Below are 57,671 nucleotides of genomic sequence, written 5' to 3'. Positions count from 1 at the left end.
AGGTCGTCCTCGGTACGAGCCGTGGCCAGCTTGCGGTAAGCCTCGAGCCGGAGCTTGTCGGAATCGATGTAGTCGACCGGAATGGACGCCTCGATTGGCAGATCGATGCTCACGGCCACCGATTCGACGCGTTCCGGTTCCTTGTATTGCTCCACCGCTTCGGACACCATGCGCACATACAGGTCGAAACCGACGCCTTCGATGTGGCCGCTTTGTTCGTCACCAAGCAGATTGCCGGTGCCGCGCAATTCCAGATCCTTCATGGCCACATCGAAACCGGAGCCAAGTGCCGTGTTCTGCGCGATGGTGGCGAGACGATCGTGCGACTGCTGGGTCATCGGTTTGGCCGGATCGTATAGGAAGTAGGCGTAGGCACGCTCTCGACCGCGTCCGACCCGCCCTCGCAACTGATGTAGCTGGCTGAGGCCGAAACGGTCGGCATGATCGACGATCAATGTGTTCGCATTGGAGATATCGAGACCCGTCTCGATGATCGTGGTGCATACCAGCACGTCGATGTCTCGATGCCAGAAATCACGGATCACGCCGTCGAGCTGCTTCTCCCCCATCTTGCCGTGCGCGATGCCGACATGCGCCTCGGGTACAAGCTCGTGAATCTTCGCTGCGACGGACGCGATGTCCTGCACACGGTTATGCACATAGAAGACCTGACCGCCACGCAACAGTTCCCTGCGCACGGCCGCGGTGATCTGCGCATCCTCGTATGCGCCGACATAGGTGAGCACCGGCAGGCGATCCTCGGGAGGCGTGGCCAGCGTGGACATCTCACGGATGCCGGTGACGGCCATCTCAAGCGTTCGTGGAATAGGCGTGGCCGATAGGCTCAGCACGTCCACGTTGGTGCGCAGCGCCTTGAGCGTCTCCTTGTGTTCGACGCCGAAACGCTGCTCCTCGTCGATGATGACCAGGCCCAGATCCTTGAACTTGATCTTCGGATTGAGCAGCTTGTGTGTGCCGATCACCACGTCAACGGTGCCGTCCTCCAGATCCTTGATGGTGTCGTTGATCTCTTTGGTGGTCTGGAAACGGCTCATTGCGGCCACATTCACCGGGAAACCCTCGTATCGTTCGGTGAAGGTCTCAAAATGCTGCTGCACGAGCAGCGTCGTCGGTACGAGTACGGCCACCTGCTTGGAATCCTGCACCGCCTTGAAGGCGGCACGCACGGCGATCTCCGTCTTGCCGAAACCGACATCACCGCAGATGAGGCGGTCCATCGGCACGGACCGTTCCATGTCGGATTTGACCTCGTCGATGGTGGTGAGCTGGTCGGCGGTCTCCTGATACGGGAAGGCGTCCTCCAGTTCCTTCTGCCACGGGGTGTCTTTACTAAAGGCGTAACCGGGCGTGCGCTGGCGTGCGGAATACAGTTTGACCAGATCCTCGGCGATTTCATGCACGTGCTTGCGTGCCTTGGCCTTGGTGGCCGCCCAGTCGGAACCGCCCAGCTTGTTGAGTTTTGGAGCCTCGGCACCGATGTACTTGCTGACCTGGTCAAGCTGGTCGGTGGGAATGAACAGTTTGTCGGCCGGAGCGCCACGCTTGCTCGGCGCATATTCGATGACCAGATATTCGCGGGTGGTCTTGTTGGCGCCGGTGCCGATGGACCGTTGGCGCATCTCGACGAAACGCCCGATGCCATGCTGCTCGTGCACCACGTAATCACCGGCCTTGAGTTCCATCAGGTCGATGGCCTTGCGTCGGCGTTTCGGGGTTTTGGCCTGCCCTGCGGCCGAGGTGCGGCCGGTCAGGTCCCGTTCGGTGAGCAATGCCGTTTTCGCCGCATTGTCGACGAATCCGTCGACGGCACGGGAACGCACGCATTCGAAATTGGCGATGCCGGTCTCGTTGATGGCACGTTTCAGACGGGCCAGGGTGCCCTGCGCCGCGGCCGTGATGGTCACATCGTAGCCGGCGTCAAGCAGCCCCTCAATGCCGGAGGCCGCCTTCCGTTCATCACCTCGATATTCGCCCGGATTGGTGGCATCGATCCGTATATGACCGGGCAGGCTGGAATCCACGCCGAAACTGGTGAGTTTCCACACGTCATGCTTCGAAAACGCGAGAGATGCTATGGTCTGCTCGAAGTCGAGGAAATTCGCCTGATCGAAGGTGATGGGCGCACCGGCGCCATGGCCGGACGCGGCTACATGCCAGCTGGCGGCCAGAAACTCGTTGGCGGTTTTGGCGAGATCCTCGGCGCCCCTACGCAGCTTTTCCGGATCGGACAGCATGATCAGCGCATCCGCCGGCAGCATGCCCTGCACCGATTCCATATCGTCGACAAGCGCTGGCAGCAACGACTCCATGCCTTCCACCGGAATGGCGTTGGCGATGGATTCCAGCATATCCTCGGCATTGGGAATGGAACCGATCAGCGATTTGGCACGTTCACGGATGTCTTCCGTAAGCTGCAACTCACGGCATGGCGTGGCCCAGACACTCTTCAGCGATTCCCCGTACGTACGCTGGTCGGAAGCGTGGAATTCCTTGATGGTGTCGATTTCGTCGCCGAAGAATTCGATACGCACCGGATGCGGCAGCGTTGGAGGAAACACGTCAATGATGCCTCCGCGTACGGCGAACTCTCCACGGTCCATCACCAGATCCACATGTGTGTAGGCGCTCTCCACCAGTCGTTCCGACGCCTCGCCAAGCGCCAGTTCCTCGCCTTGCGCGAATACCAACGGCTCGATGTCGCCAAGCCCCGCCACCACCGGCTGAATCAGGGAGCGCACCGGCATTACGAGAATGCGGATCGGACCGAACATGGCATTGCCCTCTTCAGGGTGTTTCAGCCTGCGAAACACCGCCATGCGGCTGGCCACCGTATCCGCGCGGGGGGACAGACGTTCATGAGGCAGCGTTTCCCAGGCTTCCAGTTGGGCCACATCCTGAGGGTCCCCACCGTACCAGGAACGGATTGCCTCAACAGTCTCCTCCGCCTCCCGTCCGGAAGCGACGACGAGCACGACCGGCTGATTGCCGGCGGTACCGGCGGCCAAGGCCGGCCGCAGTCCCTCGGGAACACCCACGATGATGCTGGGGTCGATGTCGGATTCCGGCTCTTCGATCTCACCGGAAATCAGCGCACGGAAATCATCATCCGTTTCCAGGATGTCGAGAATGCCGGACAGCTCAGCGGCCATTGAACTGCTCCTGAGCCTTGGCGAGACCGCTGAAGATGATGGTTTCGGCCGCATCGGCGCCATCGGCGAGGAATTCAGGCAGCTGCTTGCGCTGGTCCGGGCCGAATCCTCCCAACACCCAGTTCACCGTGTTGTCATGGGCGCGCGCACCGCGTTGGGCATGACCGACCCCCATGCGTACGCGGGCGTATTTCGGTGTGCCCAGTGAGCGGTCGATGGATTTGATGCCATTGTGGCCGCCGGCCGAGCCTCCGGACTTGACCTTGATACGACCGAAGTCGAGGTCCATGTCGTCATGGATCACCACGATATGATCCGGCTCGATCTGGTAGTACGAACTGATGGAAGCCACCGCATTGCCGGAATCGTTCATATAGGTCAGCGGTTTGGCCAGGAAGAATTTCACGTTGCGACCCGACAGGTTCATCACGCCCTTGCCGAGCATGGCCAACCCCTTGTGATCGGAGAAATTGACCGACCAGCGTTCCGCCAGCAGATCGGCGGTCATGAATCCCATGTTGTGGCGCGTACCTTCATACTTGGAGCCCGGATTGCCCAACCCCGCGATCAGCCAGAAATCAGATGCCATCGTTGTTCCCATTCCCCGTTCCACTGTTGTCTCCGTCGTTAACCGGGAAAATTGTACTTACAGGTCGAGATACCAGTAGCTCATGTCACGCATGGTGCCGGTGGAATCGGTGGCGGCCGACGGCATCAGACCGAACCGCGTGAAGCCGAAACGCCGCATCAACGCGATGGAACCGGCATTGTCGGCGAAGATGATGCCACAGGCCTTGCGCATATTACGCTTACGGCATTCCTCGAGCAGTTTCGCCAGCGTGTAGGTGCCTACGCCTTTGCCCTGCCATGCGGGATCGACGTAATAGGCCAGATCGGTGACGCCGTCGTAGCCGGCCCGATCATAGAACACGGACAACGCACCGAAACCGATGATCGTCCGGTCGCCATTGTCGTCCGTCGTTTCGATGACGAACACCGCATACGGCTCCTTGTGTGATTCGACCCAGGCCTTACGCTGGTCGAAGGTGCGCGGAGTGATGTCGGCGGAGGAACCGCCCGCCATGACTGCGGCGTTATAGATGTCGGTGATGGCTTGGATGTCGTCCTCATCGGCGATTCGATAGGTGTATTCGGTCATGCTTGTCTACCATAGCGTTCCCGGATAACGAAGGAGGAGCCGCATCCACACTTGTGGATACGACTCCTCTCCGAGAAGATGCACAGGGAGCTACCGTTCGAGTTCGATGGCCTTGTTCAAGGCCTCCTGCAACTTCTTCTGCGCCTCGCCGTAGGCACTCCAGTCGCCCTTCTTCATGGCGGCGTCGGAATCCTTCATGGCCTGGGCCGCGTCGTTCAGCGCGTTTTTCAGATCGCTGTCGGCCGTGCCGCCCGTGTCGTTGCCGGTGTTCGAATCCGTGGAACCTCCTTGCGAGGCATCGCCCTGCTGACCGCCGGAGTCGGTCTTGCCCTCCGTCTTGCCGGACGAGGTGCCGCCCTCGACGTTTTCGGCATCGCCTGCGGCCGCTCCGGAATTGCCGCCGAACACCTGATCGAGCGCCTCATCCAGGGTGTTGGCGAATCCGACTTGGTCGCCGAAGGCCACAAGCACCTTTTTCAGAAGCGGGAAGCTTGTGGAACCGGATGATTTCACATATACCGGTTGGACGTACACCAGACCGCCGCCAAGCGGCAGGGTGAGGAGATTGCCCCGCTGCACGTTGGTGGAGCCGGATTCGAGCAGGTTCAGTTCCTTGGATACGTCGGCCGAGGCGTTGAAGTTGTTCTGCGCCTGGCCCGGCCCGGGCACGTTGGAATCCTTCGGTAGCTCCTGCAATCGTATGGTGCCGTAATTGGATCCGATCTTGCCCTTTTCGTTGCCCGCATCGGAATCGACCGACAGGAAGCCCGTCAGAATCTCTCGTGTCGAGGAACCCGCAGGAATATACGAGGAGGTCAGTGAGAACACCGGCTCGTTGGATCCGCCGGTCTGCAGGGTCAGATAATACGGTGGCTGGAGAATGTCGCGCTGCTGGGCCTGCTGCGACTCGGTCGGATCGACCGGGGTCTGCCAAAAGTCCTCACCGGAGAAGAACTGGTTCGCGGAAGATACATGATATTTGGCGAGTAGTTCCCGTTGCACCTTGAACAGGCTTTCCGGGTAACGCAGATGACTCATCAGATCACCGGAGATTTCGGAGAGCTGGTGGTACTGACCGGGGAATATCTGTTCCCACGCCTTGATGACCGGATCGGACTCGTCCCACACATACAGATCCACCGAACCGTCATAGGCGTCGACGGTGGCCTTCACCGAATTGCGGATATAGTTGGCGTTCTGCGAGTTCAGGCCCGTGACGGTGGACGAGGTCTCCGTGGTGGAATCCTTGGTCGCATCCCCCAGATCGGTCATCTGCGAATATGGGTAGGCATCGGAGGTGGTGTAGCCGTCGACGATCCATTTCACCCTGCCGTCGACCACGGCCGGGTACACGCGACCGTCGAGGGTCAGATACGGGGCGACCTTGGCCACACGCTCCTTCGGGGAACGATCGTACAGGATTTGCGAATTGGCGTTCACACGGTCCGAGAAGAGGATCTGATCGGAGCCGAAGCGGATCGCGTAGAGCAATCGGGAGAAGATGTTGCCGATCTTCGGGCCGCCGTCGCCCTTGAAGGTGTTGGTGGCGCCTTCGGATCCGGTCGGATAGTCGAACTCCCAGGATTTGGTGCCTTCCGGAGCGCCCACGATGGAATATTCGGAGGCGTTCGGAGAGAAGTAGATGCGAGGCTCGTACTTTTCGGAATCCGTCAGTTTGCCTTGGGTGGGGATGCCGGATTCGAAGAACTTCGGCTGACCGTCGCTGGTCACCTTGTTGCCGTAGGCGGCGACCACGCCGTAGCCGTGCGTGTACACGGTATGGTCGTTCACCCAGTTACGGTTGTCGAGACCGTCGAGATCAAGCTCGCGGGCCGCGATGACGGTGTCCTGGCTCACACCGTCCACCTCGTATTTGTCGACCGACAGGGTGTCGGCGAAGGTGTAGTACTGCTTGGATTGCTGCAACTGCTTGAAGGTCGGCGAGACGATCTGCGGGTCGAGCAGTCGGATCTGCGCGGTGGATTCGGCGGAATCGGCCAGTGCGCCGGCTTCACCTTCGGTGGTGGCCTTGTACTGTTCGGTCTTTACCTTGTTCAAGCCGTAAGCGGTGCGGGTGGCGTCGATGTTGCGCTGGATATAGGTGGATTCCATCTCCTGCGCATTCGGGTTCACGCGGAAGCGCTGCAGCAGCATGGGCCATGCGACGGTAAGCACAAGGCTGACGACAACGGCGGATGCGATGGCCACGGTCGGCACCTTCCACGCCTTCAACGCTTCCGAGGCGCGTACCGCGATGGGGGCCCGGCCTTCCAGAGCGTGGGATTTCATGATCCACACGCCCAGCACCACGCCGAGGATGACGGTGATGGCGGCCATGATGAAGGTGACCGGAATGGTGGCGTTCACCGTGGTGTAGGTCGCGCCGGTGATGCGACTGCCTTCCGCCGTCAGGGTGGAGAACACGCCGACCACCTGATTGGCGGCCCAGGCGAACATGTTCAGCATCAGCCAGATGCCGATCTGGCGGCGGGCGCGTTTGGTGATGTTGAACAGGCCACGACCATTGACCGGCATGGTGATGCTGATACCGCCCATGAGCACGTGCGTGATGATGGAGAAGATGATGCCGGCGAGCAGCAGCAACGATACGGCCGACATGATCAGACGCAGTCCGGGCAGTACGAACACATAGAAGCCGTTGTCAAGACCGAACTGCGGGTCGGTGGTGCCAAAGCTCTGCGCATTGAACATGAGCAGGATCTCGGACCAGTTCGAGTTGAACTGCGCGCCGAAGATCAGACCGACAATCAGCGAAACGACCACGGCCACGCGACGGGCGTTCTTGGAGCTCACGCCTTTGCCCACTTCGATGGTGTCGCCCTTGATGCGAATGGTGGAACCGTCGGCCGCATCCGGACGCGCACGAATCGCCAATGTGGCGGATATGAAGCTGATGCCGGCGAGCAGCAGCGCATAGGCGACCCACAGACCGACCCTGGTGCCCAACTGCGTCCAGATCACGCTTTGGAAGCCAAGTTGGTCGTACCACATGACATCGGTAATGAACTGCGCCAGCGCGAAAAACAGCCCGATGACGATGGCCAGGGCCAGAACGATGCCGATGAGAATCCTACTGCCACGCGATGCCCCTTTTCGCGGGCGGGCGGGACGTCGTGCGATGCGCGGGCGGGAGGGACCTTTCGGAGGCACGCCCGAGCCGGATTGCGAAGCGGCGTCGCCATCGGTCTCGACATTGAGGATGATGGGATCATCATTCGAGGAACGCTGCTTGTCGGAGCGGTTCGCACCTTCCGAGGAATCGAACAGGGGGCCAAACATATCAAAGAAAGACATGATACCAGCCTACAGACAGGCAAGGAACGCATGTCAACGACCAGACGATTCATGGTGGGGAGGTGGTATCACCAAATCCCCCTTCCCAAATCCGGCGCACATCCCGCCGTTCCCCTCATGTGATAATTGGTCACATGAAGAAGGCTTGCGTTTGTTCCATTCACCGCAGTGCACTGTCACTCATCTGCGTCGCGCTGTGCGCAATGGTTTCATGCTCACCAGGACCCGCATCCAACAACGCGATATCCTCACCCGAAACCTCCCCCACACACATGGCTGAAGCACACGATTCCCTGAATCGTTCCAAGGTACCGACGGCAATTGACGACTCTCCTCATGGCAGAGCGGTGGCGGCCGTAACCGGTATGACAATGACGGAACGGGTGGGCCAATTGGTCATGGCGCCGCTGTATGCAGGCTCGGATCCCTCGACATTGCGCGATCTCATCGCCGACCAGCATGTGGGCTCGGTGCTGATCATCGGCAACTGGAATTCCGGTACGGCCGGTGTGGCACGGGCAACCTCGGCACTGCAGTCCTACGCTCCCGCCGATAACCAGCTGCTGATGACCACGGATCAGGAAGGCGGCGAGGTGCAACATCTGCGTGGGGATGGCTTCGACACCATGCCAAGCGCCGTCTCACAAGGCACGATGAGCGTCGATCGACTCCGGCAGTCGGCGCGGATGTGGGGCTCCCAGCTGAAATCCGCGGGCATCAACATCGATTTGGCCCCCGTACTGGGAACAGTGACCGTAAACCGTGATGACAACGCCCCGATCGGCGCGTTGCACCGTGACTTTGGCCTGGATGCGGCCGGCAACGCCGAGCACGGCAAGGCATTCATCCAAGGTATGGCCGATTCCGGTGTGGGCAGCACGATCAAGCATTACCCCGGACTCGGTTCGGTGACCGGCAACACGGACTTCACCGCCGACGGCATTCTTGATACGACCACCACATTGGATGGCGCGCAGATCGGCGCGTTCAACAGTGCGTTGGAGGCGAATCCCTCGATGGTGATGATGTCATTGGCAACCTATCGGGCGATCGATCCGAACAATCCGGCCGTGTTCTCAAGCACGTTGATCACCGATTACCTGCGCGGCACAATCGGCTTTCAGGGCGTGATCACATCGGATTCGATGTCAGCGGCCGCATTAGGCGGCATGCCACCAGGCGAGCTGGGGGTGCGCTTGGTGGAGGCGGGCGGTGACCTTGCCTGCATCGGCGCCTTGGATTACGTGCAACCCGTGCTGGACGGACTGAACGCGAAGGCGGTCGTCGACACCGATTTCGCGGCGGAGGTGACGCAATCCGCCATACGAGTGATGACTCTGAAATACACCATGGGACTTGCTCGGTAGACAATGGGATCACCGGGATCCTCCATCATACGAGGAACGTCCCCGCTTCCGAACGGAAGGGGGGACGTTCCTTATGTCAGCAACAGCAGCTGGTGTTGGGATGTTCCTTGTCATAGGCTTCGCGGGCGCGCAGGAATTCCTTCTCGCTGAGAGGCCGTTCACCGGGATGTTCAGAGGCGAAGCGTTCAAGATAATGGTCGTACCTTGCTTCGCCGCTGATCTCCCGCATGTACCAGACCACGCCACGCCACGCCCTGGTCAGCGCCGCCGCCAAACGTCGCGGCATCAGGCGGCCGCCTTGCTTTCATGGGCCAGTTCGTAGGACTTGGCCGCATACTCGCGGGCGACCTTCTTCTCCAAGGAAGTGGCGATCAGGCTGGTCGGGGCGAACCATTCGGATTCGACGAACGGATCCTCGGAAGTGGTTTCGGCTCCGAACCTGCCGGCCTTCAGAGTCTTCACGATGACGACGACGCCGCAGATCAGGAAGGTGGCCATCATAATCAGGAAGAATACGGACAGCACGCCGTCAAGATAGGCGTTGGACAACGATGCCTTGGCATTGGTCAGCGCCTCGCCGGTCAGTTCTCCGGAATCGATCTTGGCCTGCCACGTCTTGGCTGCGGCGAAGTAGCCGATCTTGGAATCGAAGATCTTCTGGAAATCGGCGGTGAAGGTCACGGCCACATCCCACACAAGCGGTATGACCGGAATCCACGCGTACTTGGCACGGCCCATCTTGACCACGCACACCGTCACCAGCATGAAGCAGGCGGCGGCAAGCAACTGGTTGGAGATGCCGAAGATCGGGACCATGGCGTTGATGCCGCCGTTGGCGTCGGAGACGCCCATGTACAGCATGGTGCCCCACAGCGCGGTGGCGATCAGCGTGGTGATGATGTTGCCCGGACGCCAAGTCGGGTCGCCGAACTTCTTGAGCTTCCTGACATTGGCAAGCATCTCACCGATCTGGTAGCGGGCCACACGGGTGCCGTTGTCGACGGTGGTAAGGATGAACAACGCTTCGAACATGATGGCGAAGTGGTACCAGAAGGCCATGGAATTGTGGCCGCCAAGGTAGGACTTCAGGAAGGACGCCATGCCCATGGCGAAGGTGGTGGCGCCGCCGGTACGAGACACGATGGACTTCTCGCCGATGTCGGAGGCGGCCTGCTTCAGGGCCTCGACGCCTTCATATGTCTTGGTGTCGCCGTTGGAGCCCTCGGATTCCCAAGTGACCTTCATCTGGTTGCCTTCGATGTCGGAGACCTTCATCGAATTCACCGCCTTGACGGCGGCTTCGGCCTGCTCGTCGGCGGCGGAGGTGGAGGTGATGGTCATGCCGGAGGCGGCGGAGATCTGGGCCGCGGACATGTTGGTGGAGAAATACACGCCCTGGGAGATGGTGATGGCCGCAATCAATGCGATGACGGCGGTAAAGGATTCGACCAGCATGGAGCCGTAGCCGATCATGCGGATCTGGTTCTCCTTCTCCAGTGCCTTTGGAGTCAGGCCGGAGCTCACTGCGCCGTGGAAGCCGGAAAGGGCGCCGCAGGCGATGGTGATGAACAGGAACGGGAAGAGGTTGCCGGAGAAGGTCGGACCGGTCGATGTCGAGGCGAGTTCGGTCAGCCCCGGCACCTTGACGGACGGGTTGGCGATGATGATGCCGATGACGAGCAGCACCAGGGTGCCGATTTTCATCAACGTGGACAGATAGTCACGCGGGGTGACGAGCAGCCAATGCGGCAGGGCGGCCGCGCAGAAGGAGTAGATCACCAATGCGATGACCAGTTCCTTGGCGGACAGGGTGAAGATCGGGGCGAGTACCGGGGAGTCGGCGATCCAGCCGCCGGCCACGATGTCAAGCACAAGCAGCACGAAGCCGAGAATCGTGGTTTCGATGACGCGACCCGGGCGAAGGAAGCGCTGGTAGCAGCCCATGATCAGTGCGATCGGGATGGTCATGCCGATGGAGAATACCGCCCATGGGGATGCCGCCATGGCCTTGATGGCCACGAGGGCGAGGAACGCCATGGCGATGGCGGTCATGACGACCAGGAAGATCGACAGCACCATACCGCCGAACTTGCCCATCTCGTCGGCGGCCATCTGGCCGAAGGAACGGCCGCGACGCCTGGCGGAGATCCACAGCATGAGCATGTCCTGCACGGCACCGGCGAAGATCACGCCGAGGATGATCCACAGCACGGACGGCAGGTAACCCATCTGAGCGGCCAGGATCGGGCCGACGAGCGGCCCCGCACCGGAGATGCCGGCAAAATGCTGGCCAAAGAGCACGCGGCGGTCGGTACGTTCGAAGTTGGCGCCATCATGCACGCGTTCGGCCGGAGTGGCGTTCGCGTCGTCGGTACGCATGATCTTGATCTGGATATAGTACGCGTAGAAGCGGTATGCGATGGCATAGGAGCAGATGGCCACGACCACGAACCAGATGGCGCTGATCTGCTCGCCTCGGGATACGGCCAGGATGGCCCAGCCGATGGCGCATACGATGGAGATGGCGGCCCACAGCAGGGCCTTCGGCCAGGTCCACACCATCTTCGGCTTCACACCGACCGGCAGACCTTTCGAATTGCGAATGACGCGCTCCGCTTCTTCTGGCGTGTAGTCATCCTTGAACTCCAGCTTGCCCGGCGCTGGCGCCGGGGTGCCGGCAGTGCTTGCTGCACTAGTCATTATCGTTCTCTCTCAGTAGATAGCTTTTGGATGTAGCCGGATTCGAATGATCGAACCCTTTCTCGCTTGTGGCTAAGGCAACAGCGTATGCGAGAGAATCGTATTTCTGGGTTACTTCTCACGATATGGGACACGCCCGGAAGCCACCCTATCGATGGTTCTTCCGACGATGGGCCTTAGGCGAACTGGGAGTTGTAGAGGGCCGCATAAGCGCCACCCTTGCGCATAAGCTCGCCATGATCGCCTTGCTCGATGATGTCACCATGATCCATGTAGAGGATCAGGTCGGCGTCGCGGATTGTCGACAGCCGATGGGCGATCACGAAGCTGGTTCGGCCGCTCATCAGTTTGGTCATGGCCTTGCCGATCTCCGCTTCGGTTCTGGTATCGACGGAGCTGGTCGCCTCATCGAGAATCAGGATCGGCGGGTCCACGAGGAATACACGGGCGATGGTGAGCAGCTGCCGCTGGCCGACCGACAGATTGCCGGCCTCGTTGTCAAGCACCGTATCATACCCCTGCGGCAGGGTGCGGATGAAGAAGTCCGCATGCGCGGCCTTGGCCGCCGCAACGATTTCATCGCGCGTGGCATCCGCCTTGCCGTAAGCGAGGTTTTCGGCGACGGTTCCGCCAAACAGCCACGTATCCTGCAGCACCATGCCGAATTCGTGGCGTAGATCGCCACGTGCCATATCGGCCGTGGGAACGCCGTCCAACGTGATATGCCCGCCGTCGATCTCGTAGAAGCGCATGAGCAGGTTGATCAGTGTGGTCTTGCCGGCGCCGGTCGCGCCGACGATGGCGATCTTCCTTCCCGGTTCGGCCACGAAACTTACATCCCTCATAAGCGGCCGGTCCGGCTCGTAACCGAAACGCACATGGTCGAACGTCACACGACCGCGCACCGGCTCCATCACCTGCGCCGGTTCGGCCGGATCGGGTCGTTCCTCTTTTTCGTCAAGCATGGCGAAGGTACGTTCGGCGGAGGCGAGCGCCGACTGCAGCGAGTTGATCATGTAACTCGCCTCGGTGATCGGCTCGCTTACCTGATTGACATATTGATAGAACGCCTGAGCCACACCGATGGTCATACGGCCCGAGATGACCATCCAACCGGCCAGCAATATCACGAACATCTGTGAGAAGCGCGAAATCATACGAATCAGCGGATTCACGCAGTTGGTCAGAAAATCGGCGCGTTGCGTCACCTTACGGGTGTGCTCGGCTGCGTCATCCATCGCGGCGATGCTTTCGGTTTCGTGATTGTAGGCCTTGATGATGTTGCGACCCTTGTAGTATTCCTCGGCCAGGCTGGTGAGTTCCCCGACCGTCTCCTGCCGCAGCGATGCCACTTCGAGGTTCCTGCGCGCCACCAGCTTGGTGACCAGCAGGTTTACCGCGATGAATGCCAAGGACACGACGGTGAGCAGCCACGAGTAGTAGAACATGATGATCAGCGAGCCGATGATGGTGGTGATCGCCGTGATCAGGCGTAGCAGTCCGTTCTGCATGACTTCGCTGATGCGGTCCAGGTCGTTGGTGACCCGGCTCAGCACCTCGCCAGGCTTGTTGCGGTCGAAGAACCGCAGCGGCAATCGTTGCAGCTTGGCGCTCACCTGCTTGCGCAGGGTGAGGTTCAGGTTTTCGGCCACCGAAGCCATCAGGTATGACTGCAGGTAATAGAAGCCCCACTCCCCCGCATACATGATGGCGAGAACCAGCAGATTCCAACCGATGCCACCATTTGCGAAGCCGATGGTGAACGCCGTATGCCGCTCCCGGCAATCCTTGATGGCGTTCCACAACGCGTCGACCACGACGGCGCTGTACATCGGGGCGCCGATATGGAAGAAGGTGTACAGCACGATCGAAGTGCCGACGACACCGAGACGTACATGTTGATCCCCCAGCTGCGAGAACAGACGTTTGGCGGTGCCGAGGGTGTTCTTCGGCGTGTCCAGCTCCCGTTCGCCGACGGTGCCGTCGTCGGTTCCGACGTTGTCGTTCATCTCGGCCATGTCACACCTCCTGCCCCATGGTCGGTTCCTGTCTGGTCTGCGACTCGACGATTTCGCGGTACACGTCGCAGCTCGTCATCAGCTCGTCATGCCTGCCGATGCCTGCCACCGCACCGTCGGACAGAACGACGATCCGATCGGCATGCTGGATGGTGCTCACACGCTGCGCGATGATCAGCACCGCACGATCGCCCATCTCCTCATGCAACGCACGACGCAGTGCGGCATCGGTTTTGAAATCAAGTGCGGAGAAGCTGTCATCGAAGATCACCAGCTGTGACTCGCCGACCAACGCGCGGGCAATCGACAGGCGCTGCCTCTGCCCGCCGGAAAAGTTCGTACCGCCTTGCGCAACACGGGCATCAAGGCCGTCGGGCGATTGCGAGACGAATTCCGTGGCCTGCGCGATGTCGAGCGCATGCCATAGCTCGGTTTCGGTCGCCTTCGCATCGCCGTAGCGAAGGTTGTCCCCGATCGATCCGGAGAACAGCCACGCCTGCTGTTGCACATACGCAATGCGTTCGCGCAGATCATGCTGGCTCATATCGCGCAGATCCACGCCATTGAGGCGGATCGAACCGTAGTTGGCGTCGTGGAATCGCAGCGCAAGCATGGCGATGGTCGATTTGCCGGAGCCGGTACCGCCGATGATGGCCGTGGTCTGGCCTTTGTTGCATGAGAAGCTTACGTGCGTCAGTGTGTTCTCCTGCGCATCGGCGAAACGGAAGGTCACGTCGTCGAATGCCAGCACCTCACCATCGTCGAGGGGCTCACGGTCCGTCATATCGACGGCCTCTCCCTCGACCGGATCGGCGATCTGCGGACTATGGTCAAGCACAAGGCGAATACGTTCGGCGCATTCAAGGGCGCGAGGCAGGGTGATGATCACCATCTGCGCCATCATCAGGTAGAACAGGGCCATCATCGAGTATTCGACGATGGCGGTGATGTCTCCGATTTGGAAACGCCCGGCGCTGATGCGACCGCCCGCCAGGACGTAGACCAGCACCACGAATGCGTTGATGGCGAAATACGACAGGCCATCCAGATTGGCGAACAGTCGGTTGGCTTTGATGGACGTGCCCGCATATTCGGTGAAGGTCGCATCCATACGGGCGCGCTCATGCCGTTCCTTGTTGAAGGCTCGGATTACGCGAACGCCGGTCAGATTCTCCAGCAGTACGGCACCGATGCGGTCGAGCAGCTTCTGCAATCTGCGAAACAGCGGCGAGGCGGAACACATGATGAAGAACGCCACGATCAGCACGAAGACGATGGCCAGCAGCAGCCAACTCGCCATGTACGAATCCAGACGGAACGCCAAGGTGAACGCCATGACGAAGATGACCGGCACCGGCAACAGCATGTTGATGACGTTGGTAAGCGCCATCTGGATGTTCACTACGTCGTTGATGGTTCTGGTGGTGATGGATGCCGTGCCGAAATTTCGGAAGTCGAAGATCGACAGGTCCAACGTCTTGCGATACAGCGCCATGCGCATGTCCTTACCGATGCGGCTGCATAGCTGCGAACAGCAGTAGCCGCCGCCGATGGCGCAGATTCCGGAGCACAACGCCGCCACGCCCATTTTGAGGGCGGTGGCGGTCATGACGTCGAATGATGCGGAGGTGGCGGCCTCGTTGAGCAGCTCAGCCGCGAAGGTGGGAATGACCAATGCGCCGATCACGTCGGCGAACACCAGTATCAGCGTAAGAATGAATAGGCCCCAGTATGGTTTGATGAACCGGATGACCAGCCGCATATGTTCCCGTCCTTACTCCTGCTATCGGCTCGTCTCGAGTTTTTTCAGCGCAACTCGGTAACCATATTGCCATATTTACGATAAAAAACAACTTCTACAGAAAATCTTATATTGTAGCCGCGCCGTGCAACATCGCACCCGTACCTAGGCGGCGAACACCAGTTGGACGAGCAGCATGTAGACGATGGTGCCGCCCGCAATCGACAGCAGCATGTTCCTCTTCCATAGGTGCAGCAGCACGATCACGGCGATGGCGATCGCCTCGGGAATGCCGTGGCTGCCGGAAAGCGGTTGCACGCCCTTCAACGAATAGACGACGAGCAGGCCGGTCATGGCGTATGGCAACACTTTGCCAAGGTACTCAATGACACGCGGCGGCTGTTTGGATTCGGGGAACAGCAGGAATGGCAGGAATCGGGTGATGACGGTACCGAGCACCGCCATCAGTACGGTCACGATGCCCTGCCAGGTGGTCATGATCATCATGCGCGGCCCTCCCGCCCGTCGGATTGCATATCGGTTTTCAGATCATCAAGATACGGACGCAGCATGAGGAACATCACCAGCATGACGGCCAGCGAGGGGATCATGAAATCGTCGGCGCCGAACAGCGCCAGACAGATGGCCGGCACGACGATGCCGGTCAAAGCGGCCATGTGGCTTTTGCGCTTCGAACTCATCCACTGATCCACGAAGATGACCACGAATAACGCGGTCATCACGAAATCCAGTCCGGAGGTATTGAAGGTCAGCCGTCCACCGACGATGCCGCCGATGGTGGCCCCGAGCACCCAGGAGGCCTGATTGAGCAGCGAGACGAAGAAATAGAACCAGCCGCGATCCACATTGCCGGGAATCCGTGCGCTGTTGTTGACTGCGAAGGTTTCATCGCACATGGCGTAGATGAGGTATGGCTTCCTCAACCCCATGCCCTTGAATCTGCCGAGCATGGAAATGCCGTAGAACAGATGACGGGTGCCGATCATCATCGCAAGCATCAGCGTGGCAAGGGGATTGAAGGCGGAGACCAGCAGGTTCACGGTGACGAATTCCATGGAACCCGTGAAGATGAACGCACTCATGCACATGGGCCACAGGAACGAGAAGCCACGGGTGCCCATCAGCAGGCCATACGACATGGCGAGGAAAAAGAAACTGATGCAAATCGGCAGCACCTTGGGTACGGCGGCCCGCAAAGCCTTGGTCTTCACACCCTTCTTCTGACGCACCGACGTCCTCTCCTTCACCATCGCGCCCGACGATCCCTCGAGGATCATGGTAACGGCACCATCGTCGTATAAACGCCCTGCCGATTATCGATGCTGCTTATGACGGGTTCAACAACTCAACAAGGGCGGCCGCCCTACTATGCTCATGTATGAGAATCACCACTGGTGAACCCGCAAGTCTAAGGAGTATCGATGAAGACGCTGGTTTTGGTGTTCCACCCGCATCTGGAGAAGTCGCAGGTCAATCGCAAGCTCATGGACATCGCCGACGAGACCGGCGACGTGACCGTGATCGACGAGTATGCCGCATACCCGGATTTCCGCATTAATGTGGAGCACGAGCAGAAGCTTATCGAGTCACATGACCGCATCGTGCTGCAATTCCCCTTCTACTGGTACAGCTCCCCTGCCTTACTGAAGCAATGGGAGGATGCGGTGCTGCAGGCCGGTTGGGCGTATGGCGGCGGACACGCATTGGAGGGCAAGGAATTCATGGTGGCCGTCTCCACCGGTTCCCCCGCCGATTCGTATGCCCGTGAGGGCAGCCACGTACGCACCATGGAGGAGCTGCTCTCACCGTTCGAGACGACGTTCCGCCATGTGCACGCCACGTATCTCGAACCGTTCCTGATTCAGGGCGTCGCCACCTCCACCGAAGCGCAGATCGATCGGGCCGTCGCCCAGTATCCGACCGCGCTGACCGATTGACCTTCATTCCAACCGTCGGGCACGGTCAGGGCGTCGTTGTCGCCTGACCGTCGTCGACATCCCCAAGCCATACCGACGCCAAGGTGCCGTATGCGTCGGTATGTTTCGGGTTGATTGGTCTCACCCAAGCCGTGCCGACGCGGAGCCGCATCCCCGCCGCCCGAAGAACCTCGTCACGCCTGCTGGCTGTAATCGTGATGGGCGAGCGCGAATGCCGGCGGCTCGCCGGGTATCCGGTAGTACGGGTGCTGCGGCAGGCTGTTGATTTCGTCCATTTCGGCATCGGTCAGGGAGAAATCGAAGATGTCGAGATTATCCTTCATATGCTGGGGGTTAAGGGTCTTCGGGAAGATGACGTTGCCTTCCTGCAGATGCCAGCGCATGATGATCTGGGCATTGGCCTTGCCGTATTTTCCGGCCAATCTTGTGAATACCGGTTCCTCCAGCAGCGTGCGGTCGCCGTGCCCGAGCGGATACCAGCCTTCGAACACGATGCCGACGTCTTCCAGCTGGCGCTTGAGCTCATGCTGGTTCCAATACGGATTGATCTCCACCTGCAGCACGGCCGGTTTGATTTCGGCCACATCAAGAATTTCCTGAATCTTGTGCATCGGGAAGTTCGACAGGCCGATCGACCTGACCTTACCGGCCTTGACGGCCTCTTCCATGGCCTTCCATCCCGCCACATACTCGCCGTAAGGCTGATGGAAAAGCAGCAGGTCGACGTAGTCCATGCCGAGTCGTTCGAGCGTGGCATCAATGTCTTTTGCGCATTGCTCATACGGGTAGCTCTGGGGGAACAGCTTGGACGTGACGAACAAATCCTCGCGGGCCATTCCGGATGCCCTGACGACCTGCCCGACGGCCACTTCGTTGAGGTACGCGTTCGCGGTGTCGATGTGTGTGTAGCCGGCGTCCAGCGCCTGTGGCAGGTGTTCGAGCACCTCCTTCGACGTCATAAGGAATACGCCGTAGCCGATGGCCGGGATCTGCAGGCCGTTGTTCATGGTGAAGTTTTGCATGGATCCTCCCTGATCTGGTCGATATGCATGATCGTCGCGTTCCTGGATTTTGCCGCGATATGCGAACGCAACGAAATGCTTAGTGAATCATGGTACTTCCTTTTCTCGCGATCCCACTGAGTACCAGGAACCCCGGGGGGGAGGCATCAACGGTCGACACGGCTTGGATCATTTGCGTTTCGCCCAAAGCATATGGCCGCACGCCATCCGAATATCGCCATGATGTATACCCATTGGTATTACAACAATAGTTTCCATGCATAAAATGCATGGAAAAGCGTTCGTGACGAACATTGGTTTGCATTCGGCTTCGATTCCATAATGGGTCTTGCAACAACACCGACAACACGATTCGAAGGATTTCATGGTGGAATACAGCAAAGGCTATGTATACGAACTGATGGACCAGGGCGGCCCGACCGACAACCGCGAGCCGTACTTCAAGGAGGCGGTCGACGAGATGATGCGTGCCCGTACGCTGTGCGCAAAGGCGAACCAAGCCATGCCCGACGACCCGTCCTATGTGGGTTATCTCGAGGAACTGTTCGGACGCAAGCTTGATGACGTACGCATCCTGACGCCGTTCACCTGCGACTTCGGTGGCGGCCGCGTGAAGTTCGGCAAGAGCGTGTTCATCAACCATTCGGCCATCCTGTCCGCTTCGGGGGGCATTGAGTTCGGCGACAACGTGCAGGTGGCGCCGGGTGCGCGCATCGCCACCATCAACCATGACTTCAACGCACGTCATTCCATTTACACCTATGGCAAGGTGACCATCAAGAAAAACGCGTGGATCGGCATGAACGTAACCATCTGCCCGGGCGTGACCATCGGCGAATACGCCGTGATCGGCGCCGGTGCGGTGGTCACCAAGGACATCCCGGATTATGCGGTCGCCGTCGGGTCCCCGGCCAAAGTCATCAAAATGCTCGACCCGAGCGAACAGCAGGAGTAGGGAGAGCCGTCAGGATTCGGCCGCGACTTCGCGTACGCATGTGAGGAAGGCCTGGGCCGCCGGGGCAAGCGGCTGATCCTTCTTCCATGCGATATGCAGCGCGATGTGCATGGGCGGATCGAGCGGCCGGAAACACAGTCCGCTCCCCTCGCTCGTATCGACAAGCCCTTCCAGGCTCATGGCGCAACAGCATCCGGCACGCACGAATCGGCTTGCGTTATACGTAAGGTTCATGGTGCCGACAAGGTCATACGGCCGCAGATCGGCGCCATACCAACCGGAAAAATCACGCCGTACCAGCGAACCCTTCGGCACGATCATCGGCAGGCCCTGCAGATCTTCGGCATGAACGCTGGCCTGCGCGGCCAATGGGTTGTCGGGCCTCATCAGCACCCCCATCTGGTCTCCGCCCGGCAATGGGAAGTGATCGTAGCGGCTCATGTCGGTCGGCTGCACAAGCACGCCGAAATCGGCCAGCCCGTTGTTGAGCCGTTCCACGATGTTTTCGCCATAGTCATCATGAAGCTGCACGCGGATGCCGGGATGCAGCTCCCGCACATGCATGGCGGCCTTGGCAAGCACATCCATGACCGAAGATTGCGCGGCTGCGATATGCACGCTGCCCTCGATCTCCTCGCCAGAGGCGATTTCGGATTTGGTGCGGTCGGCAAGCTCCACGATTTCGCGCGCACGTCGGTACAGCAGCTGGCCTTCATGCGTCAGCTCCAGCGCACGCCCACGATTGCCCCGCACGAACAGCGTAGCGCCCATCTCCTCTTCCAGCTCCTTGATCTGACGGGACAACGCAGGCTGACTGATACGCAAGACATCGGCCGCGGCGGTGACGCCCTCCTCCTGCACCACCGCAATGAAGTTGCGCAATACTTTGATTTCCATAATCGCCCCGTTCCGTCGACTCCATGCATCAACACTATAAGTATATGCATTTTTTCGATTAATTACTATAGCTGATTTGTATTTGTTATATTTTTCATCCGGTCATACGCTGGCAACACCACACAACGTTCATCATCGGAGGATATTGAGATGACCAAACCAACCCATGTTCTGTTCATCGGTGCGACCGGCAGTATCGGACGGCTGGCCGTGGCCGAGGGACTGGCCCAGGGGTATCAGGTGCGCGCCCTGGTACGTGACGCGGGCCGCGCACGCTTCGACGCCCGGGTAGACGTGTTCGAGGGCGATCTGACCAGCGTCGAATCGCTGAAGGGCGCACTGGACGGCATCGACGGCATCGTATTCACCATGGGTGCGCATGACGGCCCCTCGATGGTCGAGAAGATCGATTACGGCGCGGTCCACAACGCCCTACTCGCCTTGGATGGACGTAAGGTGCGCATCGCCCTGATGACGGCAATCGGCGTGACCTACATGGATTCGAAATACAACCGTGACTATCAGGCGCACGATTGGAAAAGACGCTCCGAGCGTCTGGTGCGCGCCAGCGGCAACGAGTACACCATCGTGCGCCCCGGCTGGTTCGACTACAACGATTCCGACCAGCAGCGGCTCGTATTCCTGCAGGGTGATACGCATCGCCACGCAAGTCCGGAAGACGGCGCGGTCGCACGCGCACAGATCGCGCGTGTACTGGTGTCGGCGCTGGGCAGCGACGAAGCCGACCGCAAAACGTTGGAGCTCATCGCCGAGCAGGGTCCGGCACAAGCCGACCTGACCCCCCTGTTCGAGGGTTTGGAACCGGATGCGGCCGGCTCGTTCGATGGCGTATACGATGAGGCGAACTTCCCGCTCTCCACCCAGCCGAAGCGCGTGCTCAAGGATCTCGACGCGATTCGGTCACTGGCCTGACCACGAAGACCATACGGCGATAGGACGGCGGAAAACCATGAACATTCGCAAAGCACTTTCGGCCTGCCTGTGCATCACCGCACTCGCGCTCGGCGGATGCGGATCGACGCCCTCTTCCGGCGACACATCGTCCGCAAGCCCGAAATCCGAATCATCCAGACAAACGGCAACCGATTCATCGAAAGGAAACAGCATGGTGGTGGTATATTTCTCCCGCGCCGGCGAGAATTACGGCGTAGGCAACGTGAAGGTCGGCAACACGGCGAAACTCGCCGAAGCGATTGCCAAAGAGACCGACGCCCCGATCATCGAGATCACCCGCAACGAACCCTATCCGGAAGGCTATGACGAGGTCACCAGTGTGGCACAGGACGAGCAGCGCGACAACGCCCGCCCGCAGATTACGCTCAACGGCGACACCGACGCCTTAGATTCGGCCGACACCGTATTCCTCGGCTACCCGATCTGGTGGGGCGACGCACCAATGCCGGTATACACGTTTCTTGAAGGCCGCGATTGGAAGGGCAAGACCATCTACCCCTTCTGCACGCATGAGGGCAGTGGCCTGGCGTCGACGTCAGGCAGCATCGCCGACGCGACCGGCGCGACCGTGAAAACCGGCCTTGCCGTGCGTGGCACCGATGCACAGAAGAACGCCGACAAAACCGCCAAGGCGGTCAGCGATTGGATAGCCAAGGCCGGTCTATAGGAGATTCGATCGGTTCGGTCAGTCCGGCTGCTTCAGCGCACCTTCAAGCCGAAGCAGCCGGGCTTTGGTTTTGAGACCGCCCGCATAACCGGTAAGACCGCCGTCGGCGCCGATGACGCGATGGCAGGGCACCATGATGCCGACCGGATTGTGATGCACCGCACCGCCGACGGCCCGCGCCGAAACCCTGCGGCCGTCGGCGCGTTTCGCCTCCAACCGATGCGCAAGCTCACCGTATGAAACGGTCTCGCCATAGGGGACTTCCCGCAGTAGCGCCCAGATCTCCTCACGAAACGGCGTCCCCTCCAGCCGTATCGGCACATGCACTTCCGGCTTGCGCCCCTCGAAATATTCATCCAGCCAACGGAAGGCAAGCCTGAAAACCGGCAGGTCGTCCGTCCATGCCGCGTTGTCGTCGTCACTATCCTCCGCATGCCCGTCGAACCACAATCCCAGCAACGCCTCACCGTCCGAGATCATCGTGATGCCACCAATCGGCGAATCGTAACGCGTCTTGTATCTCCCGCCCATCACACACCTCCAGACGGCTTCATTATGCACAATGTACCGCGGCATACGCAAGGGGTCGTAGTCATTTCAATCGATGACCCCTCCGGTTTCGATGGCATCCAACAGCTTGTCAAGCACATGCTCGAACTGCAGTTTCTCCTCATCCGTCAGCACGTTCAGAAGCATGGGCTTGGTCCGAAGCATCCCCTCGGCCAGTTCGGCTCCGGCATCAGTGAGCCTCACCACGAAGACGCGGGCATCATAATCACTTCGGGTCCTCTGAATCAGCCCCTTGCGCTCCAGCTTATGCACCATCTCCGACGTCGATTGCGGCTGCACGTGCAATTCCTGTGCGAGTTCGCGCTGCGACATGCTCCCACGCTCGCGTAACAAACTGACGATACGCCCCTGACCTCGACTCGACAACGAGAACAGTGACGGATTACCACCACCCGTGTCATTACGTCTGGCGCTCATCTTCTTTGCGAACTCGCTTTGGAATGCCATGTATTTCTGCATGATTCGCACATCGCGCTCGACATCCTCACTCCGCCGCAAATCCGTCATAACGCCTCCGATACGGCTTGGATTCCACCTCAAGACACACCGATTCTATCAGGGTATTTGACTATTTATTCAGGTACCCATACTATATGAAATCAATCAGGGTACCTGATAATTAGTTTTTAGACATCACCATCTCCAAGGAGCGAGCATGGCCATTCCAGCAATACAGACCATCGACATCACCAAACGCTATGGTTCGAAAAAACGTCGTGGACGGCGTCTCCCTCACCATCAACCAAGGCGAAATCTTCTCGATTCTCGGCCCAAACGGTGCAGGCAAAACCACACTTCTGCGGATGCTTTCCACACAATTGCCCGTGGATGGCGGTACCGCGTCGATTTTCAACTACGATGTCAGCAAACAACCTGAACAAGTGCGTCGCATCATCGGTATGACCGGCCAGTTCACCACGATTGACAATGATCTGACCGCCATGGAAAACATGGAGATCATCGGCCGACTCAACGGCTTGTCCCGCAAACAGGCTCTCAGCCGCGCCGATGAACTACTCGAGCGATTTTCCCTGACCAATGTCAAGGCCAAGGAACTGTCCGCTTTCTCTGGGGGCATGCGCAGGCGACTCGACCTAGCGTCAAGCCTGATGACCCATCCAAGACTCATCATCCTCGACGAACCGACCACAGGCCTCGATCCCATTACACGTAGCGAAATGTGGAACACCATCCGCCAGCTCGTCAATGAAGGCTCCACCGTACTGTTGACCACGCAATATCTGGAAGAGGCCGATCAGTTGGCTGACCACATTGCCATCATCCGCAACGGAAAGGTCATGGCTCAGGGAACGCCAAATGACCTGAAGAATCTGATCGGCGATACCCATCTGGAAATCCGTTACGACAACAAACATCAGATGCGGGACGCGCAACGGATCATCAGCGGACACCTTCCCTCAACGCATATCTCCCGATCATCGGAATCAGATACTTTGATCCTCAACATGAAGGAATCGACGGACATGCTGGATCTGCTCAACCATCTGCACGATCTCAATCTGACCCCAGATGAATTCTCGACGAGCAAACCCTCATTGGATGACGTGTTCGTCAGAATCGTTTCCCAAGATACCGGCAAAGCCGACAAAGCAATCGGTAAGTAGGTCGCACCGCAACATGGCCTGCAATCATCCCGGCGCATTCAACCACTTTCCCCACAGCAAGCACCAAGGAGACATCATGACAACCACTTTCCCCACCACCGCACAGACCACGACACTCAGTCCGATCATCACACTGATGAAGGATACGATCACGCTGGCCAAACGCTCACTGCTCAAGCTCAAACACAATCCTGGAGCACTGGTAGATGTCATACTGCTTCCGATTATCTTCATGATCATGTTCACCTATCTGTTCGGCGGCGCAGTGGCCGGCAGCGCCACGAAATATCTGGCCACCGTAGTCCCTGGCGTGGTTGCGTTCGCATTGCTGATGGCCTCATCGAACTCAGGCACCCAACTTCGTGAAGATATCGAAACCGGCGTGTTCGATCGATTCAAGTCACTGCCAATCGCCCGCATGGCGCCGCTGACCGGTATGCTGACCGCCGACATCATCCGCTATGCCATCGCCTCCCTGTTCGCCGTAGCAGCCGGATACATCATGGGATGGCGACCACAAGCCGGATTCGGATGGGTACTGCTCGCCAATCTGCTGGTGATCTTCGTCATGTGGTGTGTCAGTTGGGTGTTCGCGCTTATCGGCGTGCTGGTGAAATCGTCCGGCACCATCTCTGCATTGTCCACCCTGACCACCATGGTCCTCGGCTTCGTCTCCAACGCCATCGTACCGATCGACACCCTTCCCGCGGTCTTGCGGGCATTCGCCAGAATCAACCCGGTCACTTACCTGGTGGATGCCTATCGTGTCATGGTCACGCAAGGCATACTTGGCGATGAGGCACTGGCCGCACTGTTGGCGGGAGGCATGACCCTGATGGTCTTCATTCCGCTCACTGCCATTTTCTATCACAAGAAAATCTGACACGAAATCATCCGATGATGCCTTGCAAACGCCCGCCGCTACGTATGTCGGGGATTTCACAGGAGCGAAAGCGCCAATCAGAATCGCCCATGAACGCCTATCATGGTGCTAGTGGCAGGCATCGACGAAGGAGTTGGCATGGGATATGCGTTGATCACGGGAGCCTCCGGCGGCATCGGACGCGAGTTGGCCTCGCTATTCGCGGCGGATGGGCATGATCTGGTGATCACGGCCAGGAATCGAGCTAAGCTCGCCGAGATGCAAGGTCTTCTGGAACGACATTACGGCGTGCACGTCGAAACGTTCGCCATCGACCTGAGCGAAGACGGCGCCCCGCTGAAACTGTACGATTACACGACCTCGCACGGCTTCATCATCGATTATCTGGTCAACAATGCCGGCTTCGGCGAATGGACGGGCTTTTTGGACGGCACCTGGCGCCGACAGCATGAGATGATGCGACTCAACATGAATGCGTTGGCCGAACTCACCTACCGGTACGGACGGGATATGCGGGAGGCCGGCACAGGGAGGATCCTCAATATCGCATCGGTCGCTTCCATGATGGCCGGTCCGTACATGGCCATGTATTTCGCATCGAAGGCGTTCGTGCGTTCGCTGTCCGAAGCGGTGGCGTATGAGCTGCGCGGCACTGGCGTGACCGTGACCTGCGTATGCCCCGGTCCGACTGCGACCGGTTTCGAGAAGGCCGCAAAGATGAGCGGACGTAACTTCTTCACCATGACCAGACCGGCCACGGCCCGTCAGCTCGCCATCTACGCGTACCGCAGGATGTTGCGGGGCCGAACACTTGCCTACCACAGCATGTTCACCAAATCGGGCGCATTTGCGGAACGAGTGCTCCCCCGCTCCGTGACCCGTCGCCTCGCCGCGTTCATGAACGGTGGCGATCCGAAACGAAGGGGCTAGGCGACCCCACCATTTCAACGCCTCTTCTTCCGCATACGCCCGTTCCCCGTGTTCCAGCCGGCATTGCAGGAGTCGTGCCGGACGATATCAGACGCCTTCAACCACGCAGATTCAATAACGGAATTGCATGAATCAACATGTTTCATCGACATTGGATATGCGAAACGCTTTGTCGTAGGCTTCCAGGCATACCAAGGGAAAGGAACGAGAACACCATGAGCAAACCTTACATCGTATGCCACATGATGATGTCGATCGATGGCCGCATCGACTGCGGCATGACCGCGCAGCTGGCAGGCAATCATGAATACTATGAGACACTGGCGGCGCTGAACGCCCCGACCCGTGTAAGCGGACGCGTCACCGCACAGCTGGAGATGGCCTCCGGGAAATTCCACGGCACCGGCAAGCCGCTCGGCCATGAGGCCTTCTCCAAGAAGACCGATGCCGAAGGGTACAACGTGATTCCCGACACCAGAGGCACGCTGAGTTGGTCGGATGATTCCGGCAGCGCCAAGCCACTGGTGATCCTGACCTGCGAGCAGGTATCCGAGGACTATCTGGCATTCCTGGATTCACGCAACATCTCGTGGATCGCCACGGGACGCGACCGCATCGACCTGGCACGCGCCAGCGAGATTCTCAACGAGGAATTCGATGTGGAACGCATGGCCGTAGTCGGCGGAGGCACCATCAACGGCGGATTTCTCGACGCCGGGCTGCTCGACGAGGTGAGCATCCTGATCGGCCCCGGCATCGATGGCCGCAAAGGCATGTCCGCCACCTTCGATGGACTGCCGATGAACCGCAGGCCCGTCGCCCTGAAACTCGAATCCGTCACTCCTTATGACGACGGCGCGGTCTGGTTGCGTTATTCGCTGTGACCTTCGGAACGGCTTTCCGCGAATCGTCGATGATTTGCGGAAAACCACAAGGCACAAAACCTTGACTGTTGGAATTGTCATGACATGGAGAGGATCCACGCGTTACTATGAATTGCATGACTGAAACCGTTTCATCCGTGCTTGACACCTCCGGCACGTGGACAAATCCTTTGCGCGATCCGCGCGATCTGAGACTTCCGCGCATCGCCGGACCGTGCAGCATCGTGATTTTCGGCGTAACCGGCGATCTATCACGAAAAAAAACTGCTTCCGGCGATCTATGACTTGGCCAACCGTGGTCTGTTGCCGCCAAGCTTCGGACTGACCGGTTTTGCGCGCCGTGATTGGACCGAAGACCATTTCAAGGAGTTCGTCAAGGAAAACGTCGAAGCTCATTGCCGCACGCCGTTCAAGGATTCGACATGGAAGCAGCTGGCTGATGGCATCCGCTTCGTGCAGGGCACCTTCGACGATCCGAAGGCGTTCGAGCGGCTTTCCGACACCGTGGCGGAGCTGGATCGCGACCGCGGCACCCGCGGCAACCACGCCTTTTACATGTCCGTGCCGCCGCGCGCGTTCCCACAGGTCTCCCGACAGCTGGCCGACTGCGGTCTGGCGAAGTCCACCGAAGGCGCCTGGCGCCGCGTGATCATAGAAAAGCCGTTCGGGCATGACCTGGCCAGCGCCAAGGAACTCGACCGCGTGGTCTCCGAGGTGTTCGACCCGTCGAGCGTGTTCCGCATCGACCACTATCTCGGCAAGGAGACCGTGCAGAACATGCTGGCGCTGCGTTTCGCGAACGCCATGTATGAGCCGATCTGGAACAGCAACTACGTCGATCATGTGCAGATCACCATGGCCGAGGACATCGGCGTGGCCGGTCGCGCGGGCTATTATGACGGCATCGGCGCAGCACGCGACGTCATCCAGAACCACCTGCTGCAACTCATGGCGCTGACCGCCATGGAGGAGCCGGTCTCCTTCTCCGCCGCCGACCTGACGGCCGAAAAGACGAAAGTGCTCTCCGCAGTGCGCCTTCCGAAGGATCTGGCCGCACACACCGCACGGGGACAGTATGCCGCCGGCTGGCAAGGATCCCACGAAGTGGTCGGCTATCTGGACGAGAAGGGCATCGACCCGGCGTCCATCACCGAAACGTATGCGGCGATCCGGCTGGATGTCGACACACGACGTTGGGCCGGCGTGCCATTCTATCTGCGTACCGGCAAACGACTGGGCAAGCGTGTCACGGAAATCGCCGTGGTGTTCAAACGCGCCCCGCATCTACCATTCGAATCGACGGCCACCAAGGAGCTCGGCAAGAACGCGATTGTGATCCGCGTGCAGCCCGATGAGGGCGTGACCATGCGGTTCGGTTCCAAGGTGCCGGGTGGCACCTCCATGGAGGTGCGCGATGTGTCGATGGATTTCGGCTACGGCCGTTCGTTCACCGAATCCTCGCCGGAGGCCTATGAACGACTGATTCTCGACGTGCTATTGGGCGATCCGCCACTGTTCCCGACCACGCGTGAAGTGGAACTGAGCTGGCAGATCCTCGATCCGATCGAGGAATTCTGGTCCACACTCGGCCAGCCACAGCCATATCGCTCCGGTACGTGGGGCCCGGAAGAGGCCGTTGAGATGCTCGCCCGCGACGGACATCGTTGGAGGATGCCATGATCATCACCATGCAAGACACCGAGACCCGCGAAATCTCGGCGAAAATCGACGAACTGCACGAGGAACGCGGCGAGGCCGCCTTGGGTCGAGTGCTCACGCTGCTGATTTCCACGAATGAGGCCTCGCTGGAGCACGATCTCGAGGTGGCGAACAGCGCCAGCCGCGAGCATCCATGCCGTGTGATCGCCATTGCTCCGAGTGCGCGCAAGGTGGAGGCCGGTGATAGCGCCGAAGGCGAGCATCACACCTTCCTCGACGCCGAAGTACGATTCGGTTCCGACGCCGGCGCAGGCGAGATCATCGTACTGCGTCCGCGCGGCGGTCTGGTGCACCATGCGGACACGCTGGTGATTCCGCTACTGGTGCCGGATGCACCGGTGGTCGCCTGGTGGCCGAACGAAGCTCCGGCGAATCTGTCGAAGGATCTGCTGGGTTCGATGGCGCGCAGCCGCATCACCGATGCCATGAACTCATCGAATCCGATGCGCACGATGAATGACCTGCGCCGTAATTGGTCGTCGAAGAATGTGGACATGTCATGGACACGTCTGACCGTATGGCGGGCCATGCTCGCCTCCATGCTCGACCAGCCGCCGCATCTGCCGGTGAGCAGCGTGCGCGTGACCGGTCCGAAGGATTTCCTGCCGATGGACCTGCTGGCCGCCTGGCTGCGGTTGCGGTTGAACGTGCCGGTGATCGTCGAGGACGATCCGGGCGCAAATGCGGTGACCGGCGTATACCTGACCCGTGCCGACGGCGTGCTGAGTCTGGAACGCCCGTCCACAGGCGATGGCGTGGCCATGCAAAGCGTGCCCGGCCAGTCCCCGCAGACCATCAGCGTGCCGACGCGCACCATCGAGGAATGCCTGAGCGAGGAGCTCGGCCGCCTCTACCCCGACGAGATCTACGCCGAAGTCGTGACGCAGGGCTGGGATCTCATCAACCCGCAACACTGAAAGGGGGATCTTCCATGGCAGAACGCAAAACTGTTATATACCCGAATCCTGAAGTGTTGGCACAAGCCGTGGCGGCGCGCACACTACTGACCATCGCCGACCTGCTGGCCGAGCCGAATCGCAAACGAGTCGACATCGCCGTGACCGGCGGCACCGACGGCATCTACGTACTGAAGGTCATGGGTGAAAGCGTCTTGGCCAAGGCCGTGGACTGGTCCCGCGTGCACGTGTGGTGGGGAGACGAACGTTTCGTGGCCGCCGACAGCGATGACCGCAACGCGAAGCAGGCTCGCGAGGCCTGGTTCGACAAGCTCATCGAAGACGGCCGTATGCCGGCCGGGAACATTCATGAGATGCCTGCGGACGAACGCGGCGTCGAAGAGATCGCCGGAGCCTCCCCCGAACGGACCGATGAGGTGCTGGCAGCGGCCGCCGCGGAATATCAGCGTGAACTCGTCGAGCAACTTGGCGAGCATCCGTCTTTGGACATCGCGATGTTCGGCGTGGGGCCGGACGCGCATTTCGCGTCACTGTTCCCCGATCACGGCGAGACCGAAATCGATGACTCGCACACTTTGGTGGCCGGCGTACGCGATTCGCCGAAACCGCCGCCGCTGCGCGTGACGCTGACCGTGCCGATGATCGCCCGTTCGAAGCATACGTGGGTGTTCACCTCCGAAGCCCGTAAGGCCGACGCGGTGAAGGCCGCCTTCGCCAAGCGCGACAACCCGCATGCACCAAGCTCCTACGCCGATGGCGAGGAACTGCTCTGGCTCATCGACGAAGGCGCGGCCTGCAAGCTGTAAGGCTCTTCATCGACGAAGACAATGGGAATAGGAAGGCCTCGCGACCGTATATGTCGCGAGGCCTTCCTCATACTTGCGTGGAGATCAGGCTTCGATCTCGTTGCGCTCCTCGGTGGCCCACAGGGTGTGGAACGCGCCAGGCTGATCCACACGCTGGTAGGTGTGGGCGCCGAAGTAGTCGCGCTGGCCCTGGATCAGGGCGGCAGGCAGGCGCTTGGAACGCAGGCCGTCGAAGTACGAGAGCGACGATGCGAACGCCGGAGTCGGCAGGCCGTTAAGTGCGGCCTTGGCCACCACGTTGCGCCAGGATTTCTCGGCGGCTTCGATGGCGTTCCTGAAGTATGGGGCGAACAACAGGGACACGTTGGCCTCGCCGGATTCGAATGCTTCGGAGATGCGGTTGAGGAACTTCGCGCGGATAATGCAGCCGCCGCGCCAGATGCGCGCCACGGCGGCTAGGTCGATATCCCAATCGTATTCCTTGGCAGCGGTGGTGATCTCGTTGAAGCCCTGTGCATAGGCGACGATCTTGGAGGCGTAGAGGGCCTGTCGGATGTCTTCGATGAAGGCCTTCGCCTCCTCCTCGTTCAGGTTCAGCTCGCCGCTCGGACCGGCGAAACCCTGCTTCTGGGCCTCTTCACGCAGGTCGGCTTCGGAGGACAGGCCTCGTGCGAACACGGCCTCGGCGATGCCGGTGACCGGTACGGCCAAGGACAACGCGGTCTGCACGGTCCAGGTGCCGGTGCCCTTCATGCCGGCATGGTCCACGATTACGTCGACCAGCGGTTTACCGGTCTTCTTGTCGACCTGATGCAGCACCTCGGCGGTAATCTCGATCAGGTAGGAATCGAGTTCGGTCTTGTTCCACTCTTCGAACACGTCACCGATCTCGGCCGGGGTCATGCCAAGGCCGCGGCGCATCAGGTCGTAACTTTCGGCGATGAGCTGCATGTCGGAGTATTCGATGCCGTTATGCACCATCTTGACGAAGTGACCGGCGCCGTTCAAACCGATGTGGGTCACGCACGGTTCGCCTTCGGCCTTGGCCGCGATGGATTCGAAAATCGGCTTCAGGGTCTTCCAGGACTCTTCGGAGCCACCCGGCATCATGGATGGGCCGAGCAGGGCGCCTTCCTCGCCGCCGGAAACACCGCAGCCGACGAAGTGCAGGCCACGGGCGCTGATCTCCTTCTCACGGCGAATGGTATCCGGGAAGTAGGCGTTGCCTGCGTCGACGATGATGTCACCCGGTTCCATGAGGTCGGCGAGCGCGTTGATCATGGCGTCGGTCGGCTCGCCTGCCTTGACCATGATGATGGCGGTGCGAGGCTTGGCAAGGCTGTCGACGAACTCCTCGAGGGTTTTCGCCGGGAAGAACTCGCCTTCGGTGCCATGCTCGTTCATGAGTTTTTCGGTACGGCCGTAGGAACGGTTGAACACGGCGACCTTGTTGCCGTGGTGTGCGAGATTGCGTGCGAGGCTGCCGCCCATTGCGGCAAGGCCTACCACACCGACGTTTGCTTCAGCTGACATGCTGGTCCTCCGTCAAAATAAGTAGTACTTTATGAGCCATCTCTCAGTCTAATCCCAAACGTCCCAACGACGGCCCGTCGTCTCATGGAAGCCGTCGTGCCCTAGTCACCTGCTGACGGTGATGTCTTTGTCGCCATGCACCACGACGGCCTGACGATTGGTGATGGCGCGTAGGTCGGATGCACCGGCATATCGGCGGGCGATTTTGGCGGCCTTGCGGCCGAGGAACGGTCCGTGGCAATGCGGAAGCACCCGGAAATCCACCAGTCCAAGACCACGCAGATCATGCAGCGAAGGCGCCGCCGCCGCATCGTCCATGTCGCGGATGTACCCGATATCGGGACCGGCCACCACCGCTCCGGCGGATTCGCCGATATACGGTTTGCCGTTCGCCACGGCTTCGGTGATGATCTTATCGGCCCCGGAACGCCGCATCTCCTGCAACAGGAGGAAGGAATTGCCTCCACCCACGTAGATGATGTCGCTGGCGTCGATCACATCGTGGATAAGCCCGTATGAGGCGCTGGCTATGTCAAGGCTGTATATGCTCATGTGCATACGCCGTAAGGCATGTTTGGCAAGACCCATGATCGGTGCGTACGGGCTCCCCTTGCTGGCGGTGGGGATGAACGCCACCGTTTTCGCCTTAAGTCCCGGCTCTACACGAGGTAGCAGTCGACTGACCGGATTGAATGCCGAAACCAGCATCAGCTTCTTCACGATGACCTCGGTTCCATTTCTGGAATTACGTTACTTGGTGATTGCGCACTCACTATAACGTATCCGAATCGTGGAAGCCTTGGGGGTTCGCGCTCGGAACAACCCGTCCAAACGAATTAGTCGTGGGGCATGATGGTCTTGACGAAACGCATCGCCTCAGCCGGTGTGAGCGAAGGCACGTAGGCCTGCGCCACCGCCAGCGAGATCTGCGGCAGCTTGGCCGCGTCCGGATAGCAGATGTACACCTTGGCCTCTTCGGGGTGGAACTTCAGTTTGAATCGGAACAGCGAATGGAAGCCATAGGCGGGTTCCATGATGTCGGCCACCATCTGCAGGGCATGGCGCAGCACGGCGCTTTCCTCGGCTCTGTCCGGATCGTCGCTCATGCCGGCCAATGGTGCCGCGGACAGGCTCATGAACTCCACATCGCCTTCGTCGCGCAGACGCTCGGCCATACGCGCGATGAGGAACTCCATGATGCCGTTGACGCTGTCGGTGCGATGCCGCATGAAGTCGAGCGTCCAGCCGATCACCCTGCCATCACGGTAGGTCGGCAGCCAACTGGTCACACCAAGCATCTTGCCGTTTCCATCGACCGCATAGAGCAGCTGTACACGGGAGTCGACCAGCTCGTCGAGACCACCCAGGGTGAAGCCCATCTCCGGCAACGCCTTTTCGCCGGCCCATTGCGCGGAGATCTCACGGATCTGCGTCTGCACGGAGAACGGCGCCTCGCGGAAGGTGGTGAGCACGTCGGTGATGCCGTCCCTTTTGGCCTTGTTGATGGCGGTGCGCACATCCTGCCATTTCTTGCCGCGCGTCTGCCACGCATTCGGATCGACGATCATTTCGGTACCGACATCAAGAGAATCCCATCCGGCGGATACCAGCTCGTCGCGTTGGGCCGCATGGATGCTGTAGAAGACAGGCGTCCAGGAATGCTGGGCGCAGAACCGCGCGAAGGCATGCAAATCGTCGCGGTATTCGCTCGGATCGCCGAACGGACCGGTCACGGTCAGGGCGATGCCGTAGGAGACGCGGTAGGCGATGGCCGAGCGGCCGGTCGCGGAGAACCAGTAGTCGTTGCCGCTCCATGTGGCCATGAACGACATGGATTCTCCACCGAGTGGAATGATCTCGTCCACGCGATGCCGAGACACATCGTTGACCATGGAACGGTCGCGCAGGCAGTCCCACGCACAATACAACGCCACGATCCAGAATACCGGGCCGACGCATTGGTAGATGGCCTGAGACAGCCAGCCGATCGGTATGAAGGCCGGCTCCACGCCGCTGAGCAGGCCGATCGGCAGCAGGCGCTGCACATAGTCGGCAATCAGATCGAGCAGGTGCGGTGCCTCGTTGAAGTCCGTGGGAACGCTCAGGCCGTAGCCGATATAGAGCAGCCCCAGCAGGATGAAAGCGGAAAGTACGATCGCGACATCACGCAGAATCGTCTCGCTCTTGGTGCGGATCGTAAAGCATTGACGGAAAGCGATCACGACGATTGCGAAAATCAGCGGCAGCGCCATCGTGGAAAACATCGCATGCAACGCGCCATGCCTGACCAGCGCGGTCATGGCCTCGCCGGAAACCGATGCATTGGCATTGTCGTCGGTCGCGTACGACATCGGGATCACCAGGTAGAACAGGAATGCCAACACGATCGTACACGCGTTGAAGATGACGCTCAGCACCGCCGCCAAGCGACGGCCGCAATACAGTCCCCAGGCGATGAGCAGCAGCATCAGCGTCGGCATGATGGAGACCAGCCAATTGCCGGGCATGGAGAAGCGCAGCATACGGTACTGCGCGAAACAGTTCACCCGCGAAGTGCCGTCCAGACAGTAGAGCACCCTGCCGGTGTCGAATTCGGTCGAACCGGTCAGCAGGCCGAACATCGACAGCAGACCGAAGGATTGGCGTGACGAGACGGCCACCAGCGAGCCGATGGCCTGCACGCCGGCGACGATGCCGACCAAACGGCGCATTTCGTAGATCGCGCCGTTCCGATAGGAGTCGCCCCGCCCATCGGATGCCATGAGATAGCCAAGCACGTGGCCGAGCAGTGTCGCGGAAAGCAGGCAGTAGTCGCTGGCCTCGCCACGGTAGAGGAACATGATGAGCACGATGGCGTACCCGATCACGCGAATACGGCGACGCCACAACACGGAAGAGAACGCGCTGGCGCACATGAGCGTACCGGCCACCACGATCAGCGGCCCAAGAATCGCGCCATCGCGGGAGATCGCATGCCATTGGGGATTGTGGCTGGAGAGCAGGGAGCACAGACCCATACCAAGCGCGATGCCGCCCAGCGTGGTGATGACGGACACCCACATGGTCTTGATCTTGCCAATCACCGATTCAGACAGGCCGAATGCGATGAGAATCAGCGGAATATCGATGACCAGGCGCCCAAGATGCGACACGTACAGCATGGAGATGGGGGCCGTGTACCACCGGCCGTGCGCCAACGCTTCGAAACTCACCTTGGCCAGATGCGGGGGGAACTGCCACTGCATGATGGCGCAGACGATCCGGCTGATCACATTGACCAGCAGAATGAACAGCGCGAAGCAGACAGTCAGAAGGTGATGGCGGATCCAATCCGCGATGTCGGCCAATAGGGCCCGGAAGCCGAACAACGGCTTCAGCTGCTGTTGTGATTGCATTTCAGTCATAGTGTCCATTCGTTTTCGGGTCGGTCCTTCAGGAAATCTTGATGCGGCGAAGATTCGTAAAGTCGGAAAGCTTCGGTTTCACGTCGCTCAGGCCGGTGTCATAGCCGAATACGGCAAGCCCGTACCGCAACGTATCCTGTACGGCATGCCAGTCATGCGCATTGCCAAGCGATTCCACGGCGGTGACATGCATACCCGCCTCGCGGGCGACGGGCGCTATCTTTTCGATATTGTGCAACGACTCGACGTCGTTCTCCCCCGTGCCCATGATGAGCGTCTGATCGGAAGGGGCATGGTCGCGGATGGCGTTGATCGGAATCTGACGCTCATACGCTTCGCGGTTGCCGTCGAAGAAGCGGTCGATCATCTCCTGCTCGCTACCGTTGGTCGGTCCGATCTCACTGCCGGTGGGGATGATGGTACCGAACAGGTTCGGGTAATTCGGCCCGATCTGCATGGAACAGGTGGCCCCCTGGGAGAATCCCGCGATGGCCCAGTCCTTGGCATCCTGCGCGGCGGGCAGATTGTCCTTCACCCAATCGACCACATCCTGCGTCAGATAGGTCAACGCGTTGCCATATACCTTCGAGTCCACGCACAAGGTGTTGTGCGAATCCGCACCAAGCTGATCCGCCGCGATGACGATGGGCGCGAGACCCTGGTGATGCCGGGCATAGTCGTCCATCATGGCCTGGATACCGCCTGCATTGAACACACGGTTCGGGCATCCCGGCTGCCCGCTCATCATCAGGATGACCGGTAGGGCCGGCTTGGCTTTGGTCTTGACCAACGCCGCTGGCGGCAGGTAGACAAGCGCCTTACGTGCCTTGAAACCTGATTTGGTCGCCGGAATATCCACTTTGTCGACCACGCCGTAGGACGGCACATCGCGAATGGTGTGGTCGGCGACACCCTGCTTCCACTGTGCGATGGTGATGAGGTCCTTGCGATTGGCCATGCCGGTCAGATCGGCTTCGTGATAGGAATCCATACCGAACAGCGAACCCAATGTGGCGTACTCGCCATACGCCTGATCGATGCCAAGACCGGAGGAGAGCAGTGCGAACACCACGAGGATCACGGCCAGTACACGACTCGCACGCCTGCGCAGGACGATATGCGTGACCGCGAACCCCACCATCGCGCAGCCGGCACTCGCCCATACGAACACATGCGGTCCAAGCTCCACACCGAATACCACAAACACATCCGAGATCAGCCATACGATCACCAATCCCACGGCACCGGCGACCGCCGCAATCACCACGGGCAGCAGCACTGGCTTAAGGCCCGCCTCACGCTTGCCCGCAACGGCGCCGATCAACAGAATCACAATCAGCAAAGCCGTAATCGCAAACAACGTCGTCGGCAGCCATCCCTGCAACAAGCTCACGTTCATCAGCCACTGGCGCATTCGTAATTCCCCTCGCTCCACCATCGCCCAACCGTCGTCACACGGCTTTCCGTCATATTGCTTCCATGGTGTAGTTGTAGTACATATTCGTGGAGCGCGAGTCATCCGTAGGATTGATTTTCGCTGGGGACCGTGGGGGAAAATCCTGATCATCCGCTGGATCGGCATCACGGAAATTTCCTTGGGAAAACCAATGGTCGCAACGCCTACGCCGATCGGAAGCATCGTCGTCGACCGCAGGGACGGCGGCCGGCATATGGGGGTCTTTCACCTGAAGTCGATTCCACGCTCAGCGAACCCTTGGATGGCGGATGGACCGGCGGCTTCATGCCGTGGCACGCCTCCACGCCCTGGCGGATGCCAGGAAACGCTGTGCGCGGTTCGTCGAACCGGCAATCACGGTATGGTTGCCCTTATGCAATACGTGTTTTCGGCGTCGGATGTGTCCTGTGAGATCGTGGTTGACGGCGAGCGGCGCATGATTTTCGACGATGTCTCGTTCGCGATTGCGTCCGGTGAGATAGTGGATCTGATCGGCCCCTCCGGTTCAGGCAAAAGCAGCCTGCTGACGGCGTTCGCCAAACTCAATCCGCGGGCCCACGGCGACTTTGCGCTGCAGGGGCGTCCCGCCTCGGATTTCACCCCGCAGCAATGGCGTGCGCAGGTGGCCTACCTGCCGCAGAAACCGGTGTTGTTGGGCGATTGCGTGGCCGACGCGATCCGTTTGCCGTATACGCTGGCCGTTCGCCAGTCGTCCACGCAGGGCGATGGGCGCAGGGGCCGCAAGACAAGGCCTGCCGATCTGCTGCCTGATATGAGGATCCGCGAGACGCTGGACGCCCTCGGCTGCGCCGACATCGATCTTGGACGCGCCCCGCATGATCTGTCGGGTGGGCAGGCGGCCCGGGTCAGTCTTGCACGTACGTTGCTGACCAATCCCACGGTATTGCTCGCCGACGAGGTGGATGCCGGCCTTGACGATGAGAACGCCGACAAAGTGGCGACGATTCTGGAACATGCGGCAATGGACGGCATGGCCGTGATACGCATCCGGCACCGGCCGACGGACGGTCGTGCCACGCGCATCATGCGACTTGCCGACGGCGTACTGACGCAGGTCAAGGCCGAATCACGAATCGAAGCCGCCAAGGGAGGCGATATCGCATGAGCGGCAATTACTATTCCATCGATGTCTGGGGTCTGGTCACGGCTTTGATCATGGTGGCCATCGCCGCCGGCATCTCCGAGATCATGCGCATGGGCGTCGGCAGAACGCTGCTGTGGTCGGCATGCCGTGCGTTGCTGCAATTGTGCGCGATGGGCTTCATCATGGATTTCGTCATCACATCGAACAACCCATGGCTGGTGTTGTTGCTCGTGTCGTTCATGCTGATCGCCGCCGTGCAGATTACGCTATCGCGTGCCAAAGGCGTGCCGAAAGGCTTGGCTGGCCCGGTGTTCCTGAGCTTGGTAATCACCATGCTCATCATGATCTCGTTGGTCACCGAACTCGTTATTCGCCCGCAGCCATGGTATGCGCCCCAACTCGTGGTGCCGCTGACCGGCATGCTGCTGGGTAATACCGTCTCCGCCTTGGCCGTAGGGCTGAGCCGCTTCTTCGAAAGCATGAGGGAGCGGCGAGACGAGGTGGATACGCTGCTCGCGCTCGGTGCCACGACCTGGGAGGCGGCACGTCCGTCGATCATCTCCTCGATTCGTCTGGGGCTGTTGCCGACCACCGCATCGCTGGCATCCAGCGGCATCGTGACGGTGCCGGGCATGATGGCCGGACAGATCATCGCGGGAGGCAATCCGATCGACGCGGCGAAATACCAGTTCATGATTCTTGCCGCCATCGCCGCGCTCACTCTGCTGGCCGACAGCATCATCATGCTCATGGTCTACGGGCGCTGCTTCACTGCCGACGACCGGTACCAGCCGGTTGCCGGCTGAAAGGCCACGATCGTTCCGTTCCGGCGAATCACCCGGCAGGGGCGTCACCTGATATGCAACATGGTCGTTCATCTCCAATGACAGGAAGATGAACGACCATGCGAATCATCGCCGACGATCAGCGCATGCGGAACGGCGTCTTTCGTATTTTCGAATGCTTACGGAACGGCTTGCCGGCGTGCTTATCGTGGCGTTCGCCGTGCTTGGCCTCCATACGGCGATCATGGCGCTTCGCATCTGCGGAACGCTCGTCCTGAATCACGCGTATTTCCTTACGATGGATGCGCCTGCCACCCTGCTGCCCGTCATAGCGACCGCCGCGATTGCCACGTTCATTACGGCCGCCCTGGCGATCGTCTTCGAAACGGCGCCGATCACGTGCGTCAGCCTTGCGCTGCTTCCTGGAAGGGGCGCCCTGATTCCCGTCAAACTGCTTTCGGGACTGCTTGGCCTTTTTGCCGGAGAACCCGCGACGGCCGGAATCCTGCGATTCATCCGACTCGGCGCGCTGCTGCTCGTGCAGACGGGCATACTTTTCGCGGCGCTTGTTGTTGCGCTTCCCCTCATGCTCGTCCCGACGGGTCCGCTGGCCCTCTGGATTCTCCCAACGCTCCTCACGGGCGATGGCCTCGCGGTTGCTGCGCCCCTTGAACTTTTCGGCACGTCGCTCGGCACGGTTCCTCTTCGGTTCGAAATGCTCCTCATGGTTATCGGAGTACCGCTCGGAACGTTCGTTACGGCCGCCGCGCTCGGATTTGAAGGGCTTGCCGCCCTTGTCCTTGCCGCGATCCTTGTTACGCCCGCCGGAACGATTCGCATGCCCGAAGCGATCGCCGCGTTCGGTGCCGCCCCTGCCATTCCTCCTTCGACGGGGATTGCCCGCCGGCTGGGATTGCTCGAGCGTCCAGCCGAACACCGGTTCAGCCACTTCGCCCACAAGCTCAAGCACCTCCGGAGAGTCGTGCGTCACTTCGATCGGCTTGATCTTGAGACCAGCCTCGTGCAGCAGGCGGCGGACCCTGCGTCGTTGGTTCGGCAATACGATGGTGACCACGTCGCCGGACTTGCCGGCTCGTGCGGTGCGTCCGGAGCGGTGCAGGAAGGACTTCGAGTCCTCCGGCGGTTCAACCTGCACCACGAGTTCCACACCGCTCACGTCGATGCCTCGCGCGGCCACGTCGGTGGCGACCATCACGTTCACGTCGCCGGATTCGAAGGCGGCTAGATTGCGGTCACGCTGATTCTGACTCAGGTTGCCGTGCAGTTCGGCCGCGGGAATGCCTCGCTTGGTCAGATCCTTGGCCAGTTTCTGCGTCTGGAACTTGGTACGGGTGAACAGGATGCGACGGCCCGAGCCGGAGGCGAGCGTACGCACCAGTTCGGCGCGTTCGGCCTGCGTGGTCTCAAACACGTGGTGGGTCATCTCGTCGACCGCCGCGGTAGCGGAATCAACGCTGTGCACCTTCGGGTCGGTCAGGAACGTATCCACGACCTCATCCACGCCGTGGTCGAGCGTGGCGGAGAACAGCATGATCTGCGCGTCGAACGACACTTGGGCGAGCAGTCGCTTGACCGGAGGCAGGAAGCCCATATCGGCCATCTCATCCGCCTCATCGATCACGGCGACCTGCACGTTCTCCAGAGTCAGCGCATGCTGCTGAATCATGTCTTCGAGTCGGCCCGGGCAGGCGACCACGATATCGGCACCGGCCTTCAGATCACGAATCTGGCGGGCGTAGCGCACGCCGCCGTAAATCGTGGTGGTGCTCATGCCGTAGATCTGCGCCAACGGCATCAGCACATCATTGATCTGATTGGCGAGCTCACGGGTGGGAGCCAGCACCAAGCCGCGTGGGCTCGGCACGAAATCCTCGGAACGACGTTCCTCGGCGTGACCCTGCTGCACGCGTTTGACCTCATGACGGAACTGGCTCATGTTCTCGTATTCGCCGGCGTCCACCTCTCCAAGGCGGGCGACCATCGGAATGGAGAACGCCAGGGTCTTGCCGGAACCGGTACGGCCACGGCCAAGCACGTCGCGACCGGCCAGGGAATCCGGCAGGGTATCCGCCTGAATCGGGAAGGCGGTCTTCTTATCGTCAGCCGCAAGCACGCGCACGAGCGGGCCGGGAACGCCCAATTCGGCGAACGTCAGCGGACGTTCCTCTTCCTCGCCGTATTCGGACACGTTGTCTGCGAGGGCATCTTCTTCAAAAACGGTATCGGGCACAGTGGCCTTTCATGTCAAACTTTTACGCACGTTGCGCAAACCTGTTAACAATAGCCCATGCCCGATACTTTCAACGGTAGTTGCGTTCGATGAGAATGTCGGAGACCGTCAAATCGGCGTCATTGACCAGATTGAACAGGATGACCTTCGCCAGCTCGGCCGGGCTCATGAAGGTATGCTGCTTCTCTTCGGACACGTAGTCATGGCTGTCACGATAGAAGTCGGTGTCGATGCCGCCCGGATACACGCCGACGATTTTCACGCTGGAACCCTTGTAGGCCGCCTTAAGACTGTTCGTGTAGCCCTTCTCACCCCACTTGGTGGCGCAGTACACGGACTCATTGGCGTTGCCGCGGGTCGCCGCGGTGCTCATGACGTTGGCGATTTTGAGGTCGGCCTCTCCGTCGGCCTTCAATGTTTCGACGCTCCAGAGGATCATGCCCCTGAGCCCTTTCAGGCACTTATCGACATCGGCGGCCTCGTACGCGGTCGGCGCTTTGAACGACGGCTGCCCTGCATTGTTGATCAGCAGGTCGATATGGCCGATTCGCCTGATGGCCGCGATGGAGTTCCTCACGAAGGATTCGTCGGAAACATCACCCACGAAGGCACGATATTCGTCTTTGCCGAAGGATTTCGACAGCTCCGCCTGACGTTCCGTGTTGAAGTCGATGCCGGCCACGAACCAGCCCTGGTCGATCAGCTGGCGGGTCAGCTCATAGCCGAGACCCAGTGCGGAACCGGTGACGATGGCGATTTTCCTACCTGTTGCGGTGTTCATGGTGACTCCCCCTGTTGGTGTTGCCTGCATTGCCGACGCTCATCATCATAGATCCTCAACCGCACTTGAGGTCAAACGATTGACATGCTTATGTCGATGCCCCTCATCCGAAGGGGCATCGACCATGCATCCCTTACAGGACGTCCGGATCATCCTTGGCGATGGTGCCGGTGGCCTTGCCGATGGCCTTGAGGCCATGGTAGGCGACAAGAATCACGATCGTGCCGATGGCGATGCCGTTGAACGAGATGCCGTTGACGGAGAACGCGAACTGGCCGATGGCGATGATCATCGTGATGGCGGCGACCATGATGTTGATCGGCTTGTCGAAATTGACCTTGTTCTCGACCCAGATGCGAATGCCGATCATGCCGATCATGCCGTACAGCAAGGTGGTCACGCCACCGAGCACGCCCGCGGGAATGGTGTTGATGATGGCACCGAACTTCGGGCACAGGCTCAGAATGAGCGCGAAGGCGGCGGCACACCAATAGGCCGCGGTGGAATACACCTTGGTGGCGGCCATCACACCGATGTTCTCGCCGTAGGTGGTGGTGCCGGAACCTCCACCGAAGCCGGCGATGGTGGTGCCCAGGCCGTCGGCGAACAGGGCCGTGCCGATCTGATCGTCGTAATCACGTCCGGTCATCTGCGAGACCGACTTCACATGACCGACGTTTTCGGCGACCAGCACAAGCACCACAGGCACGAACATCGGCAGGATGGAGAAGTCAACCTGCGGCAGGTGGAAGTCCGGCAATCCGACCCATGAGGCCTCGCCGATGGCGGAGAAGTCGACCTGCCCACGGATGCAGGCGTACACATACCCGATGATCACGCCGATCAGGATGTTGAGTCGCCCGAGCAGCCCCTTGAACAGCACGGCGATCAACAGCACGGCAAGCAGGGTCACCACTGCGGTGTCGGGAGCCGCCTGGAAGTTGCTCCACACGCTCGGAGCCAGATTGAAGCCGATGATGGCCACGATGGCACCGTTGACGACCGGCGGCATGATGATGTCGATCCATTTGGCACCGGCGAAGTGCACGAGCACGCCGACCAAGGCCAGCAGCAGGCCGGTGACCATGATGCCGAAGGACGCGACGGCGATGCCCTTATGCGCGGTGGTCACCGCGGTGATCGGGGCGATGAAGCCGAAGGATGAGCCCAGATAGCTCGGCAGCACGTTCTTGTTGATCAGCAGGAACAGTGCGGTCGACATCGCCGTGAAGAACAGCGTGGTCGACGGATCGAAACCGGTCAGGATCGGCACCAGGAAGGTGGCGCCGAACATGGCGATCACGTGCTGCGCACCGATTTCCGCGGTACGGGGCCAGGTCAGGCGCTCATCGGGTTCGACCACCTCGCCTGGGTGCAGCGTCTTGCCGTCACCGTGAATCCTCCATGTGAACAAGTTGGACATGCGATTGTCTCCTTAACTCTCTCACGCGGCAGAACAACGGAAACGTGCCGCGCGTCACAGGCCATTGTAATGGCTCCGAACGCACGGCACGTTTCAGCGGGTGGCCGTCCTGGAGTCAGACGGCGTCATAGGTGGCGGTCGACGGCGTGCACCACATCCACCAGATCGCCGTTGGACAGCACCGGTCGCTTGAACTCCCGCCATTCGTCGACCTTCACCACCCAACGTCCCTCCGTCTCGTCGAACACCGGACGTGCGGTCTGCTCCCAACGGAGACGTTTGTGGGTGCGCCCGGTCGCCGGATCCCGACGGGAATAATGGAAACAGGTGCAGTTCGTGATCCGCCACTCGTCGGATGCCGCACGATGCATGAACTCCTCGTCGGAGAGGTCCTCCAACGTAAGCATCAGCGCAAGCATCAGGTCGCCGTGGCTGACCATCACCACGGATTCTGCGTCCGACTTGCGATCCAGGGACGTGAGCAGGTTGTGCACGCGGTTCTCGGCCACATCGGCGATGGATTCGCCCGCCGGCGGCCTCCAGTACAGCGGGTCGGTGTTCTTGAACATCCAGTTGCGCGCATAGTTGTTCTTGAAATCGTCCTTGGTGATGGTGTTGATCTCACCCCATGAACGTTCGCGCAGCACACGCGTCTCCTCCCATTTCGCCTTCGGCAGCGCCATGGTCGCCGCGGTCTCGCGGGTGCGCACATACGGAGAGACCAGATAACGGTCGAACAGCTGCTGCTGCGCCACCAACCACCGGCCGATGCAGTCGGCCTGTTTGCGGCCGATCGCAGTGAGTCTCCACGAACGGTCCGGCACGGTCACGTTGTCTTGCGTGAACAGCGAATCATCGCCCTGTTCGCCGGCACTGATGATGACGTTCGCCTCGGATTCACCGTGGCGAATCACATACAGATCAAGAGGCATTCCCATATTCGATTATTCCTTTGCTTACCTTCATCCGTCGTCATTGAACCATCTCTACCGTAGCGGATTACGGGAGGGACCCTCCGCATCGTTGCGCCACTCGCGAAGAAATTTCGCATGACGGCCATCGAACGTTCACTATTCCGGCCAGATTCCGGCTTGCGCATACTTGCGACGGTACTCCCCCGGCGTCATGCCGCTGTGCTTCTTGAACACCTTCGTGAAGTGGCTTTGCGACCGGTATGCGAGGATCTGCGCGATCTCATTGAAGCTGTACTCCGAATACTTGAGCATGTTCTCCGCCGCCTCCATACGCTTATCGGTGACATATTGCGACAGCGACGTTCCCGTCTCCCGCACGAACAGCTCCGACAGATACGTCGGGTTCAGATGCACATGCTCGGCGAGAATCGGCACGGTGATCTTCTCATGCAGATGGTAGTGGATGTAATCCATGCATTCGTTCACCGCTTTGGAATGCGTCTCGGCCTTCTGCATGTCCGCCATCGCCCATGTGAAGAACGTCATCATGTCGGTGTGCAGCCGGCGCACATCGTCGGCGGTCTTGCAGTTGTCGAGATCCTGGATGTACAGGTCGGAGGCATTGTAGGCATCCTCCTCATCCATGCCGCCTTCGATGGCGAAGCGTGTGGCGAGCGTGATGGTGGTGACGAACCGGTATTTCGCATTCTTGAGCGGATCGTCCGACAGATAGCCGTACAGGCCCGAATCCCACAGTCTGTTGCTTTCGGAAATGGCGCTGATGTCGCCCGAACGCATCAGATCGTACTGTTTCATCTCCTCCACATAGCGATGATGACGTACCCTGTCCTCGCGCGAGAGAAAGTCCAGATACCGCAGCTTCGCCTCATCGACAACCGCCATGCGACCTCCCACCCTTGGCAAATCCGACAGTCATTACGATAATTATATAACTCACGTCTTGTCGGCATGCTCGTTCCAAGATTTCGGTTTCAAGCCGTCTCCCGAAAATGAAGCCGCACAGCACCTTTGCAACGAGACCATGCGTATACATCGTGAAACCGGACTGCCCGGTCGGGATCGGTCGACGTCCAACTAGCCATGGTAAGCATACCGAGACGTCCGTAGCCCGTAATGAGGCATCGAATCTAGAAGTAGGTGCTCCAGCCGAGCTTGACGGCCAGGATGACGCCGGTCAGAACGGCGGCGGCACGCATGACGTTCTCCGGAATATGGCGGGTGACCGGCGGGGCGATGGCGCTGCCGATGATGCAGCCGAGACACATCACGATGGCGAACGGCCAGTAGACGGAACCGCGCACGATGAACATGATGGCGGCGGAGATGTTCGCGCCGAAGCCGACCACGGTCTTCAACGCGTTGATCTGATGGAACGGGCCGATCTTGCCCAGATCAAGCACGGCCAGGGTCAGCGTGCCGGCGGCCGCGCCGAAATAGCCTGAATAGACGCCGACAAAGCTCACGCCGAGCCACAGCCACCAGGGGTCGTGCAGCCTGCCGTCACTTGATTCATTTGCGATTCGCGCGGCCTGCTCGCCCTGTTCGGATTCCGGCAACGCCTGTGCCACGGCGTCTCGTGCGGCCGCCTTTTTGCGTGGATTCAGCGCGATGATCGCCGAGCTGAACAGAATCAGCGGAGGTACGGCGAATTCAAAGACCTCGGCAGGCAGTTCCAGTAGCAGCAGACCGCCGACGATGCCACCGGCCAGACCGATCAGCGCATAGACGATCACGCGCGTGCGCTGGCCTTTGAGCTCCTTGCGGGCGGCCAGCAGACCGCCGATGCCGGTGCCGACCACGCCGACGGTGTTGGTGGTGTTCGACAGCACCGGAGGAATGCCGAATGCGAGCAACGCCGGGTAGGAGATCAGCGAGGACGCGCCGACCGCGTAGCCGACGAATCCGGCTCCTATGCCGGCGATCAGAACGAGCAACAGCGTGGTGACGGATACTCCGGCGATCATGGCACTCCCTATATTCGTTTGACGTGCGGCCTCATGGATGACGAGAGCCAAGTCTAATGACTTGGCTCGTGGAGGTCACAGGTTGTTCAGAACGTGGCGTGATCCGTTCCTCCGCCCCTCGGGCCATCTTCTTCGCCGGGAGACGAGAGGATGAATGCGGAGGGAGGATCGTTCAGCGCCTGATAAGGGACTCGGTCCAGTAGGCCGCAAGCGGAATAAGCGCCCACTGCAGGGCAAGGCCCGGCAGTCCCGTGGCAAGGTCACTGGTCCACGTGGCTGAGATGGAATTGCCCGAGCCGAAGGCGAACACGGCGATCGCAGTGGCGGGTGTCAGCACGATTCGGCCGGCCAGCTGGGCGAGCACGACCTTCACCAGACTTGGCATCTTCACGGAACGCAGCAGGCCGGCGATCAGACCGTAGGCGCACAATTCGATCATCATCAGCGGCAGCATGGCCAGCACCGGCATGCCGGATAGCATGAAGCTGACCAGTGGGGCCGCCGCGCCGGCGATGGCGCCGACGGCCGGGCCGGCGATCAGACCGACGAAGATGATGGGCAGATGCATCGGCAGGAATGCGACGCCGAGCATGGTGCCCTGCCCGGAAACGACGCCGATAACGTGGAACAGCTGTGGCAGTGCGACCGCGGCCACGATGGCGAGCACGGTGGCGGAGGCCTTGACGGTCAGGCTCAAACGCGGCAGGTCGGTGCGGCGCAGTGCGATGGATGTGGTGGACATTGGGTTCTCCTTTGCTCTCCTCGTCCCCTCAGGGGCATCTTCCTCGTCGGAGGAAGGATCGGGGGAAGTTTTTTTAGATGGCGGTGTCGATGAGAAGATCGGCGCCTTCCTGGGTGTCAGTCAATTCAAAATAGCGGTTTTCGAGCGGAATCCATTCATCGATGAATCGCCGCAGCATACGGGGATTGCGCGCTTCCAGACGGCGAAGCTGTTCGGTCGGGTCGATGGCGAGGCAGATCATCAGATCGTAGTAGCCACGCAATGTGGGATGCATGCTGTAGCTTCCTTCAACGACGGTGAGCGGGGCCGGTTCGATGATGCGTGACGTCGCGAAGTCGCCGGTACGGCAATCCCATGGCCGGTACCGTACCGGCTCCCCGGCCGCCAACGGCTTCAGCACCTCGGCTTCAAACCGTTCGTGATCGACGTTGCCGCCGGGTTCGACGAAGCGCTCGGGCGTACGCTGTTCGGGGCGCAGGAAGAAATCATCCATGTGCAGCACATTGCCGCCGAAGCGGTCATGCAGCCTAGCGGCGAACATGGTTTTGCCGGATGCGCATGGACCGTCGATGGCGACGAACGCGCACCGGCCCTCGGTCAGCAACCGTTCCATGCGGCCAATTACGGATCCGCTGCCTTCGACGGGCCTCATCGGGATTCTCCTTCCATACGATTCTTGCCATTGCAGGAGTCGCAACCGCAATGATCGAATCGGCTCTACTCGAGCACGGTCAGACGGTAGGCCCGTGAGCCGATGCCCAGTTCCTCGGCATACTCAAGCGTGTGTTCGCCATGCCGTGTGGCGATGCGCTCGGTCACCGAAGCGCCATCGGGAGCCACGTGGATCAGATCGACGCAGGCCTGGTCAAGCGCCACCGGATCAAGCGAGGACAGCACGCCGATGTCATGCATGTCCGGCTCGGACGGTGTGGCGAAGCAGTCGCAATCCACGGATAGACGATTCATCACGTTCAGATACATCATGCTGCCGTGCATGTGGCTGATCACAGCTTCATCGGCTTCGGCCATGGACTCGAGGAAATCGTCCTGCTCGGCCGTGACCCAGTGGTCTTTGGCAACGCCGGCGGAGTGAATCCAACGCTTGCCGTTTGACGAGGCGATGCCGATGGACACGTTCTTCAGCGCACCGCCGAAGCCGCCCATCGGATGCCCTTTGAAGTGCGAAAGCACAAAGAGGGAGTCATAGTCGTCGACGTGCACACCGACGATGTCATACGGAATATGCTTGTATTTCGCAACCGGAATCTCGATCTCGCCGCCCATATCCATGATCTGGATCGGGGCGATGTCACCGTAGCCGCGCTCCTTGAACACCTTGAGGCTTTTCTCCGGAGTCTCACGATTGCCATCGTATGCGGTGGCGCATTCCACCAACGTGCCGCCGATCTCCCGCACGAGATCCTTGACGAGCGCCGGATTGAGATTGTTGGATTGCTCGGATTCACCCGAATGGATCTTGATGGCCACCTTGCCTTCCGGCGTCGCGCCCAGTGCACGATAGGCGGCGATCAGGCTTTCCGGAGTGATAACCGGCGTAAAGAAGACTTCCGGAGCCTGGGGGTCGTTGGTACGGTGTTCCAGCCGTTCCAGTCGGGTGCCGTCGATTTCGGTCATAATCGTCCTCGATTCATCTTGTCGTCATTCCCAGCCTAGCAACTTAAAGCCGACTTGAAGCAAACCACATCCCGCGTCACCCAGAACGGATGTGGCGCACGTGGCCTCAGGGCGTCAATACCTCACGGGCCACCTGTATGAAATCGGTGATGGCGCTCCACTGATAGCTTTGCCTACGTATGCCGAAACTGATGGCATAGCGCGCGTCTTCACCGATTGGCAGAACGCGCAAGTCCCTGCGCGATTCGGCATCAAGCATCTCATCAAGGAACTGCCGGATCGTCAGACTTGCGCCCACGCCAAGCTGCGTCAATGCGAGCGCGGTCTGCAGATTGCCGGATCGGGCCCTGACCTGAGGCCTGAACCCTGCGCGTCGGAACAGTTCGGCTGCGATATGGCCATCGATATCGTCGGGCTGGCCGAGTATGAACGGGCAATCCTTCAACGGCAGACAATCGCCTTGTGCGATGCGTCGTTCCGCCTCGTCGGAGCCGATGTCGCAGGCGGAACCGCCGGCGACGGCGCTCATCCACAGCCGGTTGGACATGATCAGCACCATCTCCTCGCTGTAGAAATCGACCAATTCCACGCCGACCGGAGCACGGTCGAAATGCGCAATGGCGATATCGACCTCACCGTCGATCAGACGCCTCGCATGGCGTTCATTGGCTCCCTCGACCATGTCGACCATGATGCCGGGCCTTTTGCGCTGGTAGGCGGCGATGATGCGAGGCATGATGGTGCGCTCCCTGGTGTGTGCGACGGCGACTCGCAGGACACCGGTCTCGTCGTGCGCGATATCGTTGAACTCCTGCATCATCATCGTGTGATCGTGCTGGAAACCGGTGGCGTACCTCAGGAAGGTCTCCCCCGCATAGGTCAGTTCCAGCGGCACATGACGTACGACGAGGTCGCAGCCGACCTCCCGCTCGAGATTCGCGATATGCGCGCTCAAGGTCTGTTGCGTGATGCCAAGCCGTTTCGCGGCCTTGGTGAAGCTGCGTTCTTTGGCAATCATGATGAAGTAGTCCATGCTCAGGAAGTTCATACACAGTATTTTACCTGTGACCTGAATCGGATTATTTCGTAATATTCCTGTTAACCTTACGAAGGTTTCATTCAGACCACCGTGCCGGATGGGCTTCAGACACCTGAATCCGACACTACGCCGGCCACGGGCCGGGAGGGGAGATTCATGGCCGAGATCGTCACCATGGCGCTGTTTTGCGCGGCACTTGTATCGTGTATCGCAGCCGGCATCTCCATAGTCCCGGCACTGGCCGTCGGCGTACTCATCTTTCTCGTTCACGGACGCCTGACCGGACATGCCTGGAAGCCCATGCTCCGCGGGGGTTTCGCCACCATGAAGGCGGCCAGCATCGTAGTGGTCACATTCGTGCTGATAGGCCTGTTGACCACGGTGTGGCGTGCGGCCGGCACCGTACCGTTCATCGTGACGAACGCGACGGCCCTGGTACGCCCGCATGTGGTGATTTTGCTGACGTTCCTGCTCAACTGCCTGATGTCGCTATTGACCGGTTCATCGTTCGCTTCGGCCGCGACAATGGGCGTGATCACCATGACACTCGGCACATCCATGCAGGTTTCACCGATGTTCTTGGGCGGTGCGATTCTTTCCGGCGTGTATTTCGGCGACCGATGCTCCCCCGTCTCCACAAGCGCGCAGTTGGTCAAGACACTGACGCATACGAATATCTTCGAGAACATACGGCTTATGCTGCGTACGGCCGCGATACCGTTCGTGCTGACCTGCGTCGTCTATGCGTCCCTGGCTCTGTGTACGCGCCCTTCCGCCGGTTCGGTGGATGTCGCCGCCCTGTTCGGCGGCGCGTTCAATCTGCATTGGGTGACGGTACTACCTGCCGTGGTGCTGATCGTTCTGGCAGTCGCACGCGTGGACGTGCGACTGACGATGGGCGCCAGCATCTGCACAGCCCTGCCGATATGCCTGTTCGTACAGCATATGGATTGGCTTTCCGTGGCCCGTGCATTGGTATTCGGCTACCATTGCACGGATTCTCGGGTGGCGCCGCTGATCGATGGCGGCGGCATCGTCTCGATGATCAAAGTGATGCTGATCGTCTGCATTTCGTCATCATATTCCGGCATCTTCCAAGAGACCGGCCTGCTGCGTGGCGCGCATCTGCTGGTCCGGCGCATCGCTGATCGCATCGGAGGATTCGGCGCCACGTTCGTCACATCCATGGTGACGGGCTGCGTAGCCTGCAATCAGACGCTGTCGATCATGCTCACCGACCAGCTGTGCCGCGAAGTCGAACCTGACGAGCACCGGCATGCAATCAATCTTGAGGACACCGCCGTGGTGGTGGCGCCGCTCATCCCCTGGTCGATTGCCGGCGCGGTGCCGCTCGCCTCGGTCGGGGCCCCGACCGTCAGCCTGCTGTTCGCCTGCTTCCTGTATCTGCTGCCGATAACGGGTCTGCTGGCCGCCTCACTTCCCCTCCCCTGCAGAACGGCGATACGCGGAAACATGGCGGAGGGAGGAATCGTCAGAAGAAGACGAACGCCACTCCGGCGGCAAAGCACATGAGCAGAACCGACGTGATGAAACTGGCGAGGAACGCCTTCCGCCCCTTCTTGGCGATGGCCTTGAAGTTCACGTTGATGCCGAGCGCGGCCATGGCCATACCGAGCACGATATAGGCGAAATCCACCAGCTGCGGGGTGATTGTGGCGATGAACGGCACGAAGGTGCCGATGACGGAGGCGCCGATGAAACCGAGCATGAACCACGGGAACGACACCTTGCGTTCGCCGTCGGACGGCATCTCGGAATGGTTCCTGTCCCACCAGACGGCAATGATGATGGCCGCGAACACCAGCATGAGCACGCGCGAAAGCTTCATGATGGTGGCGATGTCAACCGCGCCGAATGCGTCACCCGCGGCGACGGCGTGCGCGATCTCATGCAGGGATGCGCCGGCGGTGATGCCCAGCTGCGTCTTGGTAAGGCCGGTCAGCGGGCCGAGCGCGATCTCCAGCAATGCGAAGATGGTCCCCATGATGGCGATGATGGCCACGGCCATCACCTCGTTGTTCGCCTTGTCGTCCTCCTGTTCCGGCGGCACCTTGATGGAGCCGGACAGTCCCATGACGGCCGCCGCGCCACATATGCCGGTACCGCCCGCCACAAGAATCGCCAACTGTGGATCGACACCCATCCTGCGGGCGATGTTGTAGCATACGACAATGGTAAGCGCCACCACAACCGCGGCGATCGGCAGACATTTGATGCCTTGCGTGAACAGCACGGTCAGGTTGAGCTTGAAGCCGAGCAGGATGATGCCCAGGCGCAGCAGCTTGTTGGAAATCAGTCCGGCGGCATCCTTCACACCGGCCTTGTGCGCAACGGATCGGCCTGCATACCATCGGCGAATCGGAAACTGCGCGATCATGCCGATCAGCAGCGCAATGATCAGCGCACCGAATAGGCTCAATCCCGGAAACCGCTTCAACCACGAGGCGACGAGCGACGCAACCAGCGTCACAATGCCGATGAACACCATTTCCCTGGTGGCGATGCGCTTCCACCACTTCTCGCAAAACTCTTTCATGAAATTCCAAGTTTTCCGGTGTCCGCGGACAAATCACCGCCATTTCGCCGGCAACTGGACTTCGGAGAGCAGGATGGCGCCGAAAATCAGAGCGAAACCACATACCGACGGGAGAGTGAGGCGCTCTCCTGCGAAGAGCACGGAGACAAGCATGGCGAAAATGCATTCGGTGCTCAGAATCACGGAGGCTTCGGAAGTGGGCAGATTCTGCACGGCGATCGTCTGGAACACCTGGGCGATCACCGTGGAGCCAATCACCAGATAACCAATGCACAGCACTATGTCCCAACGTGCCCATGCCACGGACGGACCACCTTCGAAGAGCACGGCGCCACTGCCGAACAATGCGGTGCACCAGAAGAACTCCATCAGCATCAATGCAATCGCATCGAACCCCTTGCCCATGAATCCGACCAGCACCAGGTTCAGGGCGAAGAAGAACGCACCGATGATGGTCATGGTGTCGCCGAAACTCATATGCATGAGCTCGGCGCCACCGCCACCGCTAAGCGACACAAGTCCGATGCCGAACGCGCATACGAACGCGGCGACCAGATGCTGCCAACTGGGGCGCCTGCGCGTAAAGGCCCAGACGATGAACGGAACCATCACACAGTATGTGTCGGTGAAGAAGCTGTTGCGACCGGGTGACGTGGTCTCCAAGCCTTTGAGCTGGAACAGGAAACCCATCCAGTAGGTCAGGGCAAGGATCAGTCCGGGCACGACGTAACGGCGAAGACGGATCCTACGCAATCGATGAAGGAACACGACGGCCATGAGCAATGTGGCGGCACCCATACGAAAGAACATCAGCCATTGCGTCGGCACGGTATCCTGCGCATGCTTCAGCATGGTGTAGCCGGTGCCCCACACGATGGCGTTGACCAGCATCATCACACGAGCGACCGGCCTGGATACGGTAATGCCTTCCGACTGCAACTGCACGACCTCAGCGCCCCGGCTCACTTCGCCCATGGCACCCTACGCTTTCTTCCTCTCCGCCGTATGCTCCACGTGCCACTTTATGCCCCCGTCAAAGTGCAACACGCGGATTCGTCACTCGGCCTTGGAAGATTGGCCGTCAACCCAGTTGTCGGCCATGGTGATGGCTTCGTCGAGGGTGACCTTGGCAGCCTTGTAATACTTGGAATCCTTGATGCCACTGTCGTCGATGAGTTTCTGTCCGGCATCCACGGCTTTGGACAGCGCATTGAGCAGCTTCCTGCCGGTCAATGTCGCACTGGAATCACCCGACAGCCGTTCGAGCAACGTCTGGGCCTTGTCTATGGATTCGCTCAGCTGCGCCTTGGCATCGCTCAGGGTCTTGTCATCGGTCGAATCGCCGCCGTCGCCGCCGGCCGCCGAGGAATCGCCATCCGAGGCCGTACCGTCGGAGGCGTCACCGGAACCGCTCGACGCCGAGGATTGGTTCTTGGCTTGGATTTTCGCAAGACTGTCCTTCAACGAATCCGTGGCGCTATGCAGTGTCTTCGAAACGAGGTTGAGTTGTGTGATGGTCGCACCGGCGGAACATCCCTCGGTGTCGACGGTGCCTTCCGCGCTGGTGGCCGCATCGGAGAACGCGTCAAGGATGTCATTGACGCCAAGCACGCTACGGACCAGCTTCTGCAGTTCGCCGCTGTTGTCGGAGGTATCGAGGATCGCCTTGCGTGCGGAACTGAATTCGGCCACTGACTGACGGCATTCAGCCAGCGCCTCCTGCTGCTTGGCATGATAGACGTACGCCCCGGCCGCACCGGCCACGACCAGAACCGCAACGATGGCCGCGACGGCGAGCCAGTGCGACCCCGAACGCTTTTCCCCCGCTTCATCCATCATGCATTCACCTTCTGAAGTCTCATATTCGTTTCACGGTCGTTTTCCGCCCCTAATTGTAAGGCCCGATTCGAAACAACCGTTCGAATCGGGCCCAGTTACGCTCAGCGTGGCATCACTTTTCAGACACAGCGAATTTGAATTCATTCATGCCATCCCTTGGCATTGGCATATCAGGCCATTCCCAATAGGACATCCATCGTTGATTCAGCCTGAGATGAGGGGCAATGCGAGGCTGACGATGAGCAACAGCACCAACGCCGCACATATCAGCCAGACCAAGGGATGCGCCATGTTGAAAGTGTATCCGACCCCCATGCGCTTGGGCACCACGATGGCCGGATTTTCGGGCGAATAGTAGAACATGCCCAGCACCCATTCGTCGCCATCGTCATCGGCCATGTTGTTTCCGTCTTCGTTCTCGCCATCCGATTGCCATGTCCGAGAACCGCACTGGCCGAAGATCACGGCAAGAACCAGCGCCGCAACAATGATCGCCAATGCGATCAGCATCATCACCGAACCCCACGCGCGGATACCCCACCAGTTCGCATACATGGGAATCAGCCCGATGAATCCGAGATTCACCGTCAAGCCGACAATCAACACGTAGACGCTCCATGCGCGGGAGAAGCGTCCATATGCATAGCCGGAAATGGAAGGACGTTCCGGGTCGATTCGCCGCGGCGAATGGATGATCATCGCATGAACGGCAGTCATCGTCGCAGCCATGATGAGCTGTATCAGCAAAGGCATGCCAAGCACCACCCACAATGATTTATCCAGCCAACCATCGATCCGACCTGCAGCGTTCACATGTATGGGCAGACGGTCGGGCATGCTGTCATACAGCACGAACACGGAGGCGGTCATTATGATGACCGGCACGAGGTGCAGTAGTTCCCAGTGCAGGCCCAGCGGCTCCGGGCCAGCGTTTTCGGCAAGGAACGCGGCGCGTTCGAGCTTGGTCGCCTTCCAGCCACGCTCATGTTTGATTTGCATTGTGCGCTTGCGATACCTCACAACCAGCGCGAATGAGACCACGATCAGCAGCAACGACGTTGCCGTCGCCGCAATGGTTCCGCCGAGGGCTCCCCACAGCACCAAGCAGACGATGCTTGCGGCTACCGCTATCGCGCTCACCGATCCAGTACAAGCGGTATATCCGATTTTCGCACGTCTGATCCCAGGGTCGCGTTGCGCCGAAACCGGTACGCTCACCCCGAAGCACACCGTGCGACGCACCATCCAAGGAGCGAGAGTCACACTGACGCCTTCGAGCGCAACCATCGCGACCATCATCCAATTCGTCATCGCAGATCCTCCTCCGCTTCTTGACCGTCGGCATGGCTCCCGGACCGGTCGATGGTTTCGTCCCGAAAAACGGCGGAAGCATTGTGCTCCACATCGGCCATGAATTCGTCCAGCGAGCCGCCATGGGCCTTGTATTCGACGGCGATGCGGTAGATATCGTCGCACATGCGTCGCATTTCACGATCATGCTGCTGCGACAGGGAGCCGACGTCGCGGGGCGCAACCATGGCGCCGGACCCTCGACGCATCACGATATGGCCTTCATCTCTCAGCATGGCGTAAGCCTTATTCACCGTATGGAGATTGATGCCAAGATCTTTCGCCAACCGGCGCACCGAAGGCAGCATATCGCCCGGTTCGAGCTCTCCATGCGCAAGACCGGCAATGATCTGCCGACGCAGCTGCTCATACAGAGGAAGGGCATCGGCCTTATCCACGGTGATAATCACTTCCGCCCTTCTTTCCCATATTGTTCTACTTGATATAGAACAATACCACACTGTGATGATTGATTATTTGTACTGATTATTATTTATCCACCATCATCTGACGTTTTGAGTACACTTATTTATAGTTCATATGATTTATAAGGGTTAACACAAGAGAATGAAGTATGATGAATAATGAATATAGGACTTTGGCACGGCTGTTCCATGCGGACCGGAGCGGCGACTCATACGCCAACCATGACCTGCTCGCAAGTCAACGCCTCGGCGCCAACTCCACCTTCGCCACCGGCATCACCACCCCATTGGGCGAATTATTCGTGGCCACACCCCGACGAATCAGCATGCTCACACAGAGGATACTGCTGGCGGAACGGCGTATATCCGACATGTGGCAGAGCATTCCCGGCGTCATGCAATGGAACTACATCACCCATGCCGTGTCCGAGGAGCTGTTCGCCACGAACGAGATGGAAGGCGTCAGATCGACCAGAAAGGAGACCGAGGCTGCCGTGGCCGTGGCCAAGCAGGCCAAGACGCAAGGAGACGCGAGGAAGGCGAGATTCGGAGAATTCGCGAAGTTGTACCTCAACCTCACCGACAGGAACATCGCACTGCCAAAAACCCTTGAAGACATCCGGTCTATCTACGACAAAATCGCACTCGATGAGATGGACGACAAGGACAGGCCGGACGGAGAGCTGTTCAGGAAAGGCGACGTGGAGGTGCAGGGGCCGCATGGCACCGCAATCTACAGCGGCGTCAGCGGTGAAGCGCGGATCTCCGCGCTGCTTGCGCAGATGATCGATCTCGCCAAATCGGATGAGATGCCGTTCCTGCAGCGGTCCATCGCAAGCCACTTCCTGTTCGAGTACATCCACCCGTTCTACGACGGCAATGGAAGAACAGGACGCTATCTGCTCGCCCTCTACCTCAGTCATGGCCTCACGATCCCCACGGTGCTGTCGATCTCCCGCACCATTGCCGAAAACAAGAACGGATACTACAAGGCGTTCACCGAAGCCGAAGACAAGCTCAACTGCGGGGAGCTCACATTCTTCGTCTCCACACTCCTCATGCTCATCGAACGGGCACAGACATCGCTCATCGACGAGCTGGGCGTCAAGATCGACCAGCTCGGCAAGGCCGGCGACCTACGCGACGAACTGGAAAACGAACTGAAACTTTCTCACAACGCGACCTGCCTTCTCTACGCCGTCATGCAAGAGGAACTCTTTGACACCACCAAATCAATGACCTTGGAGGAGGCCGGGGCCGATCTCATGCTGACGAAGCAGACCATGCGCAAGTATGTGGAGGAGCTCGACCGCGCCGGGCTCATCGAGTTCACCGGCAGACGCCCGCTCCGGTTTGGAGCCTCCGAATCGCTGCGCGGGAAAATGGGCGTTGCCGTGAACGATGACCTGAACAAGCAGGCGGAACGCGCTATGCCGAGGATCTGAAGGCAACTCGATCGAATTCGGTCAAATACCACGATGTCGAGCATCATGAGCGCACCAAGGAAACCGGCCGTCACAGCCATGTCGCTTACTATCGCGTCGGCCATTTCGTACGCATTCAAAAACGGCGCGGTTCCAACGGCTGCAGGCTGTATGACCGTTGGAACCGCGCCGTTTTCGGGCGATTGGAATCAGTGCTTGGACACGTTGAACTTGAATGTGTGCATAAAACGTCGAAGCCAACGTTTCCAACGGTTTTCATGCCCTGTGGAGCGTTCGGGTACTCAAAAGGCACTCTTCTTTTTTTTCAGGGGCAATCATAGTCCGATGTCGGCGGCGTCCGCAAATGAGAGGAGGCGCGGCCGTTTGCATTGCCCGGCCGCGCCTCTCGTCTTGAAAGTGTCAGCAAACAAGACGACTTCCATTCTAGCCCTTTGCGACACGCCGACTTGCGTGTTACTACGCTCGTGGTAATATTGGTCATGTCAGCAAACAAGAAAGGACACGATCAAAATGCTCACCGCACTCGACATCAACACCAACAAGGCAACCGACATCAAGCCCATCGCCATCAACCAAGGCGCATGGGACGTCCTCTACCTCGCCGACGCGAACACCGGCAAAGGCATCTGGTGGGCGAACGGCCAGTGGAACATCGACATCGAGGACGGCGACCTCGAGCACGACGCCGACCGGGTCGAAGACGTCTACGGCGCCGACGAAGAGG

At 59.8% G+C, this 57,671-nt stretch carries 50 protein-coding genes and 1 pseudogene (1 of these 51 running past the window's edge); 17 read left to right on the top strand and 34 right to left on the bottom strand.

Annotated features, from left to right (window positions below; translation table 11 throughout):
* From mfd to BMOU_RS06035, 4 genes are all read right to left on the bottom strand, one after another.
* Nucleotides 1–3,170 carry the 5' portion of a transcription-repair coupling factor gene (mfd, locus tag BMOU_RS06050; protein WP_034875823.1) on the bottom strand. Its footprint begins 352 nt before the window's first position, so the window shows 3,170 of its 3,522 coding nt (coding positions 1–3,170); the start codon lies at nt 3,168–3,170; its stop codon lies off the left edge, out of view.
* Complete coding sequence (gene pth / locus BMOU_RS06045) at nt 3,160–3,759, bottom strand: aminoacyl-tRNA hydrolase (RefSeq protein WP_034875820.1); 600 nt, start codon at nt 3,757–3,759, stop codon at nt 3,160–3,162. The genes mfd and pth overlap by 11 nt, the downstream gene beginning before the upstream one ends.
* 57 nt (nt 3,760–3,816) lie before the next feature.
* A complete protein-coding gene (locus tag BMOU_RS06040; protein ID WP_034875817.1) occupies nt 3,817–4,329 on the bottom strand; it encodes a GNAT family N-acetyltransferase in 513 nt (170 codons plus the stop codon).
* A 90-nt stretch (nt 4,330–4,419) separates the two neighbouring features.
* Entirely contained in the window at nt 4,420–7,644 is a 3,225-nt protein-coding gene (locus BMOU_RS06035; RefSeq protein ID WP_034875815.1) for a UPF0182 family membrane protein, read from the bottom strand.
* Between the two features lie 203 nt (nt 7,645–7,847).
* On the opposite strand from BMOU_RS06035, the gene BMOU_RS06030 reads away from it, so the two are divergent.
* Nucleotides 7,848–9,011 (top strand): glycoside hydrolase family 3 N-terminal domain-containing protein, encoded by a 1,164-nt coding sequence (locus BMOU_RS06030; RefSeq protein WP_081738508.1) that lies wholly within the window; start codon nt 7,848–7,850, stop codon nt 9,009–9,011.
* A 76-nt stretch (nt 9,012–9,087) separates the two neighbouring features.
* On the opposite strand, the gene BMOU_RS06025 is transcribed toward BMOU_RS06030, so the two are convergent.
* The 6 genes from BMOU_RS06025 to BMOU_RS06000 form a co-directional block, all read right to left on the bottom strand.
* A complete protein-coding gene (locus BMOU_RS06025; protein ID WP_034875811.1) occupies nt 9,088–9,297 on the bottom strand; it encodes a CstA-like transporter-associated (seleno)protein in 210 nt (69 codons plus the stop codon).
* Nucleotides 9,297–11,711: a carbon starvation CstA family protein gene (locus BMOU_RS06020; RefSeq protein ID WP_034875809.1), complete on the bottom strand. Its 2,415-nt coding sequence runs from the start codon at nt 11,709–11,711 to the stop codon at nt 9,297–9,299. Before BMOU_RS06020 ends, BMOU_RS06025 begins: the two co-directional genes overlap by 1 nt.
* A 176-nt stretch (nt 11,712–11,887) precedes the next feature.
* Complete coding sequence (locus BMOU_RS06015; RefSeq protein ID WP_034875807.1) at nt 11,888–13,729, bottom strand: ABC transporter ATP-binding protein; 1,842 nt, start codon at nt 13,727–13,729, stop codon at nt 11,888–11,890.
* A gap of 1 nt (nt 13,730) precedes the next feature.
* Nucleotides 13,731–15,491, bottom strand: coding sequence for an ABC transporter ATP-binding protein (locus BMOU_RS06010; RefSeq protein ID WP_034875806.1), 1,761 nt, complete (start codon nt 15,489–15,491; stop codon nt 13,731–13,733).
* Nucleotides 15,492–15,635: 144 nt separating this feature from the next.
* Nucleotides 15,636–15,974 (bottom strand): branched-chain amino acid transporter permease, encoded by a 339-nt coding sequence (locus BMOU_RS06005; protein WP_034875841.1) that lies wholly within the window; start codon nt 15,972–15,974, stop codon nt 15,636–15,638.
* Nucleotides 15,974–16,741 (bottom strand): AzlC family ABC transporter permease, encoded by a 768-nt coding sequence (locus BMOU_RS06000; protein WP_034875840.1) that lies wholly within the window; start codon nt 16,739–16,741, stop codon nt 15,974–15,976. Before BMOU_RS06000 ends, BMOU_RS06005 begins: the two co-directional genes overlap by 1 nt.
* Before the next feature lie 171 nt (nt 16,742–16,912).
* On the opposite strand from BMOU_RS06000, the gene BMOU_RS05995 reads away from it, so the two are divergent.
* A complete protein-coding gene (locus BMOU_RS05995) occupies nt 16,913–17,428 on the top strand; it encodes an NAD(P)H-dependent oxidoreductase (RefSeq protein WP_034875805.1) in 516 nt (171 codons plus the stop codon).
* A 173-nt stretch (nt 17,429–17,601) separates the two neighbouring features.
* Here BMOU_RS05995 and BMOU_RS05990 read toward each other — a convergent pair whose 3' ends face one another.
* Nucleotides 17,602–18,450, bottom strand: a complete 849-nt coding sequence (locus BMOU_RS05990; protein WP_034875804.1) for an aldo/keto reductase — start codon at nt 18,448–18,450, stop codon at nt 17,602–17,604.
* Nucleotides 18,451–18,814: 364 nt separating this feature from the next.
* Between BMOU_RS05990 and BMOU_RS05985 the strand changes: the two genes are divergently transcribed.
* Nucleotides 18,815–19,405, top strand: a complete 591-nt coding sequence (locus BMOU_RS05985) for a DapH/DapD/GlmU-related protein (RefSeq protein ID WP_200864827.1) — start codon at nt 18,815–18,817, stop codon at nt 19,403–19,405.
* A gap of 9 nt (nt 19,406–19,414) precedes the next feature.
* On the opposite strand, the gene BMOU_RS05980 is transcribed toward BMOU_RS05985, so the two are convergent.
* Nucleotides 19,415–20,302, bottom strand: coding sequence for a LysR family transcriptional regulator (locus BMOU_RS05980; RefSeq protein ID WP_034875803.1), 888 nt, complete (start codon nt 20,300–20,302; stop codon nt 19,415–19,417).
* Between the two features lie 150 nt (nt 20,303–20,452).
* Between BMOU_RS05980 and BMOU_RS05975 the strand changes: the two genes are divergently transcribed.
* Complete coding sequence (locus BMOU_RS05975) at nt 20,453–21,235, top strand: SDR family oxidoreductase (RefSeq protein WP_034875802.1); 783 nt, start codon at nt 20,453–20,455, stop codon at nt 21,233–21,235.
* On the opposite strand, the gene BMOU_RS05970 is transcribed toward BMOU_RS05975, so the two are convergent.
* Nucleotides 21,224–21,430, bottom strand: coding sequence for a hypothetical protein (locus BMOU_RS05970; RefSeq protein ID WP_034875801.1), 207 nt, complete (start codon nt 21,428–21,430; stop codon nt 21,224–21,226). The two genes, BMOU_RS05975 and BMOU_RS05970, sit on opposite strands and share 12 nt — an antisense overlap.
* On the opposite strand from BMOU_RS05970, the gene BMOU_RS05965 reads away from it, so the two are divergent.
* Nucleotides 21,429–21,944, top strand: coding sequence for a flavodoxin (locus BMOU_RS05965; protein ID WP_034875800.1), 516 nt, complete (start codon nt 21,429–21,431; stop codon nt 21,942–21,944). The genes BMOU_RS05970 and BMOU_RS05965 overlap by 2 nt on opposite strands.
* 18 nt (nt 21,945–21,962) lie before the next feature.
* Here BMOU_RS05965 and BMOU_RS05960 read toward each other — a convergent pair whose 3' ends face one another.
* Entirely contained in the window at nt 21,963–22,475 is a 513-nt protein-coding gene (locus BMOU_RS05960; protein WP_034875799.1) for a methylated-DNA--[protein]-cysteine S-methyltransferase, read from the bottom strand.
* 66 nt (nt 22,476–22,541) lie between these two features.
* Nucleotides 22,542–23,021, bottom strand: a complete 480-nt coding sequence (locus BMOU_RS05955; protein ID WP_051428928.1) for a MarR family winged helix-turn-helix transcriptional regulator — start codon at nt 23,019–23,021, stop codon at nt 22,542–22,544.
* Nucleotides 23,022–23,212: 191 nt separating this feature from the next.
* Here BMOU_RS05955 and BMOU_RS05950 point away from each other — a divergent pair, with 191 nt between their 5' ends.
* The 7 genes and pseudogenes from BMOU_RS05950 (at nt 23,213) to pgl (ending at nt 30,278) form a co-directional block, all read left to right on the top strand.
* A complete protein-coding gene (locus BMOU_RS05950; protein WP_200864826.1) occupies nt 23,213–24,139 on the top strand; it encodes an ATP-binding cassette domain-containing protein in 927 nt (308 codons plus the stop codon).
* Between the two features lie 76 nt (nt 24,140–24,215).
* Nucleotides 24,216–25,022, top strand: coding sequence for an ABC transporter permease (locus BMOU_RS05945; RefSeq protein WP_051428927.1), 807 nt, complete (start codon nt 24,216–24,218; stop codon nt 25,020–25,022).
* Nucleotides 25,023–25,160: 138 nt separating this feature from the next.
* Nucleotides 25,161–25,952, top strand: a complete 792-nt coding sequence (locus tag BMOU_RS05940) for an SDR family NAD(P)-dependent oxidoreductase (RefSeq protein ID WP_034875798.1) — start codon at nt 25,161–25,163, stop codon at nt 25,950–25,952.
* A gap of 215 nt (nt 25,953–26,167) precedes the next feature.
* A complete protein-coding gene (locus BMOU_RS05935) occupies nt 26,168–26,836 on the top strand; it encodes a RibD family protein (protein WP_034875797.1) in 669 nt (222 codons plus the stop codon).
* 107 nt (nt 26,837–26,943) lie between these two features.
* Nucleotides 26,944–28,516 (top strand): annotated as a pseudogene (zwf, locus tag BMOU_RS05930) (glucose-6-phosphate dehydrogenase).
* Entirely contained in the window at nt 28,513–29,472 is a 960-nt protein-coding gene (locus BMOU_RS05925; protein WP_034875796.1) for a glucose-6-phosphate dehydrogenase assembly protein OpcA, read from the top strand. Before zwf ends, BMOU_RS05925 begins: the two are co-directional and overlap by 4 nt.
* A 14-nt stretch (nt 29,473–29,486) precedes the next feature.
* Nucleotides 29,487–30,278 (top strand): 6-phosphogluconolactonase, encoded by a 792-nt coding sequence (gene pgl / locus BMOU_RS05920; RefSeq protein ID WP_034875794.1) that lies wholly within the window; start codon nt 29,487–29,489, stop codon nt 30,276–30,278.
* Nucleotides 30,279–30,362: 84 nt separating this feature from the next.
* Here pgl and gndA read toward each other — a convergent pair whose 3' ends face one another.
* The 4 genes from gndA to BMOU_RS05900 form a co-directional block, all read right to left on the bottom strand.
* Nucleotides 30,363–31,811: an NADP-dependent phosphogluconate dehydrogenase gene (gndA, locus tag BMOU_RS05915; protein ID WP_034875793.1), complete on the bottom strand. Its 1,449-nt coding sequence runs from the start codon at nt 31,809–31,811 to the stop codon at nt 30,363–30,365.
* 105 nt (nt 31,812–31,916) lie between these two features.
* The gene (locus tag BMOU_RS05910) at nt 31,917–32,531 is read right to left on the bottom strand and encodes a Type 1 glutamine amidotransferase-like domain-containing protein (RefSeq protein ID WP_034875791.1); all 615 of its coding nucleotides are present in this window, start codon (nt 32,529–32,531) and stop codon (nt 31,917–31,919) included.
* A gap of 116 nt (nt 32,532–32,647) precedes the next feature.
* Nucleotides 32,648–35,224 carry a bifunctional lysylphosphatidylglycerol flippase/synthetase MprF gene (locus BMOU_RS05905; RefSeq protein ID WP_034875790.1) on the bottom strand — a complete coding sequence of 859 codons (2,577 nt, stop codon included), beginning with the start codon at nt 35,222–35,224 and terminating at the stop codon, nt 32,648–32,650.
* A gap of 19 nt (nt 35,225–35,243) precedes the next feature.
* Nucleotides 35,244–36,629 carry an alpha/beta hydrolase gene (locus tag BMOU_RS05900; protein WP_034875789.1) on the bottom strand — a complete coding sequence of 462 codons (1,386 nt, stop codon included), beginning with the start codon at nt 36,627–36,629 and terminating at the stop codon, nt 35,244–35,246.
* A 415-nt stretch (nt 36,630–37,044) separates the two neighbouring features.
* On the opposite strand from BMOU_RS05900, the gene BMOU_RS05895 reads away from it, so the two are divergent.
* The gene (locus BMOU_RS05895) at nt 37,045–37,797 is read left to right on the top strand and encodes an ABC transporter ATP-binding protein (protein ID WP_034875788.1); all 753 of its coding nucleotides are present in this window, start codon (nt 37,045–37,047) and stop codon (nt 37,795–37,797) included.
* Nucleotides 37,794–38,582, top strand: a complete 789-nt coding sequence (locus tag BMOU_RS05890) for an ABC transporter permease (RefSeq protein WP_034875787.1) — start codon at nt 37,794–37,796, stop codon at nt 38,580–38,582. The genes BMOU_RS05895 and BMOU_RS05890 overlap by 4 nt, the downstream gene beginning before the upstream one ends.
* Before the next feature lie 118 nt (nt 38,583–38,700).
* On the opposite strand, the gene BMOU_RS05885 is transcribed toward BMOU_RS05890, so the two are convergent.
* From BMOU_RS05885 to BMOU_RS05840, 10 genes are all read right to left on the bottom strand, one after another.
* A complete protein-coding gene (locus BMOU_RS05885) occupies nt 38,701–40,812 on the bottom strand; it encodes a DEAD/DEAH box helicase (RefSeq protein ID WP_034875786.1) in 2,112 nt (703 codons plus the stop codon).
* 70 nt (nt 40,813–40,882) lie between these two features.
* Nucleotides 40,883–41,593: an SDR family oxidoreductase gene (locus BMOU_RS05880; RefSeq protein WP_034875785.1), complete on the bottom strand. Its 711-nt coding sequence runs from the start codon at nt 41,591–41,593 to the stop codon at nt 40,883–40,885.
* A gap of 133 nt (nt 41,594–41,726) precedes the next feature.
* Nucleotides 41,727–43,016, bottom strand: coding sequence for a uracil-xanthine permease family protein (locus BMOU_RS05875; protein WP_034875783.1), 1,290 nt, complete (start codon nt 43,014–43,016; stop codon nt 41,727–41,729).
* A 125-nt stretch (nt 43,017–43,141) separates the two neighbouring features.
* A complete protein-coding gene (locus BMOU_RS05870; protein ID WP_034875782.1) occupies nt 43,142–43,954 on the bottom strand; it encodes a histidine phosphatase family protein in 813 nt (270 codons plus the stop codon).
* Nucleotides 43,955–44,086: 132 nt separating this feature from the next.
* Complete coding sequence (locus BMOU_RS05865; RefSeq protein WP_034875781.1) at nt 44,087–44,833, bottom strand: helix-turn-helix domain-containing protein; 747 nt, start codon at nt 44,831–44,833, stop codon at nt 44,087–44,089.
* A gap of 245 nt (nt 44,834–45,078) precedes the next feature.
* Complete coding sequence (locus tag BMOU_RS05860; protein WP_034875779.1) at nt 45,079–45,915, bottom strand: sulfite exporter TauE/SafE family protein; 837 nt, start codon at nt 45,913–45,915, stop codon at nt 45,079–45,081.
* Nucleotides 45,916–46,087: 172 nt separating this feature from the next.
* Nucleotides 46,088–46,657, bottom strand: a complete 570-nt coding sequence (locus BMOU_RS05855) for a hypothetical protein (protein ID WP_034875778.1) — start codon at nt 46,655–46,657, stop codon at nt 46,088–46,090.
* Nucleotides 46,658–46,730: 73 nt separating this feature from the next.
* Entirely contained in the window at nt 46,731–47,309 is a 579-nt protein-coding gene (locus tag BMOU_RS05850) for a uridine kinase family protein (protein WP_034875776.1), read from the bottom strand.
* Between the two features lie 65 nt (nt 47,310–47,374).
* Entirely contained in the window at nt 47,375–48,292 is a 918-nt protein-coding gene (locus BMOU_RS05845) for a DUF362 domain-containing protein (RefSeq protein WP_034875775.1), read from the bottom strand.
* Nucleotides 48,293–48,398: 106 nt separating this feature from the next.
* Nucleotides 48,399–49,340 (bottom strand): LysR family transcriptional regulator, encoded by a 942-nt coding sequence (locus BMOU_RS05840; RefSeq protein ID WP_034875774.1) that lies wholly within the window; start codon nt 49,338–49,340, stop codon nt 48,399–48,401.
* Between the two features lie 147 nt (nt 49,341–49,487).
* Between BMOU_RS05840 and BMOU_RS05835 the strand changes: the two genes are divergently transcribed.
* Nucleotides 49,488–50,864 (top strand): Na+/H+ antiporter NhaC family protein, encoded by a 1,377-nt coding sequence (locus BMOU_RS05835; RefSeq protein WP_051428926.1) that lies wholly within the window; start codon nt 49,488–49,490, stop codon nt 50,862–50,864.
* Here BMOU_RS05835 and BMOU_RS05830 read toward each other — a convergent pair.
* The 5 genes from BMOU_RS05830 to BMOU_RS05810 all read right to left on the bottom strand — a co-directional run bounded on the left by BMOU_RS05830 (nt 50,824) and on the right by BMOU_RS05810 (nt 55,487).
* On the bottom strand, nt 50,824–51,888 hold the full coding sequence (locus BMOU_RS05830) for a YeiH family protein (RefSeq protein ID WP_034875772.1): 1,065 nt from the start codon (nt 51,886–51,888) through the stop codon (nt 50,824–50,826). The genes BMOU_RS05835 and BMOU_RS05830 overlap by 41 nt on opposite strands.
* 33 nt (nt 51,889–51,921) lie before the next feature.
* Nucleotides 51,922–52,863: a DMT family transporter gene (locus tag BMOU_RS05825; protein WP_034875771.1), complete on the bottom strand. Its 942-nt coding sequence runs from the start codon at nt 52,861–52,863 to the stop codon at nt 51,922–51,924.
* Between the two features lie 81 nt (nt 52,864–52,944).
* Nucleotides 52,945–53,727 (bottom strand): hypothetical protein, encoded by a 783-nt coding sequence (locus BMOU_RS05820; protein ID WP_034875770.1) that lies wholly within the window; start codon nt 53,725–53,727, stop codon nt 52,945–52,947.
* A gap of 204 nt (nt 53,728–53,931) precedes the next feature.
* The gene (locus BMOU_RS05815; RefSeq protein ID WP_034875769.1) at nt 53,932–55,038 is read right to left on the bottom strand and encodes a DUF1648 domain-containing protein; all 1,107 of its coding nucleotides are present in this window, start codon (nt 55,036–55,038) and stop codon (nt 53,932–53,934) included.
* Nucleotides 55,035–55,487: a GntR family transcriptional regulator gene (locus tag BMOU_RS05810; protein WP_034875768.1), complete on the bottom strand. Its 453-nt coding sequence runs from the start codon at nt 55,485–55,487 to the stop codon at nt 55,035–55,037. Before BMOU_RS05810 ends, BMOU_RS05815 begins: the two co-directional genes overlap by 4 nt.
* Nucleotides 55,488–55,654: 167 nt before the next feature.
* Here BMOU_RS05810 and BMOU_RS05805 point away from each other — a divergent pair, with 167 nt between their 5' ends.
* Nucleotides 55,655–56,947, top strand: a complete 1,293-nt coding sequence (locus BMOU_RS05805) for a Fic family protein (protein WP_034875767.1) — start codon at nt 55,655–55,657, stop codon at nt 56,945–56,947.
* A 510-nt stretch (nt 56,948–57,457) separates the two neighbouring features.
* Nucleotides 57,458–57,671 (top strand): hypothetical protein (locus BMOU_RS05800; protein ID WP_034875765.1); only part of this gene is annotated, 214 nt, incomplete at its 3' end.

Origin of the sequence: Bifidobacterium moukalabense DSM 27321 (assembly GCF_000522505.1) — a bacterium.
In the GTDB taxonomy this organism is placed as follows: Bacteria; Actinomycetota; Actinomycetes; order Actinomycetales; family Bifidobacteriaceae; genus Bifidobacterium; species Bifidobacterium moukalabense.
The sequence above is the reverse complement of the archived record's forward strand: the minus strand, read 5'-3'. Positions and strand labels throughout refer to the sequence as shown.

Excerpts from the sequence above, each read along its gene's own strand:
- BMOU_RS05815 (WP_034875769.1), bottom strand. The coding sequence starts at position 55,038 with ATGACGAATTGGATGATGGTCGCGATGGTTGCGCTCGAAGGCGTCAGT.
- BMOU_RS05890 (WP_034875787.1), top strand. The coding sequence starts at position 37,794 with ATGAGCGGCAATTACTATTCCATCGATGTCTGGGGTCTGGTCACGGCT.
- BMOU_RS05875 (WP_034875783.1), bottom strand. The coding sequence starts at position 43,016 with ATGTCCAACTTGTTCACATGGAGGATTCACGGTGACGGCAAGACGCTG.
- BMOU_RS05830 (WP_034875772.1), bottom strand. The coding sequence starts at position 51,888 with ATGAAAGAGTTTTGCGAGAAGTGGTGGAAGCGCATCGCCACCAGGGAA.
- BMOU_RS06005 (WP_034875841.1), bottom strand. The coding sequence starts at position 15,974 with ATGATCATGACCACCTGGCAGGGCATCGTGACCGTACTGATGGCGGTG.
- BMOU_RS05900 (WP_034875789.1), bottom strand. The coding sequence starts at position 36,629 with ATGCGCCAGTGGCTGATGAACGTGAGCTTGTTGCAGGGATGGCTGCCG.
- BMOU_RS05805 (WP_034875767.1), top strand. The coding sequence starts at position 55,655 with ATGAATAATGAATATAGGACTTTGGCACGGCTGTTCCATGCGGACCGG.
- gndA (WP_034875793.1), bottom strand. The coding sequence starts at position 31,811 with ATGTCAGCTGAAGCAAACGTCGGTGTGGTAGGCCTTGCCGCAATGGGC.
- pgl (WP_034875794.1), top strand. The coding sequence starts at position 29,487 with ATGGCAGAACGCAAAACTGTTATATACCCGAATCCTGAAGTGTTGGCA.
- BMOU_RS05870 (WP_034875782.1), bottom strand. The coding sequence starts at position 43,954 with ATGGGAATGCCTCTTGATCTGTATGTGATTCGCCACGGTGAATCCGAG.
- pth (WP_034875820.1), bottom strand. The coding sequence starts at position 3,759 with ATGGCATCTGATTTCTGGCTGATCGCGGGGTTGGGCAATCCGGGCTCC.
- BMOU_RS05905 (WP_034875790.1), bottom strand. The coding sequence starts at position 35,224 with ATGGACACTATGACTGAAATGCAATCACAACAGCAGCTGAAGCCGTTG.
- BMOU_RS05925 (WP_034875796.1), top strand. The coding sequence starts at position 28,513 with ATGATCATCACCATGCAAGACACCGAGACCCGCGAAATCTCGGCGAAA.
- BMOU_RS05995 (WP_034875805.1), top strand. The coding sequence starts at position 16,913 with ATGAAGACGCTGGTTTTGGTGTTCCACCCGCATCTGGAGAAGTCGCAG.
- BMOU_RS05950 (WP_200864826.1), top strand. The coding sequence starts at position 23,213 with ATGGTTCGAAAAAACGTCGTGGACGGCGTCTCCCTCACCATCAACCAA.
- BMOU_RS06015 (WP_034875807.1), bottom strand. The coding sequence starts at position 13,729 with ATGGCCGAGATGAACGACAACGTCGGAACCGACGACGGCACCGTCGGC.
- BMOU_RS05845 (WP_034875775.1), bottom strand. The coding sequence starts at position 48,292 with ATGACCGAAATCGACGGCACCCGACTGGAACGGCTGGAACACCGTACC.
- BMOU_RS05960 (WP_034875799.1), bottom strand. The coding sequence starts at position 22,475 with ATGGGCGGGAGATACAAGACGCGTTACGATTCGCCGATTGGTGGCATC.
- BMOU_RS05980 (WP_034875803.1), bottom strand. The coding sequence starts at position 20,302 with ATGGAAATCAAAGTATTGCGCAACTTCATTGCGGTGGTGCAGGAGGAG.
- BMOU_RS06000 (WP_034875840.1), bottom strand. The coding sequence starts at position 16,741 with ATGGTGAAGGAGAGGACGTCGGTGCGTCAGAAGAAGGGTGTGAAGACC.
- BMOU_RS05935 (WP_034875797.1), top strand. The coding sequence starts at position 26,168 with ATGAGCAAACCTTACATCGTATGCCACATGATGATGTCGATCGATGGC.
- BMOU_RS05825 (WP_034875771.1), bottom strand. The coding sequence starts at position 52,863 with ATGGGCGAAGTGAGCCGGGGCGCTGAGGTCGTGCAGTTGCAGTCGGAA.
- BMOU_RS05940 (WP_034875798.1), top strand. The coding sequence starts at position 25,161 with ATGGGATATGCGTTGATCACGGGAGCCTCCGGCGGCATCGGACGCGAG.
- BMOU_RS05895 (WP_034875788.1), top strand. The coding sequence starts at position 37,045 with ATGCAATACGTGTTTTCGGCGTCGGATGTGTCCTGTGAGATCGTGGTT.
- BMOU_RS05880 (WP_034875785.1), bottom strand. The coding sequence starts at position 41,593 with ATGAACACCGCAACAGGTAGGAAAATCGCCATCGTCACCGGTTCCGCA.
- BMOU_RS05970 (WP_034875801.1), bottom strand. The coding sequence starts at position 21,430 with ATGCTGTTTCCTTTCGATGAATCGGTTGCCGTTTGTCTGGATGATTCG.
- BMOU_RS06025 (WP_034875811.1), bottom strand. The coding sequence starts at position 9,297 with ATGCCGCGACGTTTGGCGGCGGCGCTGACCAGGGCGTGGCGTGGCGTG.
- BMOU_RS05945 (WP_051428927.1), top strand. The coding sequence starts at position 24,216 with ATGACAACCACTTTCCCCACCACCGCACAGACCACGACACTCAGTCCG.
- BMOU_RS05865 (WP_034875781.1), bottom strand. The coding sequence starts at position 44,833 with ATGGCGGTTGTCGATGAGGCGAAGCTGCGGTATCTGGACTTTCTCTCG.
- BMOU_RS05975 (WP_034875802.1), top strand. The coding sequence starts at position 20,453 with ATGACCAAACCAACCCATGTTCTGTTCATCGGTGCGACCGGCAGTATC.
- BMOU_RS06040 (WP_034875817.1), bottom strand. The coding sequence starts at position 4,329 with ATGACCGAATACACCTATCGAATCGCCGATGAGGACGACATCCAAGCC.
- BMOU_RS05860 (WP_034875779.1), bottom strand. The coding sequence starts at position 45,915 with ATGATCGCCGGAGTATCCGTCACCACGCTGTTGCTCGTTCTGATCGCC.
- BMOU_RS05990 (WP_034875804.1), bottom strand. The coding sequence starts at position 18,450 with ATGCAAAACTTCACCATGAACAACGGCCTGCAGATCCCGGCCATCGGC.
- BMOU_RS05835 (WP_051428926.1), top strand. The coding sequence starts at position 49,488 with ATGGCCGAGATCGTCACCATGGCGCTGTTTTGCGCGGCACTTGTATCG.
- BMOU_RS05955 (WP_051428928.1), bottom strand. The coding sequence starts at position 23,021 with ATGACGGATTTGCGGCGGAGTGAGGATGTCGAGCGCGATGTGCGAATC.
- BMOU_RS05855 (WP_034875778.1), bottom strand. The coding sequence starts at position 46,657 with ATGTCCACCACATCCATCGCACTGCGCCGCACCGACCTGCCGCGTTTG.
- BMOU_RS05840 (WP_034875774.1), bottom strand. The coding sequence starts at position 49,340 with ATGAACTTCCTGAGCATGGACTACTTCATCATGATTGCCAAAGAACGC.
- BMOU_RS06035 (WP_034875815.1), bottom strand. The coding sequence starts at position 7,644 with ATGTCTTTCTTTGATATGTTTGGCCCCCTGTTCGATTCCTCGGAAGGT.
- BMOU_RS05850 (WP_034875776.1), bottom strand. The coding sequence starts at position 47,309 with ATGAGGCCCGTCGAAGGCAGCGGATCCGTAATTGGCCGCATGGAACGG.
- BMOU_RS05820 (WP_034875770.1), bottom strand. The coding sequence starts at position 53,727 with ATGATGGATGAAGCGGGGGAAAAGCGTTCGGGGTCGCACTGGCTCGCC.
- BMOU_RS05965 (WP_034875800.1), top strand. The coding sequence starts at position 21,429 with ATGGTGGTGGTATATTTCTCCCGCGCCGGCGAGAATTACGGCGTAGGC.
- BMOU_RS06020 (WP_034875809.1), bottom strand. The coding sequence starts at position 11,711 with ATGACTAGTGCAGCAAGCACTGCCGGCACCCCGGCGCCAGCGCCGGGC.
- BMOU_RS05985 (WP_200864827.1), top strand. The coding sequence starts at position 18,815 with ATGGTGGAATACAGCAAAGGCTATGTATACGAACTGATGGACCAGGGC.
- BMOU_RS06030 (WP_081738508.1), top strand. The coding sequence starts at position 7,848 with ATGGTTTCATGCTCACCAGGACCCGCATCCAACAACGCGATATCCTCA.
- BMOU_RS06010 (WP_034875806.1), bottom strand. The coding sequence starts at position 15,491 with ATGCGGCTGGTCATCCGGTTCATCAAACCATACTGGGGCCTATTCATT.